The sequence below is a fragment of the Halomonas sp. QHL1 genome (assembly GCF_001882345.1).
Lineage (GTDB): Bacteria > Pseudomonadota > Gammaproteobacteria > Pseudomonadales > Halomonadaceae > Vreelandella.
On sequence record NZ_MINL01000001.1, the window covers coordinates 602301 to 659971 of the forward strand.

A 57671-nucleotide genomic window follows, 5' to 3' on the forward strand; every position below is an offset into this window, starting at 1 on the left:
AATTCATGTGCCCTTAAAATTGGCCGAATACGATAGAGACGTTTGGTGGGCATCGTTTCCGCGCTGCTGCGTGTATCATAGGCAGAGTTTATTGACAGTGTTGGTTGACAGTGATGTCCCTCGATCGAGTCGGCAGCCTAGGAGGATGACTTGTCGCACGCCCAATTGCTCATTAGTTATGGTCAAGCGTTTGTCGCGCCCGATCGGCGCCTGCACCGCAGTTCAATGTCGGTTCGCTTTCCTGAAGCGCCGCTGCTTCGCGCCAAAGGCGGTTGTGCGGTGATCAGCGACTCCATTTCGCGCAATACCATGGCCAAGCAGGCCGGTGATATAAGCGTACGCGGCTTCCTGGCCGACTACTTTTCGACCCCCGACCACTGGGATGTCAAAACCTCTGCCACCCGCGTACTACGCGCGCTCAACAGTTGGTGCTATAGCCAAAGCCAGCATGTTAAGGAGGGCAGTTTTGTTTCATCCATGTCGGCGATGGTGTTTCGCGGCCGTGAAGCCCATCTGTTCCATATGGGCGATACGCTAGTCTTTCGTTTACGGGGGGCCGAGTTTGAGCAGCTAAGCCGTGATCACGTGACCGATTTAGGCGGCTATCGCTACCCTTCACGGGCGCTGGGTATGGACGGCAGTGTCGATATCGATTACACCCACATTGCCCTCAAGCAGGGCGATCTGTTCCTGTTCACTACCCAGGGTGTGCGCGGCACGCTGCTGCCTTCAGACTATGTGCGCTTGATTCGCCAGGATGCCAGTGATCTAGATGCCGCCTGCGAGCGGCTAGCCGATGAAGCGAAGCAGCGCGCCCAGGAACGTGGCTATGGCGGTGATCAGTTCTGCTTCCAGTTGATACGTATCGATGAATTACCTGAAGAGGTAACTGAACACCCGGGGCAGCTATACGGCGACCTTCCGATTCCCCCTGAATTGTCTGTGGGTGAGCGTCTAGACGGCTTGGAAGTTCTCGCGGTGCTATCGCGAACGGCGCAGTCGCGGGTGTATCGCGTCCGCGATGTGCATAGCGAGCGGGAAATGGTCCTGAAAGCGCCCAGCCCAGAACTCTCGTTGCGCAATGCCTATCTTGAGCACTTTCTGCTCCAGCAGTGGGTGGTGGAGCGCGTTAACTCGCCTTTTGTAGTTAAGGTAATGGAGCCATCTCGACCGCGACGCTACCTGTATTATCTAATGCAGCATATTGAAGGCGAAACGCTACGCGAGTGGGGAGAGCGCCACCCTCAAGCTAGCTTGACCCAGCGCCTGGATATTGCCAACCAGTTGGGTAAAGCGGTGCAAGCGTTGCATCATCGGGAAATTATTCATCAGCAGATCAACCCCGATAATATTTTGATCGACCCACACGGCAAGCTCGTGCTCACCGATTTTAGTGCCTGTCATATGCGCGACGGTGAAGGGCACCGTCACTCGGGAGAGCTGTTACGACAGATCGGCTTTAACGAACACACCGCGCCTGAGTATGCACTGGGCGACAGTATCGGTCGGCGTAGTGATCAGTACTCGCTAGCGTCCACTACTTATTGGCTTTTAACCGGCGCTTTACCTTATACGCTGACGCCCAACAGGCTGCGCAGTCACACCGACCTTGAAGAGTTGACCTATCGCAGCGCGCGCACCACCAATCCTGAGATCACCCAGGAATTAGACGACGCGCTACGCCGCGCCTTGGATCCACAAAGAGCGTTGCGGTTTAGGCGTATGTCCGAGTTTTTGCATGCGCTGAGGGTGCCGCTTGGGCGGCTACCCAATCGCGAAGAGAGCCGTCAGGAGCCGCGGCGTTTCTGGCAGGGAGTGGCGGGAATTCTGCTGTTGCTGCTAGTACTTTCCTGGTTGTTGCGCTAACCCAGGCGGGGAAGTACGCATAAAACGGGGCGATGAATCACTTCATCGCCCCGTTTTTTAGTGCCGCTATTTTAAGCTTTACTGCGTTAGCTGTTTACAGCGTAAAAATGGGTAACTTGCGCTCTGCTTTGGCCAGTTTCAGCTTAGCCACTTTAGGTAGGCCGTTCTCGAACGGCGGGAAGTCCTCACCCTGAATCAGCGGTGAAAGATAGTCCCGGCACGTCTGGGTAATGGCAAAGCCGTTTTCGCTGATAAAGTCCCGGGGCATAAACTTCTCTTGGTTGGCTACCTGGGAGAGCGGGGCAGAGATCACATCCCACTGGTAGGGCACCTGAGAGATACGGCGAATGGCGGGCATCATGGCGTTTTTACCCGCCAGTGCCAAGGTTACCGCTTCGCGACCCACCGCATAGGCTTGTTCAACGTCAGTTTTAGACGCCAGGTGACGGGCCGCGCGCTGCAGATAGTCGGCCACTGCCCAGTGATACTTATAGCCCAAATCCTGCTTGATCATGCCGGCCAGTGTCGGTGCTACGCCGCCAAGCTGGCGGTGGCCGAACGCATCGGTGTTACCCGCATCGGCCAGGAAGGTGCCATCTTCGTAACGAGCGCCTTCAGAAACCACAATAACGCAGTAGCCATACTGTTTAACGCTCTCTTCAACCCGCGCCATCGCCGCTTTACGGTTAAATGGGATTTCCGGGAAGATAATCATATGCGGCGGCTCGCCTTCGGCTTCGCCTGCTAAACCACCGGCAGCGGCAATCCAGCCTGCGTGGCGGCCCATTACCTCAAGCACAAATACCTTGGTAGAGGTAGCGCACATGGAGGCGATATCCAGCGAAGCTTCCAGCGTTGAGGTGGCAATATACTTGGCTACGCTGCCAAAGCCCGGGCTATTGTCGGTAATAGGTAGGTCGTTATCGACAGTTTTAGGCACATGGATAGCGGTAAGCGGATAGCCCAGCTTTTCAGAAAGCTGAGAGACTTTTAAGCACGTATCAGCGCTGTCGCCGCCACCGTTATAGAAAAAGTAGCGAATGTCATGGGCTTTAAACACTTCGATCAACCGCTCGTACTGGGCGCGGTGGGTGTCAATGTCTTTTAGCTTATAGCGGCAGGAGCCAAAAGCGCCGCCCGGTGTATGACGCAGGGCAGCAATCGATTCATCGCTCTCTTGGGTAACGTCGATAAGGTCTTCCGTTAAGGCACCGATAATGCCGTTATGACCGGCGTAAACCTTGCCAATTTGATCGGGTGCTTGACGGCAGGCTTCGATAACGCCGCAGGCGCTGGCGTTGATCACGGCGGTGACGCCACCGGATTGGGCGTAAAAGGCATTATGCTGGGCCATGGAAACGTCTCATCTCCTGAAAACGGGTAGGGTGAATCGGTTTTGGTTCCACCACCAAATACATGCTGAGTGCTACTCACTTATTACCAATCACTCAGTACTACTTGGCAGTGGCAGTGCAAAAAACGCTACTGCTGTGTGGCAAAGTTTAGCGTAAAGCCTTGTCTACTGCATCAGCGGCTACGCTGTTGGCTGCGAAGTGTTAATCCGTACCGTCCATCTCTTGTTCGCGCTGGGCAAGTTGCCAGCCACCCAGGTCTTTATAGCGATTAACCATCGAGCAAAACAGCTCGGCGGTGCGCTCAGTATCATAGCGAGCGGAGTGGGCGGCCTTGTTATCAAACTCAATGCCAGCGGCGCGACAGGCACGGGCAAGTACCGTTTGGCCATAAATCAGGCCTGCAAGCGTGGCGGTATCAAAGCTTGAGAACGGGTGAAAAGGGTTGCGCTTAATGCCGCAGCGATTGACCGCCGCGTTCAAGAAGCCCTGATCGAACGCCGCATTATGGCCGACTAAAATAGCGCGCGTGCAGTCATGGGCTTTAATCGATTTGCGAATCGGGCGGAAAATTTCTCCCAGCGCTTCAGACTCGCTCAGCGCTACCTGGCGACGCAGAGGGTCGTCCAGATTGATTCCAGTGAAATCGAGCGCGGACTGCTCTACATTCGCGCCCTCAAAGGGCTGAATGTGGTAGGCATAGGTGGCATCAGGAAGCAGGTTGCCCTCCGGATCCATGGTCAGCGTGACGGCGGCTATCTCAAGTACAGCGTCGCCTTGGGCATTAAATCCCCCGGTTTCTAAATCAACGACCACGGGCAGGTAACTGCGAAAACGTTGGGCCATTAATTCGCGGGCAATTGCCTCGCTCATGCAGCTCTCCTTATCTTCAAGCGAGTAATAGTTGAAGCGAGTCATCATTAACATCAGCGGCAAACCACCGCTTTGAATGGGGTGATTCTAGCAGCTTTAGCCCCCAGGCGTCGTTGACGGTATTCGCTGGGCATTGAGAACGCTATACTCAGTGTCTGTCTAAAAACCAATCGCAAAGGTTTAACTTTTTAAAGGAGCAAAGAATGTCCGATGTCAAAAAGGTTGTGCTGGCATATTCAGGCGGCCTGGACACATCCGTTATCGTTAAGTGGTTGCAAGAAACCTACAACTGCGAGGTAGTGACTTTTACTGCCGACATCGGTCAGGGCGAAGAAGTCGAACCGGCGCGAACTAAAGCGCAAGCGCTTGGCGTAAAAGAGATTTACATCGAAGACCTGCGCGAAGAGTTCGTGCGTGACTACGTCTACCCAATGTTCCGCGCCAACACTATTTATGAAGGTGAGTACCTGCTGGGCACCTCTATCGCTCGCCCGCTGATTGCCAAGCGATTGATCGAAATTGCCAATGAAACGGGTGCCGATGCTATTTCCCATGGTGCGACGGGTAAAGGCAACGACCAGGTGCGCTTTGAGCTTGGCGGCTATGCCCTAAAGCCCGGCGTAAAAGTGATCGCCCCTTGGCGCGAGTGGGATTTAACCTCTCGCGAAAAGCTAATGGCGTATTGCGAAGAGCATAAAATTCCGGTTGATTTCTCTAATAAAAAGAAAAAATCGCCCTACTCGATGGATGCCAATCTGCTGCACATCTCCTACGAGGGCGGCATTTTGGAAGATCCATGGGCCGAAGCCGAAGATGATATGTGGCGCTGGAGTGTCTCTCCCGAAGCTGCGCCCGACCAGCCCACCTACGTTGAGCTGACGTTTGAAAAGGGCGATATCGTGGCCATCGACGGCGAGCCTTTGAAAGCCCATGAAGTGCTCGAAAAGCTCAACAAACTGGGTGGCGACAACGGCATCGGCCGTTTGGATATTGTTGAAAACCGCTACGTGGGCATGAAATCTCGTGGCTGCTATGAAACGCCAGGGGGCACTATTATGTTGCGTGCCCACCGTGCCATTGAATCACTGACGCTAGACCGCGAAGAAGCCCACCTGAAAGATCAGCTGATGCCGAAGTACGCGGAAGTGATTTACAACGGTTACTGGTGGAGCCCCGAGCGTCGCATGCTGCAGGCGGCCATTGACGAGACCCAGAAGAATGTAGCGGGTGTCGTGCGTATGAAGCTCTACAAAGGCAACGCTACCGTAGTGGGTCGCAAGTCCGATGAGTCGCTGTTTGATGAGTCGATCGCTACTTTTGAAGATGACGCTGGCGCTTACAACCAAAAAGATGCCGAAGGCTTTATTAAGCTAAACGCGCTGCGTTTGCGCATTGCCGCAGGTAAGGGACGCAAGCAAAGCTAATCAAGCGTTTATAAAAGCAGCTTATCCCTTGTAGGGCGGCCTTCGTATTGCCGCCCTACAAGCAAAGGAGCCATGGTTTTTAAGCATGGTTTTTAAAAAGGAGCCATCATGCTAAAAAAAATACTTTCCGGCCTCTTTGGTAGTGATCGTCAGGCTGAGCCAGGCGCCACCAGCAAAGCCGCTGAGCCGGTGGAATATAGAGGCTATGAGATTGTCTCTCAGCCCGATAATCAAAGCGGTCAGTACCGCGTCAGCGGTTGGATTAGCAAGGCTGACGCAAGTGGTGAAACGCTTGAACACCGCTTTGAGCGCTCCGATATGCTCCCAGGGCGAGAGGCCTGTGATGCCATGATGGTCACCAAAGCGCAGCGCTATATCGATGAAGTGGGTGAGGCGATGTTCGCGCCAGATCCGCGCCGTGCAGGCGAAAGCGAGCAGAACGAGTAGAGCGCCGTCGACATAACGTTTAGTGAAGGATAGGCGTATGCGTTTAGTACACCAAGCTTCACCCTGGCGCTCTCTATTCCATGAGAATGGAACGCTCAATACCTCGGCGCTCAATGCGCCGTTGCACCATCTCTTCTCGAAACTATCTTCAAACTTCCCCTCGAACTTCCCCTCACCGGATACCTCACTAACTGACGCCTATGCGTGGCAGCTGCCGCTGGTGGAAACATTGGTGCATTACGATCTGCCCGCCTGGCGTATTAGCCAAATTATCAGTGACCACAATGCTTCACTGTATCGTCAGGCGATAGCGCAATCCCTTGACGAAATGCAGGCACAGGGCTGGGGCGCTCCGCCTGTCGACTACTGTGTTCTGATGCTAGGCTCCGCGGCGCGCTTCGAAAGCCTGCTAGGCCCCGACCAAGATAATGCGTTGATCATCGACGACTACCCTGACCACCGCCATGTAGAGATTGATGGCTACTTTCAAGCGCTGGGCGAGCGGTTTACCCAGCGTTTGGATAAGGCCGGTATCCCGCTCTGCCGTGGCCATGTCATGGCGCGCTGGCCGATGTGGCGCAAACGGCTGAGCGAGTGGCACGCGCAGCTAGATATATGGAGCGCTGACCGGCAGGTAAAACGCGTACAGCAGACCAATATCCTGCTCGATTTTCTCCCGGTTGCCGGTAATCCAGCGCTTGCTAAGCGACTTGAGGAAAGTATCGCTTCAACACTTCCCAAAGCGTCACTGTTTATGGATGAAATGGCGGCGCTACTTGATGAGCTGCCGGTGGCGCTGGATCGTCTGGGGCGGCTAGCTTCCAGCCCGGGCCTGGATGCCCCCCACGACCAAGCCCTTAATCTTAAGCATCAAGGTTTGTTGCCCTTAATTAGCGCCGCACGCTTACTCTGCCTGCGTCAAGGGCTGCGCGAAATAGCCACACACCAGCGATTGATCGCGCTAAGTCATGCAACGGCTGCGCTAACGCTGGCTGAATCGGAGTTACTTATAGCTGCTTTTGAGCGTCTACAGCAGCGCCTATTGGATCAGCAGCGGTATAACAAAGCCCGTGGTCAAGCCGCTGACGGCTGGATTGATATGCGGCGCCTGCGCGAAGATGAGCGCCTGCTGCTGAAGTTTGATCTGCAGCAGATCAGAGCCTTTGTTCAGGGAGCGAAAAACGCCTAGTCCGCGGTGGAAAGAGAAGTGTCATCCGGCGCTGCGGGTAGCTCCAGTGTTAGGCAAGCGCCGCCTAAGGTTTTGGCATCCTCTACCCAGAGCCGCCCCCCCAGGTGGGCAATAATGCCCCGACTAATCGGCAGCCCTAAGCCGCTGCCTCTTGGCCGACCTCGCGGAATATCGTCGTCCTGCTGAATTTGATGGAATTTCTCAAACACCCGCTCACGCTCGTCTTCGCTAATACCCGCACCGTTATCCTCCACGCTAAGACGGAAATGCCGACGATGGCGATAAAGTGAGAGATACACTTTGGGCTGATCACGGTCAGCAAATTTACCCGCGTTATCAAGCAGATTAATAATCACCTGCTCTAAGCGGTCATGGTCGCCAACTACCATTGCAGGGTCAGCTTCTAGGCTAACCTCTAGCGCAATGCCGCGCTCTTCATGCAGATGCGCAATAGCATCAATGCTATGCCGAGTAAGGTCGGCAAGGTCGAGTGGCACGGGATTTAGCGTTAAACGACCACTTTCCAAACGGGCAAGATCCAGAATCTCCTCAATTAAACGTGACAGTCGCTGGCTCTCGTGGACGATCACGCCAAGAAAATGCTGGCGCTTCTCGTCGGGGAGCTGACTGCTATCGCGTAAAATTTCGGCAAAGGCGCGAATGGAAGTGAGCGGCGTGCGTAGCTCGTGACTGACCATGGCGACAAACTCATCTTTCAAGCGATCCAGCTCGCGCAGACGCTCATTGGCGCTGCGCAACTCTTCGCCGATTTTTGCCAACTCTTGAGACTTCTGCTCCAAACGGCGGTTGTACTCCAGGGTTTGTGAGGTCGTATCTAAAATGCTCAGAATCGACTCAATATCCAGCGCTTCCCCGCGTACCACCGAATTGATCAGTACTCGCGCTGAGGAACTGCCCAGCGCCCCTGCCAGTGCCTGTTCGGCACGGGTAATCAGCTCGGCAGTGGCGGGCTCATCCGCCGCATAAGCGCTTTTGGTTCCGCTATGGCTAAATACGCGGCGGGTGGTCTGGGCGCCCAGATAGCGAACAAGGAGCTCTTTGAGTGCCCCCTGGGTAGTTTGTCCACGCCATAGCGACGTAGATAGCGAGCTGGCTTGCAGATTAGGGTGCATCGCTTCGGTGAATAGCGCTGCCTGGGTTTGCTCAAGTGGCGTAGGGCGGGTAAACAGCGATACCCCCACCAATAGCCCCACGTTGGCCATCATGCTCCAGAGCAGCGAATGGGTATAAATATCCCAATTTTCGAGCCCGAATAAGCCGTAGGGCATTAGCCAGCCGATACCCCATGGGCCCTCGGTGAGCAGTGCTGCATCCAACCAACCGGATTGGGCAAACCCTGGCAGCAGCAGCGTATAGCACCAGAGCAAGAACCCGGCGATTAGGCCAGCCGTGGCACCTTGGCGGGTAGCGCCGCGCCAATACAGGCCAATCAAGAGCGCTGGGGCGAACTGGGCTGCCCCGGCGAAGGAGACCAGCCCAATAGTGACAAGGCTATAGGAGTCACCAATCAACGCATGGTAGAGATAGCCGAGTAGCAGAATAAGCACGATAGCAATGCGCCGAATACCCAACAGCCAACCGGCGAGCTCCCCTTTGGTACTTAAGTGCAGCCGCCGTGAGCGCAGCAGAAGGGGCATCACCAGTTGGTTGCTGACCATAGTTGAAAGCGCGATTGTCTCGACTATCACCATGCCTGTCGCCGCAGAAAGGCCACCAATAAAGACCAGTAGCGGCAGCCCTTCTAAACCAGCTGACAGCGGCAGCGTGAGCACAAAGCTGTCCGGATCACCTGCGCTTACGCCAAGCAGCAGGCCAGCCAGCGCAATGGGAATAACAAACAGGTTAATCAGCAGCATGTAGAGGGGGAATAGCCAGCTTGCTCTGGCTAAGTGCTGCTCGTCGACATTCTCCACCACCAATACCTGGAATTGGCGAGGTAGGGTTAAGAAGGCCAAAAAGGCCAGTATCAGCATGCCCACCCAGCCGGTGACCCCACCCGGAACGCTATCCAACCGCATGCTATCGACAAGGGCGGGCGTGGCCACTACCTGGGCAAACAGCGCGGCGGGGCCTTCAAACATCACAAACACCACGAACACGCCAACGGCCATAAAGGCGACCAGCTTAACGATGGATTCCACCGCAATCGCCGCCACCATGCCTTCATGACGTTCGCTGGCATCCAGGTGGCGCGTGCCAAACAGAATAATAAATACCGCCAATACCAGGGCGACCCAGAGGGACTTATCCATCCAGAAGTGTTCATCCACCAAGGTGGTGTCGGCCGCCCGGGGGTAATTGATCAGCACCGCATGACTCACGGTAATGGCTTTTAACTGCAGGGCTATGTAGGGGGTGATGCTAATCAGCGCCATCAAGGCGACCAGCGCCCCTAGGCTTGTGCTTTTGCCGTAGCGGGCGCTGATAAAGTCGGCGATTGAGGTGATCCGCTGTCGTGCGGCGATGCGCACCATCTTGCGGATGACCGAAGGGGCCAATAGCATCGCCAGAGTGGGGCCCAGGTAGATGAGCAAAAAGCTGGGGCCATACTCAGCGGCGCGCCCTACGCTGCCGTAGAACGTCCAGGCCGTGCAGTAAACAGCGATGGAGAGGGCATATACCGTAGGCGAGCCAATGATGGAGCGACCCTGCTCCGCCCGTCGGTCGCCCCAGGCGGCGACCACAAACAGCAGCGCCAAGTAGCCAAAGGCGGTGCCGAGGATAATCGCCTCACTACGCATGGTTAGCGGCCCGCACGCTGTTCCATTAGCCAAGCAGTTAAGCCGATCACCACTGCCCAGACGATAAATAGATAGAGCGGTAGCCAGCCCACGCTAAAAGCGGGGAGGCGATCCACCACGATAATCAGCGGCGGGCAGAACAGTAGTAGGGCAATCGCCACCAGAGCCATTAGGCGCTCTGTTTGGCGTGATTTCACACCGAAAGGTTTCATCAGGCGCTGGCATCCTGTCGGTCGAAGGCGTTGGCTTGCAGCGCTAACAACTGCTCAAGCGTATCGACGCCGCGGGCTTCTAAGCGTGGCAGTAGGGCTAGCCATAGCTCGGCGGTGACGCGGGCATCGCCTAATGCAGTGTGGCGTGTCCCTGGTGGAAAAGCCAGATCGTAGCGCTGGGCAAGGCTATCCAGATCATGCCCGTCGAGTGCTTCGTCAAGTGCCCGTGAAATCAGCAGGGTGTCGATCACAGGGATATCAAACGCGACCCCTTTATGGCTGATGGCGAGCAGGTCAAAGGCGGCGTTATGGGCGAGCAAGACGGCTTCGCCGACATAATCACGAAAGCGCGTAAGCACAATATCCAGCGGCGGCGCACCGATCACATCGGCATCGGTAAGGCCGTGTATCGCGGTGCTAGCCGGTGGGATCGGCCGCTGCGGATCAACTTTTTGATCGAAGACCTCGCTTGCCAATAAGCGGGCGTTGACCACACGGCAGGCACCAAGGCTGATGACGGTGTCGCCTCGGCGCAGCTCAAGCCCGGTGGTTTCGGTATCAAACGCCACGACCTCCAAGCTACGCAAGGAGCGACTAGCAAGCGCTTCATCCGGCGGCGGGAGGTCGGCAATGCCAAAGTCATGGAATTCAGGACGCGGCGGGGCGGTTTCTCGTGGGGCGCCGACACGCTCCATGGCGGGCAGGGGAAGTCGCAGGCGTGAATGAACGCCATCATCGTCGGCAAGGCTCCAGATGTCGCTGGCGTGTTGACGCATTACATCCGCAACGCTTGGTGTCAACGGCAGTGAGTTTAGCGGCTGCTGTCGCCACTCTGCCAGCTCATGCTCGGGGATCGCATTGCCGCGCCAAATAAGGTCGAGATAGACGCGTTTATTGCCCAGGCATATCTCACCCTCAAAGCCACTGTCAGGAAGATGGGTGTTGAGGTGCTTCACCAAAGAGTCGAACAGCGCAATCAGCGCCGGGGCGTCGCCTTTAAACCAAGCTGGCATGCCCACCGGGGTGATTAAGCGGTGCTCCGGGTCAAGACGCTCATCCAATGCTTGCCAGAAATCGTTTGACCACATGGGGGTTAAGCGCTCGCCCTGGTGCTGCATGTCGTCGAGTAGCTGGCCGATTTTAGCCACGTTGTCGCCGAGCGTAACGCCTTCCTCGTGGATCACCCGCTCAAAACGCTGGCGTAAAGACGACGTGCTGGCATCATTTTGATCGCGCAGCTGTATCAGCGCATCGGCGGCGCTGGTCAGACTGGCGGTATGCTGACGAAGCGGTGTCAGCATCGCCGCCAGTTCAGCTCTAACGCCCATTTCACTCGACCAGGAGGCGGTGGCATCACTAAAGGTCAGCAACGTTTCGCCATCGCTACCCGGCACGCGGCGTAAAATCACTTTGAGCCAGCGATCGTCACAAGGAGCGAGTAACTCGCGCGGGGAGCCGTCATTAGGCAGTTGGCCGAGCACTTGCTGTAAGCTGGCTACCGGTAGCAGCGCCTCCAGGCGTTTGCCCAGCCCTAATCCGGTATTACCCTCAAAAAAGTCCTCAGCTGCCTGGTTGAACAGCATGAGGCGGCGGTGGTGATCACACAGTAGCAGCGGCGTTTCGAGTACTTGCAGCAGCGTTTCCAGCTCCTGGCGAATGCGTGCAGCGCTGCGGGCGCCGTCAGCGTGAGCGGTGGCGAGGCGGCTGCGGTCTGATCGCCAGCTTTCGCGTACTCGTCGTAGGTCGGGGCCCAATCCTTTTAGCCAACCTTCGGGTGGGTGCTCGTCCCGGGCGTCCGGGTTGGCGACCAGGCGCGCCAGCTGCACCTGTAAATGGCGCAGCGGGGTAAACAGCATGCGCTCAAGCAGCAAACCGACTAAAAAAATCGTCGCGCCACCGGAGAAGCTACCAAGCCAGAGGGCGGTACGCGTTACGCCAGTGGGAGCAAGCTTCGCATCCAGCCAGGCGGCAAAAATAGCCCCACCCAGCAGGCTGATGCCGCTAAGAAGTAGCCAGAGGCCCATCAGGCGCTGACGTTTGGGGAGCCCGCCTCGGGTCATGGTTGCTCCTCAATTAGTAGCGCTTTGACTTTTTCGACCAGTGATTGGGTAGAGAACGGTTTGGTGATGTAGTCATCGGCGCCCAGCGCCATGCCTTTTTCCCGCTCCACGTCACGTCCGTGGGCGGTCAGCATAATAATGGGAAGCTGGGCGGTAGCCGCTTCGCTACGAAGCCGCTCTAAAACGTCAAAGCCGCTAATCCCCGGCAGGCTAATATCGAGGAGCAGTAGATCGGGCTGGCTATCATTCACTCTTGCCAGGGCCTGTTCACCATCTTCGGCAGTGACAACCTCAAACCCTGCTTGCTCCATCAAGAATTCTAGCGATAAAACAATGTTGGGTTCGTCATCGACGACGAGCACTTTGGCCATGGTGTTCTCCTGCTTTTATTTATTTTGACGGTGCATGCTTGCAGTCTAGATAGATCGAGACAGCCAGCCAAGACGACCTTGGCCGAATGCATGCAAGACAAAGGAGCGATCACAAAGAAGCCAGCAAGCGCGTTTTGTTACACTGCTTGCCTATTTGCCATGGCTTTACATGTTATGGCGTTCCACTGATCTGGTTGTTAGGGCTGTAAATGCGCGTACTCCTGTTATCTGCCTATGAAGCGGTGAGTCATCGCTACTGGGCACAAAGTTTAATGGCGCAGCTTGATGAGGTGTCGTGGACGCTGTTGAGCCTGCCGCCACGCCATTTCGCCTGGCGTATTCGCGGCAACCCGCTGAGTTGGATGCTGAAAGAGCATGACATCCTTAGCCAAACGTTTGATGTGGTGCTCGCCACTTCGATGGTTGATCTGGCGACCCTGGTGGGGCTGTTCCCACATCTGGGCCGAGCAAAAAAGATCGTCTACTTTCATGAAAACCAGTTCGCCTATCCAGAGTCGAGCGATCAGATGCCACAAGTAGAGGCCAAAATGGTCAATCTCTATACGGCGCTGGCGGCGGATGACGTAGTGTTTAACAGCGCCTACAACCGCGACTCTTTTATTGATGGTGCGCGGGCCTTTCTGAAAAAAATGCCCGAAAACCTCCCCGCAGCTAAGCCACTGGAATCGCTACGCGAGCGGGCCAGGGTATTACCCGTGCCAATATCTATCCGCAGTAAGTGCGACCACCAAAAGGTTCCGCACCGCATTGTTTGGAATCATCGCTGGGAGTATGACAAAAATCCCGACGACTTCTTTGCCGTGCTGTTTGCGTTAAGCGATGCGGGGGTAGCGTTTGAGCTGGCGGTGCTTGGTCAGCGTTTCCGCCAAGTCCCGGCTATTTTTGCCGAGGCCGAGCAGAGCTTAGCCAGGCATATTGTGGCTTGGGGGCCGCAGCCGGAGGAGGCGTACCGTGAACTGTTGGATAGCGCGGGCATTGTGGTCTCGACCACTTGGCATGAGTTTCAGGGCTTGGCGATTATGGAAGCGGCCCAGCGCGGGGCGCTGCCACTAGTGCCTGATCGGCTCTGCTTCCCTGCGCTTTACCCTGCAGCCTATCGCTATGACGGCTCTCGGGAAGGGCTTTACGACCGGCTTAGTACTTGGCTCACTGATCCGGCGGCTCGACCTGAATGCCTTGATACCACCGTTTGGGAGTGGCCCGCTTGGCGTGAGGCTTATCGGCAGCTTTTATCAGTCGAGCCGGTCTAAGCGCCGCGTCGGCCAGTGAACCACGGCGGTGTGACGACGCATCTTTTGCGCAAGTGCTGGGTGTTCCCGGCGAATCACCTGCTCGGCAAACTCGGATAGAAAGTGTGATTTTAGCTCAGCGCGGGCGCGGTCTACCCCGCTATGTTGATAGGGTGTCGAAGCTAGCAGCATAAAGCCATCGTCTGGAATGCGCCCGGCGCGCATATTGGCATCAATGATAGTGGCCGCGGTGCCAATGGGTACCGCTAAATCAGGCCCGTAGGGGCCTATGATCAAGGCGGTATTGGGGAGGTGCAGAAAATCAAACCCCCGGCCAATGCAGATTACCCACTCCCGATGCTCAATATCCAGCTCTCGCTCAATACCTTGCAGTTCACTAACGTGGGCAAGATTGCCTTCCAGCAGGGGTAGCAAATCTCGTTGCATGTCATGAGGCATATCCGGGCAAATAGCGTTCAGTTGACTGCTCAGCCCCTCGGGAGCACGCCCCACCCAGTCGCTTACATCCAGGGTCGCACCCTCTTTGCCGTGAATAATTAGCGCATCGCTGTCGGTTTCAAAGCCACATACCAGCGGATAAACCTGCTGATGATCGTGACCGAATAGCTTGCCCGCCTGTTCGGCAATGGCATAGGCGTGGGCTTTCGCCGCTTGGGTGTCACAGTTGAAACCGGCGCAGCCGCGGCCCTGGTTGCCACGGGAAAAGTGGTAGGTGATCAGCATCAGGGTAGCGCGCCCGGCCTGAGCTGCATCGACTACTGTATCGGTCAGTAGCTCACCCAAGTAAGGCCAACCTAGATCGAAAATGCCGCCGAGATTACGAAAAGGGGTAATAATCCCTAACGGCGTGCGCGTGGCGTGGGGAATATGAATCCGCCCATCCATGCACTTCATTACCACGATGGAGGTTGGGTGCACGGCCGTATAACGTTGCCGCGCCAACCATGCCCCTGGGCTACAGAAGTGCTCGGCGTGTTGCCGTGACAAATCCAGCAGCGCATCAATACGCCGTGCAATGGGCTGATCGTGGAGTAGCGTGGCAGGGGTAGGCATGGCGAATTCCATCAGCTAAGTTTTTTTCGACTATGCGAGCTCGGTTTTGTCTTTATAGTCGCACAGATCCTCGATAATGCAGCTACCACAGCGGGGTTTGCGCGCAATACAGGTGTAGCGGCCGTGCAGAATCAGCCAGTGGTGAGCATCGTGAAGAAACCCTTTTGGCACATGGCGTAGTAGTTTCTGCTCCACCTCAACGACATCTTTGCCTTTAGCTATGCCGGTGCGATTGGATACCCTGAAAATATGCGTATCCACCGCCATGGTGGGCTGACCAAATGCCGTGTTGAGTATTACATTGGCCGTTTTACGGCCTACGCCGGGCAAGGCCTCCAGCGCTTGGCGGGTATTGGGCACTTCACCGCCGTGCAGATTAACGAGCATGTGGCAGGTTTTCATCAGGTTTTCGGCTTTGGTGTTGTATAAGCCAATGGTTTTGATATGCGCTTTAAGCTCGTCGATACCTAAATCAATGATCGCTTGGGGTGTGTTAGCGACAGGGTAGAGCCGCGCTGTGGCTTTATTCACCCCTACATCGGTGGCTTGGGCAGAAAGCAGTACGGCAGCCAGCAGCTCAAACGGCGTGTTCCAATTAAGCTCGGTAGTCGGGTGGGGGTTCTCCGCCTGAAGGCGAGCAAAAATTTCATGACGCTTTTGGGCATTCATGGCGGGTCTCTTAATAACGGGTTATAAATACGAGCAGTTGTTTACACGTGCACTGGGTTAATATTGCAAGCTATTTAATCGTGCCGGTAACCCGCACGCGGCGCTCAGTTCGAGGTGTTGTCGCCACTGGCTTGGCACGGGCCGCATTGCGATGATCAATAGCGTTTTTCAGCGCAATCAACAGACCCGCCACTAAGAATGCGCCGGGTGGCAGCACGAAAAACAGAAACTGGTAGTCGTCGGCAAACGTCAGCTTCCAACTAGCTGCTTGCGGCCCAAACAGTAGCGCCATATCGCTGAATAGCGTGCCTTGGCCCAGTAGCTCACGTAAGGCGCCAAGCAACACCAGTACGGCGCCAAACCCCAACCCCATCATAAAGCCATCAATGGCCGCTGGAAGCACTGGCTGGCGGGAGGCAAAGGCATCGGCCCGGCCCAGGATGGCGCAGTTGGTGACGATCAGCGGAATAAAAATTCCCAGCACCTGATAGAGCGGGTAGGCGTAGGCGGCCATCAGCAGTTCAGCGCAGGTAACAAAAGCAGCAATCACCATCACGAAAGCGGGCAGACGCACTGCGCTGGGCACCTGGTGACGAATCAGCGAAATCGCCGTGCTGGCACCGACCATGACCAGCAACGTGGCCAGCGCCAGCCCCAGCGCATTGACCACGCTACCGCTTACAGCGAGCAGCGGGCAGAGCCCCAGCAGCTGCACCAGCGCGGGGTTATTCGACCAAAGACCGCTTCGAGCGAGTTCGCGCCACTGGCTCATTGGGTGGGCTCCTTAAATGACATCGGTAGCGGTGTATCGTTGGCGTACTGAAGCGCTTTATGGACAGCGTTAACCACGGCCCTGGGCGTAATCGTCGCGCCGGTAAACGCATCAAAGTGACCACCGTCTTTGGTCACCGCCCAGCCTTCTGGCGGGAAGCTATCTAACCTTAAACCATTAAACTCGGTGATCCAGTCGCTACGGCTGCGCTCAATGTCATCGCCTAGCCCAGGCGTTTCCTGGTGCTGGGTAACGCGTACGCCGCTGATGCGCTGCTGCTCGTCAATGCCAATCAGTAGACGGATTTCGCCGTTATACCCCTGCCGGGTCACCACCGGTAAGATCACCGCACTGCTACCTTGAGCGTTTACCCACCAGCCTTGGCTATCGCTTGCAAGCCCCAGCGCTTCTGGATTGGGAAGGGTAAAAGTGCTCTCCAACACCTGGGTGACGGCCGTATTCGCCAGCGCTTGGGGCAGTACCTCTTGAAGCTGACGGTGTTGGTAAGCCAGCTGATGCGTCTCTATACGTTCGGCGGTTAGCGCGCGGGTAAGCGCGACGCTGCCTGCCGTTACCAAGGCAAAAGTGCCCAGGGCAAGCGCGCCGCGCTGCATGGCCTGGAACAGCGTCATGGCTGTTCTCCTGGCTTACCCGGTGAGGCTTTTTGCTGGCCAGTGGGCCGCGGCACGCTATAAAGATCCAGTAGTGGTACACATAGATTCATCAGCAATACCGCAAACGCCACCGCATCCGGGTAGCCGCCAAAAGTGCGGATAATGATAATCAGCGCGCCAATCCCCGCGCCATAGAGTAGTTTGCCGCGTTGGCTGGTGGCAGCGGAGACCGGGTCGGTAGCAATAAAGAACGCCCCGAATAGCGTTGCCCCGGTGAGCAGGTGAAACAGCGGTGAAGCGAAGTGGCTGGGGTCGCTGAGATAAAACAGCGTGGCCAGTAGTAATAGGCTGCCAAGCATCGCTACCGGGATGTGCCAGCTAATAATACGCTTCGCTAACAACACCACACCACCCGCTAGCCATGCAAGCGCTACCCATCGCCAGGCGCTTAGGGTTCCATCCGGCAGTGGATTGGCAGCCCAGAACTCGCTGGCCAGAAACGCTTCGCCTTTGTGCTTAAAAGCATCAAGAGGCGTTGCGCCGCTCAAACTATCCAATTGGGCGGTCGGCAACGTTCCGGAGATTTGCGCCCATAGACCAGTAGGTAACAGTTCCTGGGGCGGTGCCCATAGCGTCATGTAGGTCGGGAAGGATACCAATAGCAGTGCATAGCCCACCATGGCGGGGTTAAACGGGTTATGCCCCAAGCCGCCGTATAGCTGCTTGGCGACCACAATCGCCGCGATCATACCCACGCCGATAATCCACCAAGGGCTAGCGGGTGGCAGTGATGCGCCCAGCAAAACGCCGGTAAGCAGAGCGCTTGAGTCATTCAGCGCCACACGAATGGGGCGCTTGCGTAGCCGAAGCACGGTGGCTTCAAGTGCAATACCAAAAGCGGCAGCTAGCAGTACATTGCTGATAACCCCAAGGCCGAAGAAGTAGCTCATGGTGGCGATGCCTGGCAGGGTTGCCGCAATGACCCAGCGCATTAAGCTCGCCGTTGGCGGCACAGACGTTGCCGTGTTGGCATCTTTAACCCCTGAAGCGTGCATCATGCTCATGACGACTCCTCGCTAGACGGCTGTTCGCGCGCTTGGGCAAGCTGCAACTCGGCTGCTTTTAAGTTCTCCTGGGCGGTGGCAAGCTGCATTTCTAAGTCATCCAGGGATTGTTTGGGGTCTTCCTGAGCGACGCGCGCCAGGTTTTTTTCAGCCTTTTTGACCGATGCTTTGGCGGCGGCATGGGCGATACGCAGACCGCGTAAGTCGACCTTTTCGCTGCTGGCGGCGGGAGTGTTAGAAGGGCGACGTTGTTGCGCTTGGCGGGCTTGCTTGCGTGCCTGTTTTTCAGCCTCTTCCCGAGCGAGCCGCGCTTGGCGGAACTCAAAACGGTGCTTGGCGTGCTCCGCTTTTACTGCCTCAATCCGCTGCAGGCGTAACCGGCTTTTAGCTTCCCGGTAATCCACGACGAGGGGAATATGGCTGGGGCATACGTAGCTGCAGGCGCCGCATTCAATGCAGTCAAACAGGTGATAGCGCTCTAACTTGGTATCGTCTTGAGCGCGGGCGTACCAGTGCAGCTGTTGTGGCAGCAGCGCGACCGGGCAAACGCTTTCGCACTCTCCGCAGCGAATGCAGGGCGATTCTGCTGGGGGCGGCGGCAACTCTTCAAGCGTGGCCGCGATTAAACAGTTGGTAAGCTTTGTGACCGGCGTATCGAGCGTTAGCAGTGGCGTGCCCATCATGGGGCCACCCTGAATCACTTGGTGTAACTCTGGGGTATTCAGCCCTGCCTGCTCCAGCAGCTCTCTAACAGAAGTGCCTAGACGCACCCAGCGATTGCCGGGCTGGGTAATCGCCTCTCCAGTCAATGTGACGACCCTGGAAACCAGCGGCTGCCCATCGCGCACTGCATTGAGTATCGCCAGCAGGGTGCCTGGGTTATGGCAAAGCACGCCCACATCAGCGGGCAGCCCGCCGGTGGGTACATCAAGGTTTAGCAGCCTTTTAATTAGCTGGCGCTCGCCGCCGCTGGGGTAGCGGGTGGGGATTACTTTCAGCTCAATGTTGATCGGCTGGCAATTTGAAAGGGCGTGTTTCAGGGCTTTTATGGCATCGGGCTTGTTATCCTCGATGCCAATAATGATATGCTGCGCGCCGCATAGCTTGGCGACTATCTGCGCACCTTCGAGCACTTCGTTAGCGTGGTTGCGCAGGGTAAGGTCATCGGCGGTGATATAAGGCTCGCACTCGGCGGCGTTAATCACCAGGGTGTTAATCGCATGCCGTTCGACCACACGCGCTTTAATATGGGTGGGAAACCCAGCGCCACCTAAGCCGACGATACCGCTCTCGTTTAACCGCTCAAGTAGTGAACTGGGTTCAGCGCGTTGCCAGTCGAGACTGGGCAGCCGCTCCCAGTTATCTTGCCCATCTCCATCAATGCTGATTTGGGTAGCGCTAACCTCGCTCACCGTGCCGCTAATGCTGGCGTGCAGGTTGCTAGAGATCATGCCTTCGCGTTTGGCAACCACGCTGCCCACTTTCACCGCATCTCCATGCGCTACACAGGGCGTGGCGGCCTGGCCGCTGTGCTGCTGCAGGGGGAGAGTGACCCTACGGGGCAGCGGCGCTTCAATTAGCCCGGATTGGTTGGAGCGCTGTTTGCGCTCGGGGGGATAAATACCACCAGGGAAGTCAAAGGCGCTCGACATCAAGACACCCCTGACGCGGGTTGGCGGTCGCTGGCAATCACGTTTGATGAGTGCGCTACTACCGGTTGCCACTGGGTGATCGGAGTGGAACGCGGCAGCATATCAATGCAGTCCACGGGGCAGGGGTCTAAGCACAGATCGCAGCCGGTGCACTCGTCTTCAATCACGGTATGCATCAACTTAGCCGCGCCGATAATCGCATCGACCGGACAGGCTTGGATGCACTTGGTGCAGCCAATGCACTCTGCTTCGCGAATAAACGCCACCTTGGCTTCGCTCTGGGCTTCGCCATCCAGGGGCTCCGGTTCGCGACCAAGCAGATCGGCAAGGGCATGAATCGTCGCTTCGCCACCGGGTGGGCATTTATTCAGCGCATCGCCCTGGTTAATCGCTTCGGCGTAAGGGCGGCAGCCTGGGTAGCCGCACTGGCCGCACTGGGTTTGCGGCAGTAGCGCATCAATTTGTTCAACCAGGGGGTTATCTTCGCGCTTAAAGCGCTCGCTAACCACGCCCAGCAGGGCACCAAAACCGATACCCAAGCCGGTTAATACCGCGATAGCGCTAAGGATTCCTATGACATCACTGGGGCTATTCATCGCGCGCTGCCTTCATCCCTGCACCAACCCTGAAAACCCTAAAAATGCTAACGACATAAGGCTGGCGGTAACCATAGCAATCGCGGCACCTTGGAAGGGTTTGGGAATATCCGCCCCCGCTAAACGTTCACGTATGGCGGCAAACAGCACCAAAATAAGCGAGAAGCCTAGCGCTGCGCCCAATCCATACAGGGTGGTGTGAAAAAAGCTTAACTCACGGTTTAACGACAGCAGCGCTACCCCCAATACTGCGCAGTTAGTGGTGATAAGGGGCAGGAAAATACCCAGCACCTGATGTAGCAGCGGACTCAACTGGCGCACCATGATTTCGGTAAACTGCACCACGGCGGCGATCACCACGATAAAGCTGATGGTGCGCAGATACGTGACATCCAGTGGTACAAGCAAACCGTGATAAACCACGAAACTAGCGGCCGACGCCAGGGTCAGCACAAAGGTAGTGGCCAGGGACATGCCCATGGCCGACTCCAGTTTATTAGAGACACCCATAAATGGGCACAGGCCCAGAAACTGAACCAGTACGAAGTTGTTGACCAGAGCAGTGCTGATCAAAATGATAAATAGCTCACTCATGGCTGCATATTTTGCGAAGAAAAGGCGGCGCTGGCTAGTGGGAGGTAAGGGAGTTTGATGTTTGAAACACCTGTGCAGTGAGAAGTTTGAATAACAGAGCCGCTTTTATAAAAATGCAAAGGGCAGAGCGCTTTGAGTCTCTGCCCTTTAACTTGCTTACCGCTTACGCGGTGGGTTAAGTAACCCGCTGGCCAGGTTCTGCCCCCGTGTCAGGGGAGAGCAGGTAGATACCATCTTCGTTGGCAGAGGCCAACACCATGCCTTCCGATACGCCAAAGCGCATTTTGCGCGGTGCCAGGTTGGCGACCATAACCGTTAAGCGACCTTCTAATGCTTCCGGAGCGTAGGCGGAACGAATGCCGGAGAAGACGTTGCGGGTTTCGCCACCTAGATCGAGGGTCAACTGCAGCAGCTTGTCGGCGCCTTCGACGTATTCGGCTTTGGCAATGCGCGCAATGCGTAGATCGACTTTAGCAAAGGCAGCAAAGTCGATTTCCTCGGCGATAGGCTCTTCCGACAGCGGGCCTTTGGGGGCTTCTTTCAATTTTTGCTCTTCCACGAGATCTTCCTTCGACGCTTCAATCATGGCATCGATCTTATCGCGTTCAACGCGGGTCATCAGCGGTTTGAACTTGTTGATCGAGTGATCGGTGAGCACGCTTTGACGCGTGTGCCAGTCCAACGACTCAACGTTAAGAAATGCACGGGCCTCTTCAGCCATGGCGGGTACCACAGGGGCCAAATAAACCATCAACTGGCGGAACAGGTTAATGCCTACCGAGCATATTTCCAGTACTTCGCCATCGCGCCCATCCTGTTTTGCCAGGGCCCAGGGCTCTTTATCAGCAATGTAGGTATTGGCCTCGTCCGCCAGTTCCATAATTTTGCGCATTGCCCGGCTAAATTCCCGGGCTTCAAAGTCTTCGGCAATATCATCACCGGCGGCAATAAAGCGGGCGACCATCTGTGGCTCAGCGCAGTGGCTTGAGAGACTTCCACCGCCGAGTTTTTTAACAAAACCGGCGCAGCGGCTGGCAATGTTAACCACCTTGCCGACTAAATCTGAATTTACCCGTGCGGCAAAGTCTTCCAGGTTTAAATCCAAATCATCAACTTTGGATGTAAGCTTCGCGGCGAAGTAGTAGCGCAAGTATTCAGGATTCAGATGATCGGCGTAGGTAGCGGCTTTAATAAAGGTACCGCGGGATTTCGACATCTTGGCGCCGTCTACCGTCAGGAAGCCGTGGCAGTTGACGGCCGTGGGCGTGCGCAGGTCAGCGCCATGCAGCATGGCGGGCCAGAACAGCGCGTGGAAGTAGACGATGTCTTTGCCGATAAAGTGGTATACCTCGGCGTCGGAATCCTTGTTCCAGTAGCTGTCGAAGTCGATACCTTCGCGGTCACAGAGATTTTTAAAGCTGGCTAAATAGCCGATCGGCGCATCCAGCCAGACATAGAAGTACTTGCCTGGAGCGTCGGGGATTTCGAAGCCAAAGTAGGGCGCGTCGCGGGAAATGTCCCACTCGTTAAAGCCGGACTCAAACCACTCCATCAGCTTATTGCGGATTTGCGGCTGAACGTGGCCGTCGTCAATCCAACGCTGCAAAAAGTCGGCAAAGTCGGGCAGCTTAAAGAAGTAGTGAGTCGAGGTGCGGACTTCTGGCGTGGCACCGGAAATAGCCGAAACAGGATTAATTAAGTCGGCGGGGGTATAGGTAGCGCCGCATTTTTCGCAGTTATCGCCATACTGGTCATCAGCGCCACATTTAGGGCAGGTGCCTTTAATAAAGCGATCGGCTAGAAACAGACCTTTTTGGGGGTCAAACATCTGCTCAATATCGCGAGTGGCAATATGGCCTTTATCCCGCAAGCGCTTGTAAATCATTTCGCTGAAGTGGCGGTTTTCATCGGAGTGGGTCGAGTGGTAGTTGTCGAACCCGACACCAAAACGGGCAAAGTCCGTTTGGTGATCGTTGGAAACCCGTTCAATCAGCGCTTCAGAGGTAATACCTTCCTGTTCCGCACGCAGCATAATGGCGGTGCCATGGGCGTCATCGGCACACACGTAGTAGCACTGTTGGCCACGGCTTTTCTGGAAACGTACCCAGATATCAGTCTGGATGTACTCAAGTAAGTGACCGAGGTGAATGGCTCCGTTGGCGTATGGGAGCGCGCTAGTCACCAAAATGTTGCGCGTGGCGGTAGTAGACATGGTGAAGGTTAATTCCGAGTGAATAAGGGTGCCGATCAGGCGATAACATAAAAGACGGCGAAGTCGCTAAACGCTTCGCCGATACCGTTACTTGCTAGCAACGATTAATAAAGCGCTTGCTCTTCTTGAACGACTTCACGCAGTAGTTCTAAAAAGAGCTTATCAGCCTCAGAGTGCTCAGCAGGGTCTTCGGGTATGTGCACACTGGTGGTGTCTGAAATTTCGTTGGCAATCCGAGCCATAACCGCTGGGCTATTGCCTTCGGTTAACTGCTGCCTGGCAATCACAAGGGATTGCTCAAGAATTTTTGGGTCTTGCAGCAATTTGCGAATAAAGCCACGTAGCTCATTGATGACACGTGTTTTCTGGATTTCTGAACCGGACATAGGAGTCTCCTTAGGATCGCGATTGACGACAGCGCCAAGCGAAACCAATCAATGCGTTGACCATAGCATTTTTTCTGCCAACGGGCATGAGTTGCACGGCATTAAACCGTCAGGCGACCGGCCTTGTGTTTAACAGGGTTCGCGTACTGGGCAAGCCAATAAGGGCGCAAAGGCTCAGGCACTTCGGCAAGCCGGGCATTAAAACGTTCTCGGTCCTGTCGAGTGATGGCTTTGCGTGCCACTAGCTCTGGGGCTTCTCCCAACGCTTCTAAGGCTAAATAGTGACTGGGGAACAGGCGATAGCCGCCAATCACCTGGCGGTCAATCTCAGCCGCCACTTCGTCGGGCGTGGCCATATCAGAACCCACTGGCGTACCAAAATGCAGCCGCACGCGCCCTTTGGAGCCGGTAATGCCCGCGACAATAGAGCGAATATCTTCAAATTCACTCTTGGCGTAGCTGCCCTGGGTATCGATATCGTGCAACTCCTGGGCTTTTTGCACGTCGCAGGGGTCGTATTCATAGCTAATCGATACCGGCACCAGTTTCAGTTCGGCAATCGCCTCACCAAAGACCATGTCCCGTTCTGCGGCTCGCCTGGCCATGATCAACATTTTGATGATGGCGGGCTCAGTGTGGTCGATGCCGTTCTTGGCGCGACCTTCGCGTTGGGCCATCCAAATAGAGTGCTGGTCTTCAGTAATAGTGTGGCGAATATAGGCGGACAGCTGCTGATAAGCCGCCAGCATGGCACGCTTGCCCCGCGCGCTGCGCGGCACTATAAAGCTTTTATTAAGCCGCATTAGATCGGTGACATAGGGCTTCTTAAGCAGGTTGTCACCGATAGCGATACGTACCGTGTCACGGTTCGCTTGATATAGCGCATAGTTAACGAACGCGGGATCCAGAGAGATATCGCGGTGATTGCCAATAAATAGATAGGCGCCGTTAGGGTCGAGTTTGTCGAGGCCAGTGACTTCAAACGCATCCGTGGTGGTGCGAATCATGCGCTCCATGTAATGGGCAATGCGCATTTGGAACTCATAAACGGATGAAACACCTTTGACTTCGCGCCGTACGGCACGGCTGGCAAAAACACGCGCCAGAGAGGGTGCCCAGCGTGCCATGCGCGGCAGCCGGAAACGGGTCAGCGCATCCAGCAGCTCGTTGTCACGTGAGAGTCTGGCAAGTACATCGGCCACTTCATGATCCATAAAGGGCCGAATGTCGGCCCACGGGTCTGTCTCAGTAGAAGCGTTGGTAGCGTTATTTTGATGAGTCATGCGAACCGTTGGATGATAAACCATGGGTGATTAGGAATAAGTATCGATTAATAGCATCAGGGCCGAAGGGCTATAGAGCCCTTATTGCGCCGCGGGTTCCCGCTGCGTTTCGCCGCCAAGCCACTCTATCAAGCGCGGTATGTCAGCGGATAGCGCTTGCGCCATTAAAATAAAGTCTGTTTCCAGACGGGCAAGCGCATCGTCACCGTCGTCAGCGTGATCGGCTTCTTCAATTAAGGCATCGCCAAAACGCAACGATTTCAGCGCCAAATCATCGTGTAGCACAAAGCTTAACCGGCCTTCCAGGCTAACAGCGAGTTTGCTGGCTTGGCGGCCGCTCTCAAGCAGTTGCTGAATTTCATCGCTGTCTAAATCGACCTGACGGGCGCGCAGCACACCGTCATCGCCTTTGGCTTTGAGTTCAACCTGATCACCTAGTTGTAGATCGGCAGGGCGGCTAGCCACATCACCCAGCCAGGTGGTCATGGCACGGATAGGCAGCGTCTGTGAACTCAGCGGGGTAACTTTTAAGCTGCCCAGGGTTTCGCGCAGCAAATCCAGAATGTCTTCGGCGCGGGTGCGCGAGCTGGCATTGATACCGATCATCTGGCTATTGGTATCCCACCAAAGATCAATTTTCTGGCTACGCACAAAAGCGCGGGGCAATAAATTTTCGGTTACCTGCTCTTTTAACGCGGTCTTCTCTTTGCGGGTCACTTTGCGGCCTTCGCTGGCCTCAATATCTGCAACCTGCTCATCGACTTCTTCTTTAACAACAGAAGCGGGCAGAAGGCGTTCTTGGCGCAGCGCCGAAAGCAGCCGATGCGATTGAATTTCGTGAACGAGTTGCCCGCCGCCCATACGTCCAGCGGGTGCGGTCCAGCCCAAGCGGCGTGCATCAGCGTTGCCGAGTGGTTTGGCGGCATGCTCTTTTAAAGCGCTAGCGAGCTCATCGCTGGATAAAACGGGCGCGTCGTGCAGGCGGTATAAATGCAAGTGCTTAAACCACATGGGGCCAATCCTGTTCAAAAGGTGGCACATTATGGCGAAAGCGGGGCATTCCTACCAGCGGCTGCCACCAATCGTCTCTGTTGCACGTGTTTCAAACTTGTGTTTGATTGAGTTGTTGCCAATCACTATAGAGGAGTCGATATGAGTACATCGCTGTCACGGGTTCAGTTACGCGTTCGAGGCTATCACTTAGATGGCTACGGGCATGTGAATAACGCTCGCTACCTGGAATTTATGGAAGAAGGGCGCTGGGATTTTTTTGATCAGCACCCAGAGATGATCAAAGAGCTCCATCAGGCCGGGCGGGCATTCGTCGTCGTCAATTTGAACATTGATTATCTGGCCGCTGCCCGCCAAGGGGATGACTTGGAAGTGCTGACTGGAATCATCGACGTCGGTGAGCGAAGTGGGCTCTGCCACCACCGTATTGTGCGTAAAGATGGCACTGTCATTGCCCGGGCCGATTTAACCTTCGTACTGCTCGATATGCGCGCCAATAAGGCCGCTGCAATCGAGGGAGAGGTGCGTGAGGCGTTAGCCGCGTTAACCTTGGGTAAAGAGGCATTTAGCGCTTAAACGGCTTTGCTGAGCTCCCTGGCTGCCCTTGCTGCTTTTGCGGTGGTATGATGGCGGAGTATTTGCGCGCCGCTCTGTGGTAATTACAGGGCGGTGTTTACCAGCGCTTTCAACTCTCGCAGTGCCAATGCAGTGCAAAGGATCTGACTTTCATGGGTGACATCGCCAGAGAAATCTTGCCCGTCAATATTGAAGACGAGCTTAAACAGTCGTATCTCGACTATGCGATGAGCGTCATTATCGGCCGCGCGCTTCCAGATGTGCGGGATGGCCTTAAACCGGTTCACCGGCGTGTGCTGTTTGCCATGCATGAACTGGGTAATGATTGGAATAAACCGTACAAGAAGTCGGCGCGTGTCGTCGGCGATGTCATCGGTAAATATCATCCGCACGGTGATAGCGCGGTATACGACACCATCGTACGTATGGCGCAGCACTTTTCGATGCGTCATGTGCTGGTCGACGGCCAGGGCAACTTCGGTTCAATTGATGGGGATAACGCGGCTGCCATGCGTTATACCGAGGTGCGTATGTCGCGCCTCGCCCACGAACTACTGGCTGACTTGGAAAAAGATACTGTCGATTGGGTGGATAACTACGACGGTACTGAACGTATTCCAGCGGTATTGCCTACTAAAACTCCCAATTTGCTGATCAACGGTTCATCGGGCATTGCGGTGGGCATGGCAACCAATATTCCACCGCACAATATGCGTGAAGTGATTGACGGCTGCTTAGCGTTAATCGACGACTACACGCTGACGGTGGATGACTTGATGGAGTACATCCCCGGGCCTGATTTCCCCACCGGGGCGATCATCAATGGTCGCGCGGGTATCTTGTCGGCATATCGTACCGGCCGTGGGCGTATTTACGTGCGCGCCTGCCATACCATCGAACATCATGATAAAACCGGTCGCGATCACATTATTATTAGTGAGCTGCCGTATCAGGTGAACAAAGCGCGGTTAATTGAAAAGATTGCCGAGCTGGTGAAAGAGAAGAAGATCGAAGGCATCGCTGAGCTGCGCGATGAATCGGATAAAGATGGCCTGCGCGTGGTCATTGAAGTTAAGCGCGGCGAGTCCGGCGAAGTAGTGGTCAATAACCTGTTTGCCCAAACGCAACTGCAAAACGTGTTCGGGATTAACATGGTGGCGCTGGAAAATGGCCAGCCACGCACCCTCAATCTTAAAGAGATGCTGGAAGCCTTTATTCGCCACCGGCGCGAAGTGGTTACCCGGCGCACGCTGTATGAGCTGAAAAAAGCCCGTGAGCGTGGGCATCTGTTGGAAGGCTTGGCTGTTGCCATTTCGAATATCGACGAAGTGATCGAGCTGATCAAAGCCTCGCCCAATGCGGCAGAGGCTCGTGAGAAGCTGCTCGCCAAGACTTGGCAGCCTGGCCAAGTAACCGCCATGTTGGAGCGAGCCGGGGCTACTTCTTGCAAGCCAGAAGAGCTGGAAGAGGGCTTTGGATTAAACACTGCGGCCACCTCTTATCGGCTTTCGCCCGCCCAGGCGCAGGCGATCCTTGAGTTACGTCTGCATCGCTTGACGGGCCTTGAGACCGAGAAGCTGCTCGACGAATACTTGAATATTCTTGAGAAAATTGCCGAGCTAACCGAGATACTGGCGTCTGCTGATCGCTTGATGGAAGTGATTCGCGAAGAGCTACACGCCGTGCGTGACCAGTTTGGCGATGACCGTCGTACTGAAATTCAGGCAAGCCACCTGGATCTTTCGATTGAAGACTTGATCGCCGAAGAAGACATGGTGGTCACCGTGTCGCGCTCTGGTTACGCCAAAACGCAGCCGCTGTCGGATTACCAAGCCCAGCGCCGTGGCGGCCGCGGCAAGTCTGCCACCGCCATGAAAGACGAAGATGTGATTGAGCACCTGCTGGTGGCGTCTACTCACGACACCGTGCTGCTATTCTCCAATCGCGGCAAAGTGTACTGGCTGAAAGTGTATGAAATGCCCAACGCGAGCCGTGGCTCGCGTGGCAAGCCTCTGGTGAATATGCTGCCGCTGGAAGAGGGCGAAGCGGTTAACGCCATCTTGCCGGTGCGCGACTACAATCCTGATAACTATATCTTCTTTGCCACGGCCAAAGGTACCGTCAAACGTACTAGCCTTGAGCAGTTCTCGCGGCCGCGCAGTGTCGGTCTTATTGCGATTGATCTGGAAGAGGGTGACCGCTTAGTGGGCGCTGCCATTACCACCGGTAATGATCATGCCATGCTGCTGTCGTCTAACGGCAAGGCCATTCGCTTTGAAGAGGGCAATGCCCGCGCCATGGGTCGTACTGCCCGCGGCGTGCGGGGTATGCGCTTAGCGGGTGATGCTGAAGTGATTAGTCTGATCATTCCTAAGAGTCAGCAGATCGACGCCGAAGCGGATGCCGAAAATGAAGCGCAGGATTCCAGCCAAGAGAGCGCTGCCGCCGAAACGACTGATGGTCAAATCTACATTATGACTGCCAGTGAGAACGGTTACGGTAAGCGCACGCGCCTGGAAGAGTTCCCGCTCCGTGGTCGTGGTGGTCAAGGTGTTATCGCCATGCAAACCAGCGAACGTAACGGTTCGCTAGTGGCAGCCATGCAGGTTTATGACAGCGATGAAATGATGCTGATCACTGACCGTGGCACGCTAGTGCGTACCCGTGTGGAAGAGGTCTCGACCACATCACGGAATACCCAGGGCGTAATGCTGATTCGTCTCGGCAAAGAAGAGAAGCTGGTCAAGACGGTACGCGTTGATGAGCCGGAAGAGAGCGATGAGCTAAGCAGTGTTGAAGAAGCTGGTCTTGAAGAGAGCAGCCTTGAAGACGCGCAGGCGAATGAAACATCCGATGACGCACAGGAACCGGGGACTGATGACACGTCACTATAATTTCTGCGCAGGGCCCGCGGCCCTGCCATTCGCTGTGTTGGAGCGCGCCCGGGAAGAGCTGCTGGACTACCAGGGGCGCGGTCTTTCCGTGATGGAAATGAGTCACCGCAGCGATGAGTTTATCGGCATTGCCGAGCGCGCAGAGGCTGATTTTCGTCAGCTTCTAGGCGTGCCGGATAATTATAAAGTGCTGTTCTTGCAGGGCGGTGCCAGCCTGCAGTTTGCCATGCTGCCGATGAACCTTTTGGGGCAGGGCGGTAGCGGCAACTTTATTCAGACCGGCATCTGGGGCAAGAAAGCGCTCGCTGAGGCGAAGCACCTTGGTTTTGATTGCCATGTGGCCGCCAGCAGTGAGCCCAATGGTCATACGGCGGTGCCTGCACGTGATGCGCTTCAGGTAAGCGCAGATGCTGCCTATTTGCATTACACCTCTAACGAGACGATTGGAGGCTTGGAATTTGACTATATGCCGCATATTCAGCGTGCCGATGGTGCTAGCGTGCCGTTGGTCTGCGATATGTCGTCAAATATCCTCTCTGGGCCGATCGATGTTAGCGAATTTGGCGTGATCTACGCTGGGGCACAGAAAAATATTGGCCCCGCCGGATTAACGCTGGTGGTCGTGCGTGACGACCTGTTAGGCAAAGCCCAGGCCAATATTCCTTCGCTATTTGATTATCAAATGCTGGCGGAAGCCGGTTCGATGGTCAATACGCCGCCCACTTACGCTTGGTATTTAGCCGGGCTGGTATTCCAATGGCTGAAAGACGATATCGGTGGGCTGGCAGCGATGGACGCTATCAATCAGCGTAAAGCCGATAAACTTTACGCGGCGATTGATGGCAGTGAGCTTTATAGTAACCCAATTGCTAAAGCCAACCGCTCGCGGATGAACGTGCCTTTTGTATTAGCCGATTCAGCGCTGGATAAAGCGTTTTTAAAGCAGGCCGATGCGGCGGGGCTGCTTAATTTAAAAGGTCACCGCAGCGTGGGCGGTATGCGTGCCAGCCTTTACAACGCGGTGCCTGAGTCTGCGGTAGATGCACTGATTGCATTTATGGCCGATTTTGAAAAAACAAGGGGCTAACCACCATGTCCGACACGTCGATCAATCTGGATGAGCTGCGCCAGCGAATCGATCAACTCGATAGCGATATTCTGAATCTGATCAGCGAGCGTGCCAGCTGCGCCCAGCAGGTGGCTCACGTTAAGTTGTCCGAAAATAAAGATGCAGTGTTCTATCGCCCCGAGCGAGAGGCGCAGGTACTGCGGCGCATTATGGCGTTGAATAAGGGGCCGCTGGATTCAGAAGAGATGGCGCGGCTGTTTCGCGAAATCATGTCGGCGTGTTTGGCGCTTGAACAACCGGTTAAAGTGGCCTACTTGGGCCCTGAAGGCACCTTTACGCAGCAGGCGGCGCTCAAGCACTTTGGTGAAAGCGCCGTGAGTTTGCCTATGGCAGCCATCGACGAGGTGTTTCGTGAAGTAGAGGCGGGCGCCGTGCATTACGGCGTTGTCCCGGTGGAAAACTCCACCGAAGGGGTGGTCAATCACACCCTGGACACCTTTATGGACTCCTCGATTAAAATTTGTGGCGAAGTCGTACTGCGTATCCACCACCATTTATTGGTCAGTGAAACGACCCGCCGCGATAAAGTCTCGCGTATCTACTCGCACCCGCAGTCTTTTGCCCAGTGTCGCAAATGGCTGGATGCTCACTATCCCCATGCGGAGCGCGTGCCGGTTTCCTCTAACGCTGAAGCGGCCAAATTAGTCAAAACCGAGTGGCACAGTGCGGCGATTGCGGGTGATATGGCGGCCAAGCTTTATGGCCTTGACCATATCGCTGAAAAAATTGAAGACAGCCCCGATAACTCAACGCGGTTTTTGATCATTGGCAACCAGGATGTGCCCATGGCGGGAGAGGATAAAACCTCTATTGTGGTTGCCATGCGCAACCAGCCGGGGACGCTGCATGCCTTGTTGGAGCCGTTTCATCGCCACCAAATTGATTTAACGCGCCTTGAAACGCGTCCTTCGCGTACCGGTGTGTGGAACTACGTCTTTTTTATCGATTTTAAAGGCCATCGTGATGAGCCCAAAGTTGCCGCAGTGCTTGAAGAGGTGCAGCTGCGGGCGGCGGATCTACGCGTGCTGGGTTCCTACCCCATAGGCGTGCTGTGACGTTAATGGTCGAAGACAGCGTTAAAACCTCTGGCTGTCATGAATCGCGCTTATTGATTGTTGGCTTGGGATTGATTGGTGGTTCGCTAGCGGCATCGCTGCGTGCGGCAGGGTTTCAAGGACGGATTGTTGCCTGCGACCCTGATGAGGGTGAGATTGCTCGCGGTATTGAAATGGGGCTGATCGACTCAGGTGGTACCCATTTAGCTGAGCAGGTTAATGGCGCCACCATGGTTGTACTGGCGGTGCCGGTGCTCGCCATGGAGAGCGTTATGGCGAGCTTGGCCGATGCATTACCAAGAGCGTCTGCAGGCGTCGTGATTACCGATGTCGGTAGCACTAAAGCGACCATTCGGGCTTGTGCCCAGCGTGTCTTTGGCCAAGTGCCTACCAATATGGTGCTGGGCCATCCCATTGCCGGTTCAGAAAAAAGTGGTGTGGCAGCAGCCAATCCGCGTTTGTATGTAGATCACAAGGTTATTCTGACGCCGGAGCCGAACGTAGATCGGGCCGCCTTGCAGCGCGTCCGTTGCTTATGGGAAGCCTGCGGTGCCGATGTGCTGGAAATGGACGTAGAACGCCATGATCAAGTGTTGGCGCGTACCAGCCATTTGCCACACCTGCTGGCTTTTTCACTGGTGGATACGCTGGCCCGTCAGGATGAGCGGTTAGATATTTTCCGTTACGCAGCGGGTGGCTTTCGCGATTTTACCCGTATCGCGGGAAGCGACCCGGTGATGTGGCGAGATATTTTTATTGCCAATAAGCAGGCGGTTTTAGCATCGCTGGATGATTTTGAAGCGGGGCTCTCTCGATTGCGTCATGCGGTAGAAACCGGTGACAGTGATGCGCTGATTGCCACCTTTGATCGGGCGAGCCACGCCCGGCACTATTTTGACTCTTTATTGAACAAAACCAGCTATCAGGCGGAATATCATATGCAACCACAAGGTAAGGTTACCTACCGTGTGCAGCCGGGCGGTCAAGCCCAGGGGCGTTTGCGCGTGCCTGGCGACAAATCCATGTCCCACCGCTCCATTATGCTGGGCGCGCTGGCTGAGGGTGTCACTGAAGTAAAAGGCTTTCTTGAAGGCGAAGACAGTCTGGCAACCCTACAGGCATTTCGTGAAATGGGCGTGGCAATTGAAGGGCCGCACCAGGGCCGGGTGACTATTCACGGTGTTGGCATGCATGGCTTAACAGCCCCCGCTGGCCCACTTTATGTTGGGAATTCGGGCACCGCCATGCGGTTGTTTTCAGGGCTGCTTGCTGGTCAGGCGTTTGATAGTGAGCTAACCGGCGATGAGTCGTTGACCAAGCGCCCCATGGGCCGCGTGGCTGATCCTCTGCGCCTTATGGGCGCCACCATTGATACTGCTGAGGGCGGACGCCCGCCGCTGAAAATTCGTGGCGGCGCTGCTCTCAAAGGTATTGATTACGATATGCCTATGGCCAGTGCCCAGGTGAAATCCTGCCTGCTGTTGGCGGGGCTATACGCCGAGGGCGAAACGCGGGTGCGCGAACCTGCGCCGACCCGCGACCATACCGAGCGCATGCTCAATGGTTTTGGCTATGCGGTTTCCCGTGAAGGCGATACCTGCTGGTTACAGGGTGGCGGTAAGCTAACAGCGGGCCCGATTGATGTGCCTTCTGATATCTCTTCTGCAACGTTCTTTTTAGTTGCCGCAGCGATTACCCCTGGCGCTGATATTACTCTTGAGCATGTGGGTATTAATCCCACCCGCATTGGTGTCATCAATATTCTTACCCTGATGGGCGCGGATTTAACGCTTGAGAATGAGCGCGAAGTAGGTGGCGAGCCGGTGGCTGATATTCGTATTCGCTACGCACCGCTGAAAGGAATTGATATCCCTGAAGAGCAAGTGCCGCTGGCAATTGATGAATTCCCTGCACTGTTTATTGCCGCCGCCAACGCCGATGGCGTGACTCGCCTAAGGGGCGCCGAAGAGCTGCGTGTCAAAGAGTCTGATCGCATCCAGGCGATGGCAGATGGCTTGGCTGTGTTAGGTGTGCAGCACACCGTCGTAGAAGACGGCATCGATATTGTTGGCAATGGCGATGGGCAAAAAGCGAGCTACGGCGGTGGGCGTGTCGATAGCCTGGGCGATCACCGCATTGCCATGGCGTTTGCGATTTCATCACTGCGTGCGAGTGCCGAAATTGAGATTGAAGACTGCGCCAATGTGGCGACCTCTTTCCCTGATTTCGTTGAGTTGGCCACGCGTATCGGCATGAGCGTTAGCGTGGAGGGTGCGCATGAATGATCGCGCTTCAGCTGTGCCAGTGCTCACTATTGATGGCCCAGGTGGGGCTGGTAAAGGCACCATTAGTGGTTTAGTAGCGGAACGCCTGGGCTGGCATTTGCTGGATAGTGGCGCACTTTATCGGCTGACGGCTCAAGCAGCGGTTAAGCATAACGTAGCCGTTGACGATGAGGCTGGGCTTGCCCGCTTAGCAGAGCAGTTGGATGTCGCCTTTCCAGTTGAAGATGGCCAGCCGCGTACGCTGCTAGAAGGAGAAGACGTTGGCCAGGTGATTCGTACTGAGCAGGCTGGCGAGCGTGCCTCACAAGTAGCGGCGCTCCCTGCCGTACGTCAAGCACTGCTGCAGCGCCAGCGCGATTTTTGCCAAACGCCAGGATTGGTAGCCGATGGACGAGACATGGGTACCGTAGTGTTTCCCGACGCCCCGCTAAAGATTTTTTTGACGGCAAGTGCCGATGAGCGGGCACGTCGACGTCATCTGCAGTTGCAGGAAGCCGGGGTGAATGCTAGTCTTTCGAGTCTTTTAAAGGAGATTCAGGCACGCGATGCACGCGACACGCAGCGCAGTGTGGCTCCTCTCAAGCCGGCAGATGATGCCATTACGCTTGATACCACGCGCCTGAGCATACCGGAAGTGGTTGATCGACTGACCGAACTGCTTGCCCAAAGAGGGCTGGTAAGCGGCGTGTGATTCTCCCTTGCGGCGTTTTTGGATAGGTGTCACGACGTGGCAGGGCACTAAACTCACATCGGTGAGCCCGGTCAGGTCTAACCAGCGTTAACACCTCCAAAGGCTGAGTGACATTAGGCCCGCACTTGCTGGTGGTGCGGAGAAGGCATTTATGCCTCAACAACGTAATTACGTAGGAACACCATGAGCGAAAGCTTTGCTGAGCTGTTTGAACAGTCTCTTAACGACATCAACATGGAGCCAGGCGCTATTGTCGCGGCTCAAGTTGTCGACATTGACGGTGACTGGGTTACTGTCAACGCTGGTCTGAAATCTGAAGGTCAGATCCCGGCGTCACAATTCCGCGATGAACACGGCAACCTGAACATCGCTATCGGTGACGACGTGCACGTTGCACTTGAAGCCGTTGAAGATGGTTTCGGTGAAACTCGTCTGTCCCGTGAAAAAGCCAAGCGCGCAGAAGCTTGGAAGATTCTGGAAGCAGCCTTCGAGAAAGACGAAATCATTAAGGGCGTTATTAACGGTAAGGTTAAAGGCGGCTTCACAGTTGAAGTTGACTCTATCCGTGCCTTCTTGCCGGGCTCGTTAGTTGATGTTCGTCCTGTTCGCGATACTGCACACCTGGAAAACAAAGAGCTGGACTTTAAAGTCATCAAGCTCGATCCGAAGCGCAACAACGTTGTGGTATCACGTCGTGCGGTTCTGGAAGCAGAGAACAGTGCAGAGCGCGAAGCGCTGCTGGCTACTCTGCAAGAAGGCCAGCAGATCAAGGGTATCGTTAAGAACCTGACAGACTACGGCGCTTTCGTAGACCTGGGTGGTGTCGACGGCCTGCTGCACATTACAGACATGGCGTGGAAGCGTATTAAGCATCCGTCCGAAATCGTTGCTGTTGGCGACGAGATCAACGTTAAAGTTCTGAAGTTTGACCGTGAGCGTAACCGCGTTTCACTGGGTCTTAAGCAGTTGGGCGAAGATCCGTGGGTCAACATTAAAGATCGTTATCCGGAAGGCATGAAAGTGCACGCAGTCGTCACTAACCTGACTGACTACGGCTGCTTTGCCGAGCTGGAAGAGGGTGTTGAAGGTCTGGTTCACGTCTCTGAAATGGACTGGACTAACAAAAACATCCATCCGTCTAAAGTCGTTCAAGTGGGCGATGATGTTGACGTCATGGTGTTGGATATCGACGAAGAGCGTCGTCGTATTTCTCTGGGTATCAAGCAGTGTACTGCTAACCCGTGGGAAACCTTCAACACTGACTACAACAAGGGCGACCGTGTTTCCGGTACCATCAAGTCAATTACTGACTTCGGTATCTTTATCGGCCTAGAAGGCGGTATTGACGGTTTGGTTCACTTGTCTGATATTTCTTGGACTGATACTGGCGAAGAAGCCGTACGCAGCTTTAAGAAAGGCGACGAAGCTGAAGCCGTTATCCTGTCTATTGATCCTGAGCGTGAGCGCATCTCGCTGGGCATCAAGCAGATGGATTCTGACCCCGTTGCTGAGTACCTGTCAGTCAACGATAAGGGCAGCATCGTAACGGGTCGCGTCATTGAAGTTGATGCTAAAGAAGCTCAAGTTGAATTGGCGACTGACGTTATTGCTGTGCTGAAAGCCTCTGAAATCAGTGCTGACCGCGTAGAAGACGCGCGCAATGTGCTGAATGAAGGCGACAGCGTTGAAGCTCGTATTGTGAGTGTCGATCGCAAGAGCCGCCAGATTAATCTGTCGGTTAAAGCGAAAGACCAGGATGATACGCGTCAGAATCTGAAGAAGATACGCGAGCAAGAGCCGGAAACTGCAGGTGGTCCGACCACTATTGGTGATTTGATCAAGCAGCAGATGGGCCAAGACTAATTATCGATTAGTTATTGGTTTGTAAAAACGCCGCCCATAAGGGCGGCGTTTTTTTTGTTTTTAAATAGCTGAACGCCAGTAATAGTGGAGTGTAGAGCTGTTATGAAGTATTAGGGTTAGAAGACTTTAAACAGCATTTGTGTTTTAAAAAACGATTAGTAATTGAGTGAAAATCAACTAGACTGTTGTCAGTTAGCCTTTTTACAGGAATAATGTCCTAGCATTCTGTAGCCACCTTTCTGAACTAGTGGGTGCAAAGGCTGTCAATTTGCACATAAGCCAGATGGAGCCTGTTCAGTTAGATACGATATTCAAGGAACCCCAATGTCATTACTTAACGAATATATCCAAAAAGAACAGCAGTTAAAGCAGCTTCAAGAAGACCTGCAGCGCTTAGAAGGCGATCAGCGTCTCAAAAGCGAGTTGGAATTTAAGGCCAAACTAGAAGCGCTAATGACTGAGTTCGGCAAGCGCCCTGTCGACGTCATCGCTTTATTAGATCCTGCAGCCGACCAGCGTAGTACTAAAACCACGGCGAGTGGGAATGCCCGCCGTAAGCGTCGCCTTAAAATTTACAAAAACCCCAAGACAGGGGAAGTAATCGAAACTCGCGGCGGCAACCATAAAGGTCTGCGTAGCTGGAAAGACCAGTATGGTGATGAGACCGTTGAATCTTGGTTGGAGCGCATGGAAGACTAATTGATTTAAAAAACCGGCATTTCTATTCAGAGATGCCGGTTTTTTTATTGTCATATGCGTCAGCGCTGTTCAGGTGCCGTTATCAACACTGCTAGCCCATTAATGGGATACGAAGTTCTAAATGGTTCGTTTTCCATAATACCTGAGGAGGCTGTCCGCTAATGTGGCAAGTCTCCTGCCTGCTTAGTAGATACTTGATGGTATGCGTCAAAGCGCCATACAGATCAGCTAAAGTATCAAAGCATGTGCTCGCGTAGTAATGAGTAGGAATGTCTACCCGACGGTAGAGAACGGGCAACGCAATGTCTTTTGCATTGTCCTTATCTGCTAGGTAAAGACCAGTGTCGGTACGGTAAGAATGAAAAGAATCGTTATTAAGCACATTAATTCTATCTGCGAGTATGTCGGGCAGCACAACGATAGTCTTGGATAGTCGCAGCTGCGCCTGTAAGCAGGCTAGCTGCATATTGTGATAGCTAGTACCTCCTAGCCCCTTAATATGTTCGGGAGCTTTGTAGAGGCGCATCAGGACCATTTGGCGGTCATTGGTTTTTTCGATACGGGTGTTAAAACCATGCTGGGATGTCGGCTGATGAAGATCGGTTCTCAGCTTTAGCCGGAAATTGCGCGGACTTGACTGATAACGACGTTGAAATGCCCGTGAAAAAGATGAATGGTTATGGTACCCACAACGTATCGCAATTTGCGCTATATTGAGAGGAGTCAGCGCTAGCAACACTGCCGCGCGTTCCAGACGCCTTTTTTCACGATAGGCGCTAGGTGAGATGTGGAAGCTTTGGCGAAATTGGCGCCGAACTTGAGAAGACGAATACCCTATGTGATTGGCAAGGTCTTCGATGCCGAGTGTCTTATCAAGTGTGTCCTGCAGCCAGATCTCAGCTCGTGTCATCGCGTTGAACATTATCTGGCCTCTCATACATGAATCATACAGGTCGTGCTTATCTCGCCTGTAGTGCACTCTCCCAGTGCGTTAGTGTTAGTAACCTAGCTGAAAGAAAAAAAGTTCAGCCTTCAGATGAGAGTTGAGTCTCTAATCAGGCTACTTGTAGGTAATGTTGATGCGAAGCATCGATTTGATGAGCTGTCGCTGACAGCGTTGTATCTGATAGATGTGTTAGCTACCCCCGTATACTTAATGATGATGCCTTTATGATGGCAATTGGGTGGCAAAGGCAAGTTTGCTCGTTGTTTTTACCCATTTGTGCACAGTTTTTGCCAAAAAAAGCTGCATTGGCAGTTATATCGACCATTTCAAGCAAGGTGTAAATGAAACATCGATGAAATATCAAAAGGTTCAAAAGCCGGTAGATGAGCGTGAGAAGCTGCGTAAGTTTCGTGAATTAGACGATGCCTTTGCGCAGGCCTTACGTCAATTAGATGACCCGGAGAGCGATTTCGATATACCGACAGGTCCGCCGGTACGATCGCTCGCGGCATTGGAACAAGACGATATTGAAACCCAGCAGAAAGAACAGCAAGAAGAGCGGGAGCGCATATTCAAACAGCGCTTCGAGGCTTTGTTAATAGAGTATGGTGTGGATCATTACGATCTAGCCGAGTTGATCGACACGCTAATTGGCTATGGACTATGGCAGCAGGATATAGCCCCTAACAGCTAGCACTCTCAAAGCATCGAAGGTGTCTTTACTAACGATAGCGGTAAACACGCAAACTTGGCAGAAATACATCTTGCTCTAGCTTCTCGTCGCGCCGCCTTGCCCGTGTGCGGGTAGTGGGGGGGTGTAGCGCAGGCAGGTTAATGTGGGGTAGTCGCTGATTATTGTCAGGTACAAAAATAGGCATGGCGGCATTTAGTGCCCGTCGTGTATGCCCATCTTCGAGTGGCTCGGTAAAAAAGAGATTTGCCCGCATAAGTGGGGCCTGAGTTTGTACCTGGGCAAGCACTTCGCTGCTTGGAATGCCGGCTAGCTTGCGTAACTGAATACGAATATGCGGCGCATCGGTGTCGAGCTGCAAAAGCTTATGTTCAGCTTCTTGCACCGAAAGGCGTTTAATAGAGCGACCGCTACTGTACCAAGCAAAACGAACACGAGAGACGGGCGCTTGTGCGATAGGTAACTGCCGCCAGCTCTGTTTAAGATGCAAGCGTGCTAGCCCAGTGCGACGTAACACTTCATCAACATGAGGATGGCGTCTTGGCAAGCGGCTTTTTGCGTCGCTAAGCGCCTGTGGGAATGCTTGTTTGATATGTTGCAGTAGTGCGCTAAAGTTGGCTTTGGTTAGATTAACAGCGCCTATCGCCGCTAGTAGTTCGTCATTAGCGGCTACTATAGCAATATAGTTACGTGTTTCACGGCCATCTTGATCTTGTTCATGCCACATATCGAACAGGGCTTTACGCAACCAATCGTTCGCAGGTGGCGATTGATGAAAGACCCATGAAGCCGGTAATTGCTGTTCATATAGTGAGACCGCGGCTTCGATGGTTTCAAGTAGATGGTCAAACTGCTGCTCTAATTTGAGCAGCACCTGATAGGCCGAAGGCGATAGTGGGGTAGCGTTTGTCTCGGCCATAGTCAGTGTCAGGGCTCGTTAAGTCAGTTATAAGACTTGTTAGGTAAGTGGCGCATCCTTGTCGGCTTGCGCTAAGAGCGTTTCTATATCGGCCTCATCCATGGCGGACTCGCCCGATATGCGGTGCGATTCATCGGCCCAGGCACCTAAATCTAGCAGTTGGCAGCGCTTACTGCAGAAAGGGCGGTAAGTGCTTTCTGGCAGCCAGGGCACACGCTTAGCGCACTGCGGGCAATTAACTTCTAGCGGGGAATCGTTGGCAGGGCGAGCCATAAAAAACTCCAATTGCGTTAACAAATACGATATCTCAGTAGTTGAGCTGCTGACGGTAGCGTTCATCAAGTTGTGCCACTTGTTCCATCATGCTGGCGTGGTCACCGCTGTTATCTATCACGTCATCTGCCTTCGCTAACCGTTGTTCGCGGGTAAGTTGGGCGGCGAGAATAGCATGCACCTGGCTTTCACTCACCCCATCACGCTGTAGGGTTCTCGATAATTGTAGCGCTTGGGGTACATCGACCACCACTGCGCGGTTAACTAGCGCACTTTGTCCCGACTCAAACAGTAACGGTGATACCAGCAGCACATAGGGCGCACCCTGAGCTTTGAGCCGCTCTAAATGCTGCAGTAGTCGCTCCCTTATTCTGGGATGTGTGACGGATTCTAGCCACTGACGGTGCTCTGGATTTTTAAAAATAATCTCGCGTAGGGCGGCGCGATTAAGCGTTCCCTCCTGAAGCATGACCTGATCACCGAAGCGGTTTTTGATGGCTAATAGCGCTGGTTCACCCGGTAAAACAACTTCCCTGGCGACATCGTCCGCATCGACCCAGGCGGCGCCGAGTGTTTCAAAGGCGCGCGCAACGGTCGATTTACCCGACCCAATGCCACCGGTTAATCCGATAATCATTTGCTGCCTCAAATAGCTGTACTTTATATAGCTGAACGTTACATCACTTAGTTTACATAAGCAGGCTGAGATACAGCGTCATTATTTCATCACCGACTAACAGCGCTACCCAGCCAGCAAGGGCGAGAAAAGGGCCAAAGGGCAGTGGTGCACCGCGCAGGCGGGGAGAGCATGCCTGGGCCATCAGCCCGACAATGGCCCCGAGCCCTGCGGAGAGTATCAAAATCAGCGGTAAGAAACTCCAACCCAGCCAAGCGCCCAGCGCCGCTAACAGCTTAAAATCGCCATAGCCCATTCCCTCTTTGCCGGTGACCAGTTTGAATAGCCAATAAAAACTCCACAGGGAAAGATAGCCTACCATGGCGCCAATAACCGCACTCGGCAGCATAAGTGGCTGGAAGAGGAGCTGAAACAGCAACCCTAACCAAAGCAAAGGTAGGGTGATGACGTCGGGCAGTAGCTGGGTGCGAAAGTCGATCACGGCAAGTACTAGCAGTATTAGACAGGCGACGTAAATGAAGGCTGCTTCAACAGTAAGCCCTTGCAGAGCTAGCACGGTAAGGGCCAGCAAACCACCGGCTATTTCTACCAGTGGGTATTGAACGCTAATCGGCGTTTGGCACGTAGCGCAGCGCCCGCGACGCTTTATCCAGCCAATCAGTGGCAGGTTGTCGTGCCATGCAATGGGAGCTTCACAGCGGGGGCACATAGAGCCAGGCGTGGCCAAATTAAAGCGCGGTGAGTGTTCAGCGTTTAGCTCAAGCGCTTCGCGGGCTTCGTTACGCCAGCCACGCATCAGCATCACCGGTATCCGCGTAATCACCACATTCAGAAAGCTACCTAGACATAGCCCAATCACTAAAACGATTAACCACAGGATGATCGGAGGGTGATGCATGTCGCTCCTTGGGTTTGTTTAAATTAGTGTTCTTGAAAAGTTTGATTCTTAGAGAGCAGAGCCTAAATCAAAAATTGGCAGATACATTGAGACCACCACCCCGCCAACCAGCACGCCCAGTACCACAATAATAACCGGCTCCATCAGTGACGTGAGGGCATCGACTTTATTATCGACTTCTTCTTCGTAGTAATCAGCAACGCGATTAAGCATGGCATCAAGCGACCCCGCCTCCTCACCGATACTGACCATTTGGATCGCCAGGGGAGGGAAGCGGTTAGTCATCCGCATGGCGAAGTGTAGCTGCTGCCCGGTGGATACATCTTGGCGTGTTTGCACCACCGCGCGTTCGTACACTTTATTGCCTGTGGCACCAGCGGCAGTGTCTAAGCCTTCAACGAGCGGTACGCCGGAGGCGAAAGTGGTCGCTAAGGTGCGTGAAAAACGAGCGATAGCAGATTTGTGCATAATATCGCCAATGACCGGCAATCGAAGTAGCAAAGCGTGCATACGGTAGGCGATTTTAGGCGAGCGCTGGATGCTTAGTTTGAGTAGGAACACTGAGGCAATTACTACACCAAGCGCCGCTAGCCAATAACGCTGGGCAAGCTCAGATAAATTAACCGTCATCTGGGTTAGTGCAGGAAGTTCAGCGCCAAAGCTTTGAAACATGCTTTCGAATTCAGGCACCACTTTAATCAACAGCAGCATGGTCACTGCAATGCCAATCGTCATAACGGCGGTGGGGTACCAAAGCGCTTTCTTAACTCGTGCCTTCAGCGATTCCACTTTCTCTTTATAAGTCGCGATACGATCAAGCATTTGATCCAGCGCACCTGACTGCTCCCCAGCGCTGACCAGGTTAACAAACAGGCGATCAAAGTGCTTGGGGTGACGGTTTAATGCATCAGAGAAACTAGAGCCCGACGACACATCGCTCATCATATGCTGGACCAGAGCGACCATGGCAGGTTTTTTGAGGCTCTCTGCCACCACTTGGAGCGCCTGCAGCAAGGGAATGCCCGCTCGAATCATGGTGGCCATTTGGCGCGCAAAGACCATCACATCGTTGGGGTTAATGCGGCCGCTGCCGCCCAGGTTGCCCTTTTTACTAATCCGGCGGATAACAATGTTTTGCTTAGTCAGCTCAGCGGCAACTTCGGCTTTACTGCGGCCAATCATCTCACCGCTTAGTGGTCTGTCCTGGGGGCCTTTACCGATCCATTTCCAGCGCGCTAGTTTGATGGCGGGCGTTTGGCGTCGACGTGCCGTTTTAGCCATGCCTTACTCCTTACTCACTCGGTTAACCTCTTCCAGGCTGGTAATACCCTGCATGACTTTTAATAGCCCACTGCGGTGAAGGCTTGGATAGCCCTCTTTACGCACCTGCTGATCAATAACTAAGGCATTGGCATCGCGCATAATCAATTGGCGCATCGCTTCGGTAATCGGCACTACCTCATAAATGCCGATTCGGCCTTTATAACCGTGGGTGCAGCGCTTGCAACCCACGGGTTTATAGATAGTTGCCTGGTGGAGCTCTTCGCTGCTAAAGCCTACTTTGCGCAGTGCTTCGTGGGGGATTTCTATGGGCTCTTTACAGTGCGTACATAGTTTGCGAGCTAGCCGCTGGGCAATAATCAAACTAACGGCGCTGGCGATGTTAAACGAGGAGACCCCCATATTGGCCAGCCGAGTCAATGTTTCAGCAGCCGAGTTGGTATGCACCGTTGAAAGTACCAAGTGACCTGTCTGAGCTGCTTTAACCGCAATTTCGGCGGTTTCAAGGTCACGAATCTCGCCCACCATAACCACGTCAGGGTCTTGGCGTAAAAACGCCCTGAGCGCGCTGGCAAAATCGAGGCCGATCTTGGGCAGTACGTTTACCTGGTTAATACCGGCGACTTTGATTTCAACCGGGTCTTCGGCGGTGCAAATATTGCGTTCAACTTTATTAAGAATATTAATTCCGGTATACAGCGAAACGGTCTTACCGCTGCCGGTGGGGCCGGTGACCAGAATCATGCCTTGGGGTTGTTTTAAGGCGTGTTCATAATGGCCCCTTGCTCGTCGGTAAAGCCTAACTGTTCAATACCCAACTGCGCTGCGGTAGGGTCTAGAATCCGCAGCACCAGCTTTTCGCCATAAACGGTAGGCAGCGAGTTAACCCGGAAATCTAGGGAGCGGGTGCGGGAAAGCTTGAGTTTTATCGCCCCGTCCTGGGGTAAGCGACGCTCTGAGATATCCAGGCGGGCCATGATCTTTAGGCGGGCCGCGATACGGTTACGCATAGCAAAGGGCGGTCGTGCCACTTCAATAAGCATTCCATCAACCCGAAAGCGCACCCTATAAAGCGTTTCGTAAGGCTCAAAATGGATATCGGACGCGCCCCGACGGATCGCGTCTAGCAGAATCTTGTTCACAAATTTAACGATGGGAGCGTCTTCGTTATTTTGGGAAGACTCTTCCAGCGGTACTTCGTTACCGTCACTACTCTGGACAATGCTCAGCGAGCTGACTGCATCGTCAATATCGTCCAGCTCATCCAGCATGCCGCGCTCGTTTTGCGCAAGGTAGCTATTGAGGGCGACAGTGATTTGATCAACGGGCGCGAGGATGCCTTCAATGCTAAGACCGGTCGCAAACTGCAATTCATCCAATTGCGTCAAAGTGGCGGGGTAAGGCACAGCGACCGTGAGGCGATGACCATGGCGCGCTAATGGCAAAACGTTAAGGCTCTGCAACACTTTGACAGGATAGTCAGCAGCAGGAGGCAGCGTAGTAAGCCGCACCGCCTCCAAATCTATGACCGGTAGTCCATACTCCCAGCCAGCCGCCAGTGTGGCTTCATTAGGGTCGACCAGGCCGCTCTCGATAACATGCTGAAGCAGCGATATTTCCAAGTCCGATGCGGTCGTTTCCGCTGTTGCTGCCTGGGCATCGGTCAACAAGCCGTGCTTAACCAAGCGCTGGGCAATGCCGCGCAGGCCGCCGCGGGCGGCGGCGTGGCTTAAAGTCGACTCAAAAGGGGGCTGGCTCATCAAAACAACCTGTTGTACATCGAAGAAGGCGTGTTACTTGTACCATAAACTAGCGTTTACAGGCATTAAAAGGCTGGTTAAGCAGGCCGCTAAAGAAGCATTCAAATGAGCCGATAACGTTAATAGCGTGTGTTGTAAAAAAAGATCACGTAAGCTAGTGTAATCGCAGTTATCGCTAATTCTTTTTAAGGGTACATAATCCTTACAAAGGCTTGCCCTTTCCCCACAGGAGATGCCTTCATGCAGAATGCTGCACAACCTATTTCTCGTACCACCAAGCAAGGCGGTTTTACGCTGATTGAGCTGATGATCGTCGTCGCGATTATTGGAGTATTGGCTTCCCTTGCCGTACCTCAGTACCAAAATTACACCGCCCGTGCCCAGGCGAGTGAAGCATTGACTATTACCGGTGGCTTACGTGCTGATATTGCTGAGCAATATTCGTTAAGGGGGGCGATGCCTACTGCTGCTGCACAACTGAGTTCGGATGCGAGTGATGATAATCTGGATATAACTGGTCGTTATGTTCAATCAGTTGCTTATACATCTCAAGAACTGCAGGTGACTTTCAAAGATAGTGGTGATAGTGCTCTAAATGGTGCGGTAATGGTGATTGAACCCGTTACTGTTGGTGAGGATAAAAATCCTGGTAATGGCTGGACGTGTTCTTGGGATGAAGATAGCGAAAATGCTCAAGAAAACTGGCTGCCTGCTGGTTGCCGCGCTGAAGTCGATCCTGAAAGCGCTGGTTAAGTTATAATCTATGTTTCTAATATAGGGGCCTATCTGGCCCCTTTTTATTAAGTTCTGTATGGAGTAGAAAGATGTCAAAGCCCCAATACGGCTTTACCTTAATAGAGCTAATGATTGTTGTAGCAATCATCGGCGTGCTGGCTTCCATTGCTGTACCCCAATACCAAAACTACACCGCGCGGGCTCAGGTGTCAGAGGCTTTAAATGTGCTCAGTGGCGTTAAAACAGAGTTGGCTGAACGTTATGCATTCTCGGGTGATTTTGGAACAGGTAACGAACGTGGAATGGAAGAGCTGGTTCGCCAAACCCGTTATATACAGTCGGTCGACTACTTCTATCGCGATGATAACGTGGCGATTGGCATGGAGATGCGCAATGAAGCGCCGGTCTCTTCGGCTATTCGTGGAAAACGTTTACGTGTTGAGCTGATTTCTGACAGTGGTGCCATAAAGTGGTCGTGTATGTCGGCAGAACAAAACGGTATCAATGAAAAATACTTGCCTGGCAGCTGCCGTGGGGAGCCATCTAACTTCTAACTTCCTCAATCCCTACGCATTTGTTCTTTACACTGTGAGCTCTGACCTAAAGCAAGGAGCTTACAGTGAATCCCATCAAACTGATTGCCATGAGTGCCCTAGGCGCGCTGCTTTTCAATAGTGCTGTCTTTGCCCAGCCTGACCATGCCCCGGCCCACGGCGCCCGTGATAAGGGCCAGCAGCATGAATCTAACCGGCTTAGCCACTCCCGTGATGGGCGGGTTGATCTGCCGCGTATTAATGAGCGTGAACTACGTCAGCTATTGCGCCAACATGACGCGCCGCGAGCTGAGCCGTTACCACCAGGTATTCAACGTAACCTTGAAAGAGGCAAGCCGTTGCCGCCGGGTATCGCCAAGCGTTTTGACGGCCAACTGGCCTCTCGATTACCGAATTACCCAGGCTATGAGTGGGAGCGTGTTGGCGCCGATGTGGTGTTAATTGAAGCCGCCACGCGCATCGTGGTGGATGTACTGGTGGACGTATTGCGCTAACCCTGCCACCGGAAATCGGTTTGACTCGAAAATTACACCTCGGCGGCTTATGGTAGAGACTCAAAGCCTCATCGCGTTCTAAAGGGAGATTCAATGAGCGACCACACACTAGCCTCACGTCTTGAAATTACGATTGCTATCGCCGAAGAAGCTGGCCAAATGATCATCAAGGCGCGGGAGCAGCAAGACTTTGCCCAGCGCTTAAAAAAAAACAATGAGCTGGTCACCGATGTGGATGTGGCCGTGGACAAGCTTATTAGTCAGCGTCTGGAGGAGCACTTTCCGGGTGAAGCGCGACTGAGTGAAGAGCTTGCCCCAGAGAGCGCTTTGCATGAAACAGCGCCGAAGCTTTGGGTGGTGGACCCTATTGATGGCACGGTTAATTTTGCCCAAGGGCTTCGCCACGTAGCGGTCTCCATTGGCTGGATGGAAGAGGGTGTTGCCAAGGTGGGCGTTGTGCATGCGCCGTTTTTAGGCGAAACCTTTAGCGCAGCCGAAGGCACAGGAGCTTTCTGCAACGGTAAAGCCATACAGCCCAGTATTGCAGATTCACTGGCGCACACCTTGGTGGGTACGGGGTTTCCCTATCGTAAAGAGGAGCGTAAGCATCTTTTGAAGCGGTTAGAGGTCGTGCTGCTGGAGTGCCAAGACGTACGTCGTAATGGTGCAGCAGCGCTAGATTTATGCGATGTAGCCTGCGGTCGCTTAGATGCGTATTACGAAAGTGTCTCGCCCTGGGATTTCGTTGCAGGCTGGGTCATTGCGCGCGAAGCTGGCGCACGAGTAGGGCACCTATACCCAGTGCCTTCAGCGGTGCCGGAAGATATCTACCCGGATCATTTATTAGTCACTGCCCCCGGTGTCTATGACGCTATGGCCTATCTGCTGCTTGAGGCTGATCAACGCAAGCCCTGAAGGGTGCTGAAATCTATAGCGGTGTGTGACAAATACTTGAAAAGAAAGCGCTATAAAGGCTTTTCATTTAGGCAAGAAAACGCTAGTATACGCACCGTCTTGAGGCAAAGATGTAGCGGCCAATAAAGACAGCGGAGCGTGGCGCAGCTTGGTAGCGCGTTGCAATGGGGTTGCAAAGGTCGCAGGTTCGAATCCTGTCGCTCCGACCAAGAATTCAAAGAGTTGCGGTATGCTAGCAAGCCTTAGTGCAGCGCAATATGACTCGGTAATCCATTTTTGATCCAGTTTGGATGCCGAAAGAAGCCAGCCAAGCAGCTGGCTTTTTCTATGGAAAAATTCAGCGTGGGTAACTGACCCTGATTGGAGGAACCTGCCTAATTTTTGCGGTATATTTGCAGACTTGGCAATTAAAACTGTATGTCCCTTCTTCAAGTATTGATAACCTGCCGTCCTCGCGGCAAGAAGGACATATGGAATGCTTGGGATGGTTCTCTGAAGAGTTACTGTCGCAAAGAGTTAAAACGTAGCCACCCAAAGCCGTCTTCTCAAGCTGATACTGATCAAAGCGTTTATCTTTCTCTATCTTCTCTTTGAGCTGCTTAACCTCTTCGAACAATGTATGGTTTTCCTGCTGTTTTGCGAACAGCTCGGACTGCATAGCTACTAACTTTTCCATAATATCGCTTACGGCAGCGTTTAGCTTGGCTTGATCATTGACATCTTTTGCGCTTTTAGCTAATTCAACGGTTGCCTTGATGCTGCTGACTAGCGCTCCGACTTCCACCATGTTTTTCTCGCTCTTACGTTCGATTGATCAGGTAAGCTACAACATTTGTTTCTCAAGCGCATTGAGGATAAGGCTATAGAGAAGTTTATTCGTGTGGTAACTAAATTTTTACCATGCAACGACTCGGTTCTGCATCAACTTCGTGACTTGCATTGAGTGGCCTGACATTATTTTCGGCCACTGTCGGAAGCATTGTCCGGCTTCTGGAGCCAATCCATAAACGCAGCCGGCTGGTTGAGTAAGATTTCTTCGAGTGCTGCTAGCACTCAGAGAGTGGTTCTACCACACTGTGTATGAGCTACTGCAAACTAGGTGGTTAAGGAATATGAAAGTGTCTATTCACGCCGCACAAAAACAACTTTACTCACTCATTGGCAAGGCACTTTCAGGCGAGGAGGTCATCATTACTTTGAATGAGAATTCCTATGTTCAGCTTGTGCCTTATAATGATGAAAGTGATGTGAAACAGCTATTTGGTTGTATGAAAGGTGAGATTGATTATGTTGAAGGATGGGACGCACCGCTGGAGGGCGATATGCTGCAAATCTTCTACAAAAAATAAATAATTGAGCCTCTGCTCTCGGTAGCACTAGAGCAGAGGTGGCTGTGGTTTCAGGACTACTTGAATACTGGTCTTTCTTTTCCAGGTCGATTCAAAGCGTCTAGGGCGTTGCGGATGTGATCTGCCGTTAAGTGACCATAATGCTCTATCGTTGTTGCGATGTCTCGGTGCCCCATTAGCTTCATGACAGTCATTAAATCGGCCCCCGACATAATGAGCTGAGAAGCAAAATTGTGTCGTAGCGTGTATAGATCAAGATTTTCATCTAACCCTCCCCATTTTTTAATGGTTGGCCAAGGATGTCGGCCTAGCGCACCAGCGGACAAGCGTCGGCCAGTTTTAGGCGATGGAAAAACGTAACCAGTTTGCGGTCGTCCGTTTTCCTCCCACCAGACCTGTAAGACCTCCAATAGCGGTTCCGAGATAGGAAAACTGGTTGGACGTATGCTGTGATGCGCTGTTTTCTCTATGACCTTTGTGATCATTTTCGTTTCGAAATTAACATTTTCCCAGCGTAAGCCGTAGATATCGCCCGGACGAAATCCTGCATGGTAGATGACGAGAATAGCCGGAACCACATAGTCGACATACGTTACTTGATCCCAGTCGGGAAGGTGACGGTTGGATTTTTTCGTCCGCGATCTTCGCCGCATATCTTTTCTGTCTTTGGTATAGGCGGCAAGGCCATGAAATAAACCGTCTACCTCGCTATCTGTTAAGGCACGTCGGGAGCGAATGGTGTCAATTCCATGATCATCCCCAGCAACTGGCCTCTTCAGTCTCACGGCCTTGATCGGGTTCTCAACAATATATTTTTCCTCAGCAGCTATATTGAGCATGTTTTGAAGAACGTCATAGGATCGCTTTATGGTGAGGTATGCCAGACCCGTTTTTTCAAGTTCATGGTGCCACCTTGTTACATCTGCTTTACAAAGTTCAGGCATTCGTTTCCGATACCAGGGCTTGAAGTGACGATCTAGTCTTTCAAGGTCTTCCTTTCCTCGTTTCATTCGCTCTTTATGGGGTCGATAGACCTTACCAAGGAAGACTTCAATAATCGTGGCATCTTCTAGGCGTTGTTGTTCTTCGACAAGTTTTTGAGCTTTTATGGCAGCATCTTTTTCGAGCCGAGGCTCTATTCCCTGGGCCAGGCCTAGCGCCATATTTTTTGCGATCTCCCTAGCCTCATCAGCAGACACTGCCGGATAACGACCAATTTTAACTACTGGACGTTTTGATGTCAGTTTAGAGCGGTAACGGAAAGAGAATGTAATAGATTCATGCTTATAAACGGTGCAGATAAAACCGCTGATTTCAGTGTCATAGATGGTTCTTATTCCCTTGCTCCGAGCATGCTTGATAGCTGATTCAGTTATTTTGCGTTTAAGGGTAAAGTCTGTCATTTGGCGGCGCCTCGGAAGATATTAATTCAACTGGACTTCTGAGACAGGCAAGAGAGGTGACTGAATTACTCATCCAGTGCAAATCCCAAATACGGCTGCATTTCATTTCTGGATTAGAAAATGCTGTCTTCGGAGTCCGTGTTAAACATATCTCTAAAATGATGAGGCTTTCAAAAACTTTATAAGATCAATATCTTATGATTGAAGCGAGGTGGTGGAGCTATTGCGCCTAAGGGAGCGCGAGCAGGATGGGGTTGCAAAGGTCGCAGGTTCGAATCCTGTCGCTCCGACCAAAAAGACATACAAAACGGTCACTTAGCTTATTGCTACAGTGGCCGTTTTTTGTTCGGCAAAGTTCCAGGTGACCAATAGGTAGCACGCGTCAGAAACAAGAAGGCGCAGCTGGAAACAATAGTTCGCCTTTCTCACCGCACCGCAGCCCTCACCAGAAACCGAAAAACCACTCCATATAAGAATAAGGGAACTGCGGTTCAGATGGTTCTATTATGCGATACCTCACCGCGCGCAGGCTGATGCTGAGCGTTACGCTAAAGCGACCGTCACGAGTTACCCGAATTATGGCGCTTGCTAATACAAGAGCCACAGTTTGTGTTCAACCACGAACTTATTGATACAGTTATTTAGATACCAAAATATGTCACTTACCGCTTGTTTCTAGGGCATGCTAATTTGGGGTCTTCTCTCACAAGATATTATTAAAAATAATTAGCTAGTGAAAAGCGTTACCGTATAAGAGATTGTTAAGTCCCGGATATTCAATTGTTGATCAGTAGATCTCAAGCCGGGCAATGTCTCGGCTCTGTAGGCGCGCTTCTGCATCCTGATTTGCCGCTAACTGCTGAAAGAGCTCGGCTTCCTCTGGCATATCAGCCAGCTCGGCGCGTAGTAGGTACATGTCCTTAAGAAGCTGGTGGGCCGTCATGGCGTTGGCCAGGATATCATGCAAATCATGACAACCTGCGCATAGGGGGACACGCTCCAACACGCTTGGATGACCGAAATTCTGATGGTCGATTAACCATGTGGTGAGTAACCCCTGATCTGCATCCTCAAGATAGCTTGCCATGGCGTCGCGCATTCGCCGCTCGCGATCAGCTAAGAATACGAGTGCCATTTGCATACGCTCGTCCGAATGCTGGTTTGCCAAAGTTGTATACTGCTCTGACAGCTGATTGTGAAAATCGTAAATCCAAGTGAGTAGATCTTTTACCTGTCGAAAGGCCATGTCGCTTCTCATAAATGCAGGTTGTTAAATAATACTCAGCTCCCACGCGATAACAGCATTGCCTTGATATGGCCAATCGCGCGCATAGGGTTGAGTCCTTTCGGGCATACCCAGGTGCAGTTACCTATCTGGCGGCAGCGAAAAACGCTGAAAGGATCGTCGAGTTCGGCCAGTCGCTCCTCGGTGGCGGTATCGCGGCTGTCTATCAGGAAACGGTATGCTTGTATGAGACCGGCCGGGCCGATGAATTTATCCGGGTTCCACCACCAAGAGGGGCAGGCAGAGCTACAGCAGGCACAGAGAATGCACTCGTAGAGACCATCAAGCTTTTCGCGGTCTTCAGGGCTTTGCCGATGTTCGGTTGCTGAGGGAGGCTCGTTGTTGATTAGCCAGGGGCGAATCTTCTCGAACTGCCGAAAGAAAAGACGTTGATCTACCACCAGGTCGCGGATCACTGGCATGCCTGGTAGCGGCCGCAGGGTCAGAGTATCCGAGTTGCCCATCACCTCCTCAACGGATGTGATACAGGCTAATCTGTTTTTGCCATTGATGTTCATACCATCGGAGCCGCATACCCCTTCTCGACAGGAACGCCGATAAGTCAGGTTAGAATCCTGCTGCTTTAGATGCTCTAGCACGTCGAGGACCATGCCCTTAAGGAGGCGCTCATCCACTTCGCGTGCTTCCATCCTCGGTTTTTCATCGAGTTCAGGGTGGTAACGGAAAAGCTGCACCTTGATCATTTAAACTTTCCTTGATGCAAGTAGCCTTATGCGAGGGCTTTACAGCCAGGGCGAAACCTTTCTGGAGTGTTTCGATGAAAAGGTTTGGCAACTAGGTATTGATGATCTTCAGCACTTCATCAGTTCGGTCACTTGGCGGGGGTGAGGTTGTTAAATTCACTATTTATTTATTGTTATTGAAAACTGACTATTTCACCGTCTTGATCGAAGGCGAGATACGAATCAATATTTCCCACATTGATCGCTTCTACCATGCGATCCAACGGTCGTTCGGCGAGTTCGAACCCTTGATCGGTCATGGCTGCAACGAACACAATATTCCACTCAACGCCGGTAGCTTTTGATTCCTCTCGTAAATCTTTCATGTTGCTGAGCCCTTCCAGTGCCTTGTCGACACACAGCATCGGGATGAGCACTCCGCCTTTTCCCTCCTTGAAGTGTAGTCGCTGTTCCACACTGGGGTGGTCTGGTAATTCGGCACGAGTAAAGACAAACAGCAGTCGCTGTGAATCGGGCTGTTGACGCGCCTCGTTGAGAAGGTCATTAAAGCTGGCAATGGCCATGGGGACTCCTGAAGTCATGTTACAAGAAGCAAAGATTCCGCTTAAGAGTGACGGTTCAAATTTGGCCCAACCGCCATACTTTGCGTCATTGGCAAGCGTTAGCACTGTCGACATACTCTAATAAGTAAAGGCTGATTTCATAGATGATCTGCATTGGCAGTTCTTTTAGATGATGTTGATTTGTCAGTATAAATTTGGTTATTAAGAGTTGCGTAGCTACTACGCTCCGTCCACCACATCCAAATAATCGATACCAGGGTGACCCCAAAGCAGAGCATCCATACCGTAGTAGCAACGCCTGTCAGGTCGACCAATACACCAAACATGATAGGTAGTAGAAAGCCCCCTACACCACCTGCCAACCCTACGATACCGGATACCAGCCCAAGGTTTTCATGGTAGTCGTTAGCGAGGTACTTGAAGACCGAGGCCTTGCCAATCCCCCAGGCAATGCCCACCACAAACAGTGCGCTGGTAAATAGCCATACGGGGACCCCAAAGCCAAATTCAACCCGTTCACCGCCGCCAGTTGCTTGCACGCTATAGTAGGTTTCGGGGTAGGACATAATGAAGAGTGCAATCAAACTTGCCCAAAGGCAGGTCCATGTCACCGTATGAGCACCAAACCGGTCAGAGAGCCAGCCGCCGAATGCACGAATGACACCGGAGGGCAGCACAAAAATCGTCGCAATCAAGGCGGCAACTTGAATGCCAAATCCGTACTCATTCATGTAATAGCGGGTTAGCCACAGCGAGACGCCGACGTAACCACCAAATACCACCGAGTAGTATTGGCAGTATTTCCAAACCTTAGGGTCATTGAGTACCTTGAGTTGATCGCGCAGCGAGACTTTTTTGGCATTGCGATGAGTAGGGTCGCTAAAGGTAAAGAACCAGAAGAGAACGGCGGTGGCGAGCATGATAGCGGCGTAAATATTGGGGACTGCCTGCCAGCCAAGCATGACGATCACTGTTGGGGCGATGAATTTAGTCACTGCCGCACCAGCATTACCCGCACCGAAGATACCCATAGCCAAGCCCTGGCGATCCTTCTCAAACCACTTCGCTGTGTAGGTAATACCAACAGAAAAGGCCCCACCGGAGAGACCCACAAACGCCCCCAGTACCAGAAGTTGCCAATAAGCGGTCGCGAACTGCACCATCCATATAGCAGGAACAATTACTAGCAAAACGATAAAGAAAACGGGGCGCCCGCCAAAGCGGTCGGTCATGGCACCAAGTGGCAGCCGCGCTATGGCGCCGGTAAGAATAGGCGTCGCGGTGAGAATCCCAAATTGCGTACCGTTAAGGCCTAGTTCTTCGGCAATAGGAACGCCAATTTCACCGAACATGGTCCACACCATAAAACACATGGTGAAGGCAAAGGTATTGGCAATTAATACCGCATTCTGTTTAAAGCGCTGAGTAGCCATGGTGACCCTCTTTGGCAGAGCGTATTAAGGATTTTTGATAGAGGCGTTTTTGCGCAGGTAGAACCACCAGTTGATCACCAGGCAAATCACATAGAAAGCGGCAAAGCCGTACATAGCTATTTCCGGAGTGCCTGCATTAATTTGGTCACCGATCATCACGGGGGCGACAAAGGAGCCATACCCAGCGATGGCGGCCGTCCAACCTAATACGGGGCCTTTTTTCTGCGCATCGAAGATAAAACCAATGCTGCGGAAGGTGGAGCCGTTACCAATACCGCTGGCGGTAAACAGCACTATAAACAACAGCATAAATAGCCAGAAATACTGGTTGGGTTCGGTGGCGTTGTAGGCAAGCATCATCACGTAGCCAGCCGAGACCGACGCGAAGACCATCACCACCGTAATAACTTGAGTCACTTTTGATCCGCCGAATTTGTCCGCGATCCAACCACCGATAGGCCGAACTAGAGCACCGACAAAAGGGCCAATCCATGACCAGGTAAGCGCACTAGGGGCATCAGCGTTGGTGACCCGCGTAATGCTACCGTCAGCCGCGATATCCATCATGTTGCCAAAAATAACGGTAATCGAGAGGGGAAGCGCTGCCGAAAACCCAATGAACGAGCCAAAGGTAAGAATATAGAGCAGCGTCATTGACCAAGTATGCTTATCGCGAAAAATCGTAAATTGCTTCTGTATATTCGGTTTAATCTCTTCACCAGGGAGTAGCCGGAGTAAGGTGAGCGTGAGCAGAACAGTGAGTGATAGCGCCAACCACATAGAGAGCCAAGTAAGTGCCACTAATCCAATGATGGTGGCCAAGATGCCCACCCCATAGAGGCCAAGAATTTTGCCGAATGCCTGGAGGGGGGTGCCGGGATTGGGGCTAATCGGACGTAGGTTGTTCATTCCAAACCAGCCAATAAATGCCAAAGGAATTAACAGCAATAGCCACACAAAACCGGCGTTCTGTATCCACGTTTCAGTACCCGCTTCTATGCGGCCAATGAGTGTGCCGCTTGCGCTCTGTAGCTCCATCGGCCCACCTGCAAGAGCACCAAATAGGCCAACGGACATCACCAGCGGCACTACAATTTGCATTGTAGTGACACCAAAATTGCCTAAGCCAGCATTCATGCCCAATGCATAACCCTGCTGGTGCTTTGGAAAGAAGCTGGAAATGTTGCTCATTGAACAAGCGAAATTGCCTCCACCGATGCCGGATAGCAGTGCTAGAGCTTGGAAGACCCAAAATGGCGTATTGGGATTCGTGAGTGCCCATCCGGTACCGCCAGAGGGCAACATTAATAAGGCGGTGGTAAGAAAAATAGTGTTACGCCCGCCAGCTAAGCGCAACATAAAAGCGGCGGGAATGCGAAGGGTTGCACCGGCCAAGCCAGCCGTGGCCGTTAGCGTGAAAAGTTGGTCAGTAGAGAAGGGAAAGCCCAGGTTCTGCATCTGGGTAGCGATCATCCCCCACATCATCCAAACGGCAAAACCGACCAGCAGACTAGGTATGGAAATCCATAAATTGCGGTTAGCTATTCGCTTACCACTCTTTTCCCAAAATTCGCTATTCTCAACATCCCAATTTTCGATGTCGACATTTTTTCTGGCCATCTTTACCCCCTAGGCAAAAGCGCGCGTTTAGCCGCTTTTGAGGCAAAGATACGCGTAAGCGCACATAGGGGAAACGGGCGAAAAAACCTAGAAAAGCTCGGTTATACCTAATGAGAGGTATAGGTAAATGATTGCTATGTTACTGTTTATAAAATGGTTTTAAAGAAAATAGGTAGGTAGTATAGCAAATTGTTTACCCCCAGAATTTTTAGGGGTATCCACTTAGAGTCGACTTCTTGCTACCTGTTAAGCCCTTCTTGAACTGACCAGACGGCTGCCTCTACTCGGGAGCGCAGACGTAATTTTTTTAGTAAGTGCTTAACGTGTACCTTTACGGTTCCTTCGGTAATGTCGAGTTTGCGTGCGATCAGTTTGTTCGACATACCAGCTGCGAGCTCTGCTAAAATCTCTTTTTCGCGCTGAGTCAGCGCGTCCACTGATTGCGTCGCCGGGGAGTTACGTTGACTACGAAGCGCTTCAGCAAGCAGAGCAGTTAGGTTCTCGCTGACAACCATCCGCCCTTTGGCCGCCTGGCGGAGCTGGCGCACCATATCTTCCGGCTCCATATCTTTGAGCAGGTAGCCATCGGCACCACCGCGCAGTGCATCGACAACATCGTCCTCCTGGTCAGAGACTGTATACATAATGATTCGGCCAGAATATCCCCCATCGCGCAGTTGTTTGAGGGTTTCGAGTCCGTTCATTACTGGCATGTTAAGGTCAAGTAGCAGCATGTCGGGCTCTAGCTCAACGGCCTTTTCAATACCCTCTTGCGGGGAGCCGGTATCGAATATTAAATCCAGATCGTCTTCAATCTCTAGAAGTTGTCGAACCCCACGGCGCAACAGAGGGTGATCGTCAATGACCATGATAGTGGCTATTTGATCGTGGTTAGCTTTAGACATGCTTATCTATTCCCTTCCTCGATAAGACGTTCAGTTTTAGGAGTAAAACTGAGATAGATCCCAGTGCCACCTTTTGGGCGGTTTTTAAAAATGAGTTCGGCATCAATATTCTTGGCGCGATCTCGCATAATGATTAAACCGTAATGCATGGGAGGAGAGCGATCATCTTCAAGCCCAATACCATCATCTTCTATCGCAAGATGTATCGCTGCATTGCTAAACGTCAAGCTTACCTTTGCCCATCCGGCGTGTGCATGTTTAAGCGTATTGGCTAATGCTTCCCTGGTGATTTGTAACAGGTGCACCTCTTCGTTGGCACTGAGCAAGTGGGGTGGTAACTGGTAAGTCCATTCGACAGAGAATCCCAGTCTTTGGCTAAATTCATCAACGGTTTGCTGTAAAGCTGGCTGAAGTCCGGGCTTATCTAACGCTAACCGGAAAGTGCTCAATAGCTCACGTAGCTGTCGGTAAGCGCTATTCAATCCTTCACGTAAGTCACTCATTACTCCGCTCTGCTGTTCAGCGGGGAATTGCTTAGCCTGCATCCGTTCTAGTCTGGCGACCTGCATTTTGAGATAAGACAGTGACTGGGCCAGGGAGTCGTGAAGTTCCCGGGCGATGATTGTGCGCTCTTTAATCAACGAAAGTTGCTGCTGCTCTTCAATCCGCTGCTGTAGATAGATAGCGGTCGCCAGATGGTCGGTTAGTGTATTTAGTAATTGTCGCGTTGTAGCACTAGGCGCTATCTGATACCCGACCGTCAGGTAACCAAGGATTAGATTACCGACAGCGACAGGAAGGGCTAGTGCCTCAGTATCAAACTCCAGATTCGATGCTTTTATAGGATCTTCCAAGCAGGCAAAACAGGCTAAATCACGACAGTAAAGCGGGCGTTCAGAGGAGTGAGTGGCGAGAATTTCCATGTCGTTGGCATCGTGCTCACTGCGCAGCGCCAGCACGATGGGGCCTATCTCTAGTAGATCTTCCAGCTCACGAAGCATAGGGGCAGCGCTGGCACACAAATCGTTGCCTCCACCATAAAGCGTGCGGCTTCCATTATGAATGATCTGAAGTGCCTGATTGTGGCGCTCCAGTTCCGATTGTTTAAAGATGACTCGCGCCTCCAGCTCACGGTAGCTAGTGTTGAGTTCGCTAGCCATCCGGTCAAACGTTCGCCCTAGTTGGCCTAACTCATCGTGGCTGCGAAAGTTTGAACGGTGGTGAAAATTGCGCTTTCCTGCTTCACTGCTGAGTACCATTAACTGACGTAGCGGCGTGACCAAATTATGGCGTACATCGTAAAGGGCCATTAGCAGCAAGAGGCCGATCAGGACTAAAAAAAGTACTTGAATGATACTGATCAGGCGTACTTTTGCTTCGG

General features: G+C 53.2%; 52 protein-coding genes, 1 tRNA gene and 1 pseudogene (1 of these 54 only partly in view). 20 read left to right on the forward strand and 34 right to left on the reverse strand.

Annotated features, from left to right (window positions below; all coding sequences use genetic code 11):
- Positions 1-150 precede the first annotated feature (150 nt).
- Positions 151-1866, forward strand: coding sequence for a bifunctional protein-serine/threonine kinase/phosphatase (locus tag QHL1GM_RS02715; RefSeq protein ID WP_071693105.1), 1716 nt, complete (start codon positions 151-153; stop codon positions 1864-1866).
- A gap of 94 nt (positions 1867-1960) precedes the next feature.
- Here QHL1GM_RS02715 and QHL1GM_RS02720 read toward each other — a convergent pair whose 3' ends face one another.
- The gene (locus QHL1GM_RS02720; protein WP_007114095.1) at positions 1961-3220 is read right to left on the reverse strand and encodes a 6-phosphofructokinase; all 1260 of its coding nucleotides are present in this window, start codon (positions 3218-3220) and stop codon (positions 1961-1963) included.
- 202 nt (positions 3221-3422) lie between these two features.
- A complete protein-coding gene (rnt, locus tag QHL1GM_RS02725) occupies positions 3423-4091 on the reverse strand; it encodes a ribonuclease T (protein WP_071693106.1) in 669 nt (222 codons plus the stop codon).
- Between the two features lie 203 nt (positions 4092-4294).
- Here rnt and QHL1GM_RS02730 point away from each other — a divergent pair, with 203 nt between their 5' ends.
- The 3 genes from QHL1GM_RS02730 (at position 4295) to QHL1GM_RS02740 (ending at position 7151) form a co-directional block, all read left to right on the forward strand.
- Positions 4295-5515: an argininosuccinate synthase gene (locus QHL1GM_RS02730; RefSeq protein ID WP_071693107.1), complete on the forward strand. Its 1221-nt coding sequence runs from the start codon at positions 4295-4297 to the stop codon at positions 5513-5515.
- 108 nt (positions 5516-5623) lie between these two features.
- The gene (locus QHL1GM_RS02735) at positions 5624-5962 is read left to right on the forward strand and encodes an HlyU family transcriptional regulator (protein ID WP_071693108.1); all 339 of its coding nucleotides are present in this window, start codon (positions 5624-5626) and stop codon (positions 5960-5962) included.
- Between the two features lie 37 nt (positions 5963-5999).
- The gene (locus tag QHL1GM_RS02740; RefSeq protein WP_071693109.1) at positions 6000-7151 is read left to right on the forward strand and encodes a DUF294 nucleotidyltransferase-like domain-containing protein; all 1152 of its coding nucleotides are present in this window, start codon (positions 6000-6002) and stop codon (positions 7149-7151) included.
- On the opposite strand, the gene QHL1GM_RS02745 is transcribed toward QHL1GM_RS02740, so the two are convergent.
- From QHL1GM_RS02745 to QHL1GM_RS02760, 4 genes are read right to left on the reverse strand one after another with little or no spacing between them, the layout of a single operon-like run.
- Positions 7148-9913: a sensor histidine kinase gene (locus tag QHL1GM_RS02745; RefSeq protein ID WP_071693110.1), complete on the reverse strand. Its 2766-nt coding sequence runs from the start codon at positions 9911-9913 to the stop codon at positions 7148-7150. The two genes, QHL1GM_RS02740 and QHL1GM_RS02745, sit on opposite strands and share 4 nt — an antisense overlap.
- A 2-nt stretch (positions 9914-9915) precedes the next feature.
- Positions 9916-10125 carry a hypothetical protein gene (locus QHL1GM_RS02750; protein ID WP_071693111.1) on the reverse strand — a complete coding sequence of 70 codons (210 nt, stop codon included), beginning with the start codon at positions 10123-10125 and terminating at the stop codon, positions 9916-9918.
- Positions 10125-12185 (reverse strand): 3'-5' exonuclease, encoded by a 2061-nt coding sequence (locus QHL1GM_RS02755; RefSeq protein ID WP_071693112.1) that lies wholly within the window; start codon positions 12183-12185, stop codon positions 10125-10127. Before QHL1GM_RS02755 ends, QHL1GM_RS02750 begins: the two co-directional genes overlap by 1 nt.
- A complete protein-coding gene (locus QHL1GM_RS02760) occupies positions 12182-12556 on the reverse strand; it encodes a response regulator transcription factor (protein WP_022523646.1) in 375 nt (124 codons plus the stop codon). The genes QHL1GM_RS02755 and QHL1GM_RS02760 overlap by 4 nt, the downstream gene beginning before the upstream one ends.
- 209 nt (positions 12557-12765) lie before the next feature.
- On the opposite strand from QHL1GM_RS02760, the gene QHL1GM_RS02765 reads away from it, so the two are divergent.
- Positions 12766-13827: a DUF3524 domain-containing protein gene (locus QHL1GM_RS02765; RefSeq protein WP_071693113.1), complete on the forward strand. Its 1062-nt coding sequence runs from the start codon at positions 12766-12768 to the stop codon at positions 13825-13827.
- On the opposite strand, the gene QHL1GM_RS02770 is transcribed toward QHL1GM_RS02765, so the two are convergent.
- From QHL1GM_RS02770 to QHL1GM_RS02825, 12 genes are all read right to left on the reverse strand, one after another.
- Positions 13810-14880, reverse strand: a complete 1071-nt coding sequence (locus QHL1GM_RS02770; protein ID WP_071693114.1) for a carboxysome shell carbonic anhydrase domain-containg protein — start codon at positions 14878-14880, stop codon at positions 13810-13812. The genes QHL1GM_RS02765 and QHL1GM_RS02770 overlap by 18 nt on opposite strands.
- Positions 14881-14910: 30 nt before the next feature.
- Complete coding sequence (gene nth, locus QHL1GM_RS02775; protein WP_071693115.1) at positions 14911-15549, reverse strand: endonuclease III; 639 nt, start codon at positions 15547-15549, stop codon at positions 14911-14913.
- A gap of 70 nt (positions 15550-15619) precedes the next feature.
- On the reverse strand, positions 15620-16321 hold the full coding sequence (locus QHL1GM_RS02780) for an electron transport complex subunit E (protein WP_071693116.1): 702 nt from the start codon (positions 16319-16321) through the stop codon (positions 15620-15622).
- On the reverse strand, positions 16318-16953 hold the full coding sequence (gene rsxG / locus QHL1GM_RS02785; RefSeq protein WP_071693117.1) for an electron transport complex subunit RsxG: 636 nt from the start codon (positions 16951-16953) through the stop codon (positions 16318-16320). The genes QHL1GM_RS02780 and rsxG overlap by 4 nt, the downstream gene beginning before the upstream one ends.
- A complete protein-coding gene (locus tag QHL1GM_RS02790) occupies positions 16950-17999 on the reverse strand; it encodes an RnfABCDGE type electron transport complex subunit D (protein WP_071693118.1) in 1050 nt (349 codons plus the stop codon). Before QHL1GM_RS02790 ends, rsxG begins: the two co-directional genes overlap by 4 nt.
- Positions 17996-19651, reverse strand: coding sequence for an electron transport complex subunit RsxC (gene rsxC / locus QHL1GM_RS02795; RefSeq protein WP_071693119.1), 1656 nt, complete (start codon positions 19649-19651; stop codon positions 17996-17998). The genes QHL1GM_RS02790 and rsxC overlap by 4 nt, the downstream gene beginning before the upstream one ends.
- Positions 19651-20247 (reverse strand): electron transport complex subunit RsxB, encoded by a 597-nt coding sequence (gene rsxB / locus QHL1GM_RS02800; RefSeq protein ID WP_071693120.1) that lies wholly within the window; start codon positions 20245-20247, stop codon positions 19651-19653. The genes rsxC and rsxB overlap by 1 nt, the downstream gene beginning before the upstream one ends.
- A 12-nt stretch (positions 20248-20259) precedes the next feature.
- Positions 20260-20841 (reverse strand): electron transport complex subunit RsxA, encoded by a 582-nt coding sequence (rsxA, locus tag QHL1GM_RS02805; protein ID WP_071693121.1) that lies wholly within the window; start codon positions 20839-20841, stop codon positions 20260-20262.
- Positions 20842-21016: 175 nt separating this feature from the next.
- On the reverse strand, positions 21017-23053 hold the full coding sequence (metG, locus tag QHL1GM_RS02810; RefSeq protein WP_071693122.1) for a methionine--tRNA ligase: 2037 nt from the start codon (positions 23051-23053) through the stop codon (positions 21017-21019).
- A 104-nt stretch (positions 23054-23157) separates the two neighbouring features.
- Positions 23158-23439: a hypothetical protein gene (locus QHL1GM_RS02815; protein ID WP_071693123.1), complete on the reverse strand. Its 282-nt coding sequence runs from the start codon at positions 23437-23439 to the stop codon at positions 23158-23160.
- 101 nt (positions 23440-23540) lie between these two features.
- Positions 23541-24722, reverse strand: a complete 1182-nt coding sequence (locus tag QHL1GM_RS02820) for a 1-acyl-sn-glycerol-3-phosphate acyltransferase (RefSeq protein WP_071693124.1) — start codon at positions 24720-24722, stop codon at positions 23541-23543.
- Between the two features lie 81 nt (positions 24723-24803).
- The gene (locus QHL1GM_RS02825; RefSeq protein WP_071693125.1) at positions 24804-25733 is read right to left on the reverse strand and encodes a recombination-associated protein RdgC; all 930 of its coding nucleotides are present in this window, start codon (positions 25731-25733) and stop codon (positions 24804-24806) included.
- A gap of 141 nt (positions 25734-25874) precedes the next feature.
- On the opposite strand from QHL1GM_RS02825, the gene QHL1GM_RS02830 reads away from it, so the two are divergent.
- The 8 genes from QHL1GM_RS02830 to QHL1GM_RS02865 all read left to right on the forward strand — a co-directional run bounded on the left by QHL1GM_RS02830 (position 25875) and on the right by QHL1GM_RS02865 (position 36925).
- Positions 25875-26309 (forward strand): thioesterase family protein, encoded by a 435-nt coding sequence (locus tag QHL1GM_RS02830; RefSeq protein ID WP_071693126.1) that lies wholly within the window; start codon positions 25875-25877, stop codon positions 26307-26309.
- A gap of 152 nt (positions 26310-26461) precedes the next feature.
- Complete coding sequence (gene gyrA, locus QHL1GM_RS02835) at positions 26462-29203, forward strand: DNA gyrase subunit A (RefSeq protein WP_071693127.1); 2742 nt, start codon at positions 26462-26464, stop codon at positions 29201-29203.
- Positions 29187-30290, forward strand: coding sequence for a 3-phosphoserine/phosphohydroxythreonine transaminase (gene serC, locus QHL1GM_RS02840; protein ID WP_071693128.1), 1104 nt, complete (start codon positions 29187-29189; stop codon positions 30288-30290). The genes gyrA and serC overlap by 17 nt, the downstream gene beginning before the upstream one ends.
- A gap of 5 nt (positions 30291-30295) precedes the next feature.
- On the forward strand, positions 30296-31387 hold the full coding sequence (gene pheA / locus QHL1GM_RS02845; RefSeq protein ID WP_071693129.1) for a prephenate dehydratase: 1092 nt from the start codon (positions 30296-30298) through the stop codon (positions 31385-31387).
- Between the two features lie 5 nt (positions 31388-31392).
- On the forward strand, positions 31393-33672 hold the full coding sequence (locus QHL1GM_RS02850; RefSeq protein ID WP_071695889.1) for a bifunctional prephenate dehydrogenase/3-phosphoshikimate 1-carboxyvinyltransferase: 2280 nt from the start codon (positions 31393-31395) through the stop codon (positions 33670-33672).
- Positions 33665-34363, forward strand: a complete 699-nt coding sequence (gene cmk / locus QHL1GM_RS02855; protein ID WP_035558555.1) for a (d)CMP kinase — start codon at positions 33665-33667, stop codon at positions 34361-34363. Before QHL1GM_RS02850 ends, cmk begins: the two co-directional genes overlap by 8 nt.
- Before the next feature lie 183 nt (positions 34364-34546).
- Complete coding sequence (rpsA, locus tag QHL1GM_RS02860) at positions 34547-36226, forward strand: 30S ribosomal protein S1 (protein WP_071693130.1); 1680 nt, start codon at positions 34547-34549, stop codon at positions 36224-36226.
- Positions 36227-36550: 324 nt separating this feature from the next.
- The gene (locus QHL1GM_RS02865) at positions 36551-36925 is read left to right on the forward strand and encodes a histone-like nucleoid-structuring protein, MvaT/MvaU family (protein WP_071693131.1); all 375 of its coding nucleotides are present in this window, start codon (positions 36551-36553) and stop codon (positions 36923-36925) included.
- A gap of 91 nt (positions 36926-37016) precedes the next feature.
- Here the strand turns inward: QHL1GM_RS02865 and QHL1GM_RS02870 are convergent, their stop codons facing one another.
- Entirely contained in the window at positions 37017-37847 is an 831-nt protein-coding gene (locus tag QHL1GM_RS02870) for a helix-turn-helix transcriptional regulator (RefSeq protein WP_071695890.1), read from the reverse strand.
- A 376-nt stretch (positions 37848-38223) separates the two neighbouring features.
- Between QHL1GM_RS02870 and QHL1GM_RS02875 the strand changes: the two genes are divergently transcribed.
- Positions 38224-38565, forward strand: a complete 342-nt coding sequence (locus QHL1GM_RS02875; RefSeq protein ID WP_071693132.1) for a hypothetical protein — start codon at positions 38224-38226, stop codon at positions 38563-38565.
- A 28-nt stretch (positions 38566-38593) separates the two neighbouring features.
- Here QHL1GM_RS02875 and QHL1GM_RS02880 read toward each other — a convergent pair whose 3' ends face one another.
- The 6 genes and pseudogenes from QHL1GM_RS02880 to pilB all read right to left on the reverse strand — a co-directional run bounded on the left by QHL1GM_RS02880 (position 38594) and on the right by pilB (position 44330).
- Positions 38594-39481, reverse strand: coding sequence for a DNA replication terminus site-binding protein (locus QHL1GM_RS02880; RefSeq protein WP_071693133.1), 888 nt, complete (start codon positions 39479-39481; stop codon positions 38594-38596).
- 39 nt (positions 39482-39520) lie between these two features.
- Entirely contained in the window at positions 39521-39754 is a 234-nt protein-coding gene (yacG, locus tag QHL1GM_RS02885) for a DNA gyrase inhibitor YacG (RefSeq protein WP_022523595.1), read from the reverse strand.
- A gap of 34 nt (positions 39755-39788) precedes the next feature.
- Complete coding sequence (gene coaE / locus QHL1GM_RS02890; protein ID WP_071693134.1) at positions 39789-40391, reverse strand: dephospho-CoA kinase; 603 nt, start codon at positions 40389-40391, stop codon at positions 39789-39791.
- A gap of 52 nt (positions 40392-40443) precedes the next feature.
- On the reverse strand, positions 40444-41289 hold the full coding sequence (locus QHL1GM_RS02895) for an A24 family peptidase (protein ID WP_071693135.1): 846 nt from the start codon (positions 41287-41289) through the stop codon (positions 40444-40446).
- A 48-nt stretch (positions 41290-41337) separates the two neighbouring features.
- A complete protein-coding gene (locus tag QHL1GM_RS02900) occupies positions 41338-42570 on the reverse strand; it encodes a type II secretion system F family protein (RefSeq protein WP_071693136.1) in 1233 nt (410 codons plus the stop codon).
- A 3-nt stretch (positions 42571-42573) separates the two neighbouring features.
- Positions 42574-44330 (reverse strand): annotated as a pseudogene (pilB, locus tag QHL1GM_RS02905) (type IV-A pilus assembly ATPase PilB).
- Positions 44331-44570: 240 nt separating this feature from the next.
- Between pilB and QHL1GM_RS02910 the strand changes: the two are divergent.
- The 5 genes from QHL1GM_RS02910 to QHL1GM_RS02930 all read left to right on the forward strand — a co-directional run bounded on the left by QHL1GM_RS02910 (position 44571) and on the right by QHL1GM_RS02930 (position 47237).
- Positions 44571-45083, forward strand: a complete 513-nt coding sequence (locus QHL1GM_RS02910; RefSeq protein WP_083570963.1) for a pilin — start codon at positions 44571-44573, stop codon at positions 45081-45083.
- 71 nt (positions 45084-45154) lie between these two features.
- Entirely contained in the window at positions 45155-45619 is a 465-nt protein-coding gene (locus tag QHL1GM_RS02915; protein ID WP_071693137.1) for a pilin, read from the forward strand.
- A gap of 65 nt (positions 45620-45684) precedes the next feature.
- The gene (locus QHL1GM_RS02920) at positions 45685-46113 is read left to right on the forward strand and encodes an anti-virulence regulator CigR family protein (RefSeq protein WP_071693138.1); all 429 of its coding nucleotides are present in this window, start codon (positions 45685-45687) and stop codon (positions 46111-46113) included.
- A gap of 93 nt (positions 46114-46206) precedes the next feature.
- Positions 46207-47028 carry an inositol monophosphatase family protein gene (locus QHL1GM_RS02925; RefSeq protein ID WP_071693139.1) on the forward strand — a complete coding sequence of 274 codons (822 nt, stop codon included), beginning with the start codon at positions 46207-46209 and terminating at the stop codon, positions 47026-47028.
- Positions 47029-47160: 132 nt separating this feature from the next.
- Positions 47161-47237, forward strand: a tRNA-Pro gene (locus tag QHL1GM_RS02930).
- A 128-nt stretch (positions 47238-47365) separates the two neighbouring features.
- Here the strand turns inward: QHL1GM_RS02930 and QHL1GM_RS02935 are convergent.
- Positions 47366-47815, reverse strand: coding sequence for a hypothetical protein (locus tag QHL1GM_RS02935; RefSeq protein WP_071693140.1), 450 nt, complete (start codon positions 47813-47815; stop codon positions 47366-47368).
- Between the two features lie 331 nt (positions 47816-48146).
- Here QHL1GM_RS02935 and QHL1GM_RS02940 point away from each other — a divergent pair, with 331 nt between their 5' ends.
- Complete coding sequence (locus tag QHL1GM_RS02940) at positions 48147-48377, forward strand: type II toxin-antitoxin system Phd/YefM family antitoxin (protein ID WP_139245594.1); 231 nt, start codon at positions 48147-48149, stop codon at positions 48375-48377.
- Positions 48378-48433: 56 nt separating this feature from the next.
- On the opposite strand, the gene QHL1GM_RS02945 is transcribed toward QHL1GM_RS02940, so the two are convergent.
- The 8 genes from QHL1GM_RS02945 to QHL1GM_RS02980 all read right to left on the reverse strand — a co-directional run.
- A complete protein-coding gene (locus QHL1GM_RS02945) occupies positions 48434-49780 on the reverse strand; it encodes an integrase family protein (RefSeq protein WP_071693142.1) in 1347 nt (448 codons plus the stop codon).
- A gap of 787 nt (positions 49781-50567) precedes the next feature.
- Complete coding sequence (locus tag QHL1GM_RS02950) at positions 50568-50915, reverse strand: 2-hydroxyacyl-CoA dehydratase (protein ID WP_139245595.1); 348 nt, start codon at positions 50913-50915, stop codon at positions 50568-50570.
- A gap of 146 nt (positions 50916-51061) precedes the next feature.
- Positions 51062-51766, reverse strand: coding sequence for a succinate dehydrogenase iron-sulfur subunit (locus tag QHL1GM_RS02955; protein ID WP_302847892.1), 705 nt, complete (start codon positions 51764-51766; stop codon positions 51062-51064).
- A 176-nt stretch (positions 51767-51942) separates the two neighbouring features.
- Positions 51943-52332 carry a ribonucleotide reductase subunit alpha gene (locus tag QHL1GM_RS02960; RefSeq protein WP_071693145.1) on the reverse strand — a complete coding sequence of 130 codons (390 nt, stop codon included), beginning with the start codon at positions 52330-52332 and terminating at the stop codon, positions 51943-51945.
- A 137-nt stretch (positions 52333-52469) separates the two neighbouring features.
- Entirely contained in the window at positions 52470-53765 is a 1296-nt protein-coding gene (locus tag QHL1GM_RS02965; RefSeq protein WP_071693146.1) for a nitrate/nitrite transporter, read from the reverse strand.
- Between the two features lie 24 nt (positions 53766-53789).
- On the reverse strand, positions 53790-55385 hold the full coding sequence (locus QHL1GM_RS02970; RefSeq protein ID WP_071693147.1) for an antiporter: 1596 nt from the start codon (positions 55383-55385) through the stop codon (positions 53790-53792).
- A gap of 239 nt (positions 55386-55624) precedes the next feature.
- Positions 55625-56296 carry a two-component system response regulator NarL gene (narL, locus tag QHL1GM_RS02975; protein ID WP_071693148.1) on the reverse strand — a complete coding sequence of 224 codons (672 nt, stop codon included), beginning with the start codon at positions 56294-56296 and terminating at the stop codon, positions 55625-55627.
- Positions 56293-57671, reverse strand: partial view of a histidine kinase gene (locus tag QHL1GM_RS02980; RefSeq protein WP_071693149.1) — the 3' portion only. Its footprint extends 466 nt past the window's final position; 1379 of the gene's 1845 nt are visible here — the last part of the coding sequence; its start codon lies off the right edge, out of view — the gene reads right to left on this strand; the stop codon is at positions 56293-56295. The genes narL and QHL1GM_RS02980 overlap by 4 nt, the downstream gene beginning before the upstream one ends.

Coding starts and splice junctions, on each gene's coding strand:
- QHL1GM_RS02720 (WP_007114095.1), bottom strand. CDS start 3,220: ATGGCCCAGCATAATGCCTTTTACGCCCAATCCGGTGGCGTCACCGCC.
- rnt (WP_071693106.1), bottom strand. CDS start 4,091: ATGAGCGAGGCAATTGCCCGCGAATTAATGGCCCAACGTTTTCGCAGT.
- QHL1GM_RS02730 (WP_071693107.1), top strand. CDS start 4,295: ATGTCCGATGTCAAAAAGGTTGTGCTGGCATATTCAGGCGGCCTGGAC.
- QHL1GM_RS02735 (WP_071693108.1), top strand. CDS start 5,624: ATGCTAAAAAAAATACTTTCCGGCCTCTTTGGTAGTGATCGTCAGGCT.
- QHL1GM_RS02740 (WP_071693109.1), top strand. CDS start 6,000: ATGCGTTTAGTACACCAAGCTTCACCCTGGCGCTCTCTATTCCATGAG.
- QHL1GM_RS02745 (WP_071693110.1), bottom strand. CDS start 9,913: ATGCGTAGTGAGGCGATTATCCTCGGCACCGCCTTTGGCTACTTGGCG.
- QHL1GM_RS02750 (WP_071693111.1), bottom strand. CDS start 10,125: ATGAAACCTTTCGGTGTGAAATCACGCCAAACAGAGCGCCTAATGGCT.
- QHL1GM_RS02755 (WP_071693112.1), bottom strand. CDS start 12,185: ATGACCCGAGGCGGGCTCCCCAAACGTCAGCGCCTGATGGGCCTCTGG.
- QHL1GM_RS02760 (WP_022523646.1), bottom strand. CDS start 12,556: ATGGCCAAAGTGCTCGTCGTCGATGACGAACCCAACATTGTTTTATCG.
- QHL1GM_RS02765 (WP_071693113.1), top strand. CDS start 12,766: ATGCGCGTACTCCTGTTATCTGCCTATGAAGCGGTGAGTCATCGCTAC.
- QHL1GM_RS02770 (WP_071693114.1), bottom strand. CDS start 14,880: ATGCCTACCCCTGCCACGCTACTCCACGATCAGCCCATTGCACGGCGT.
- nth (WP_071693115.1), bottom strand. CDS start 15,549: ATGAATGCCCAAAAGCGTCATGAAATTTTTGCTCGCCTTCAGGCGGAG.
- QHL1GM_RS02780 (WP_071693116.1), bottom strand. CDS start 16,321: ATGAGCCAGTGGCGCGAACTCGCTCGAAGCGGTCTTTGGTCGAATAAC.
- rsxG (WP_071693117.1), bottom strand. CDS start 16,953: ATGACGCTGTTCCAGGCCATGCAGCGCGGCGCGCTTGCCCTGGGCACT.
- QHL1GM_RS02790 (WP_071693118.1), bottom strand. CDS start 17,999: ATGAGCATGATGCACGCTTCAGGGGTTAAAGATGCCAACACGGCAACG.
- rsxC (WP_071693119.1), bottom strand. CDS start 19,651: ATGTCGAGCGCCTTTGACTTCCCTGGTGGTATTTATCCCCCCGAGCGC.
- rsxB (WP_071693120.1), bottom strand. CDS start 20,247: ATGAATAGCCCCAGTGATGTCATAGGAATCCTTAGCGCTATCGCGGTA.
- rsxA (WP_071693121.1), bottom strand. CDS start 20,841: ATGAGTGAGCTATTTATCATTTTGATCAGCACTGCTCTGGTCAACAAC.
- metG (WP_071693122.1), bottom strand. CDS start 23,053: ATGTCTACTACCGCCACGCGCAACATTTTGGTGACTAGCGCGCTCCCA.
- QHL1GM_RS02815 (WP_071693123.1), bottom strand. CDS start 23,439: ATGTCCGGTTCAGAAATCCAGAAAACACGTGTCATCAATGAGCTACGT.
- QHL1GM_RS02820 (WP_071693124.1), bottom strand. CDS start 24,722: ATGACTCATCAAAATAACGCTACCAACGCTTCTACTGAGACAGACCCG.
- QHL1GM_RS02825 (WP_071693125.1), bottom strand. CDS start 25,733: ATGTGGTTTAAGCACTTGCATTTATACCGCCTGCACGACGCGCCCGTT.
- QHL1GM_RS02830 (WP_071693126.1), top strand. CDS start 25,875: ATGAGTACATCGCTGTCACGGGTTCAGTTACGCGTTCGAGGCTATCAC.
- gyrA (WP_071693127.1), top strand. CDS start 26,462: ATGGGTGACATCGCCAGAGAAATCTTGCCCGTCAATATTGAAGACGAG.
- serC (WP_071693128.1), top strand. CDS start 29,187: ATGACACGTCACTATAATTTCTGCGCAGGGCCCGCGGCCCTGCCATTC.
- pheA (WP_071693129.1), top strand. CDS start 30,296: ATGTCCGACACGTCGATCAATCTGGATGAGCTGCGCCAGCGAATCGAT.
- QHL1GM_RS02850 (WP_071695889.1), top strand. CDS start 31,393: ATGGTCGAAGACAGCGTTAAAACCTCTGGCTGTCATGAATCGCGCTTA.
- cmk (WP_035558555.1), top strand. CDS start 33,665: ATGAATGATCGCGCTTCAGCTGTGCCAGTGCTCACTATTGATGGCCCA.
- rpsA (WP_071693130.1), top strand. CDS start 34,547: ATGAGCGAAAGCTTTGCTGAGCTGTTTGAACAGTCTCTTAACGACATC.
- QHL1GM_RS02865 (WP_071693131.1), top strand. CDS start 36,551: ATGTCATTACTTAACGAATATATCCAAAAAGAACAGCAGTTAAAGCAG.
- QHL1GM_RS02870 (WP_071695890.1), bottom strand. CDS start 37,847: ATGTTCAACGCGATGACACGAGCTGAGATCTGGCTGCAGGACACACTT.
- QHL1GM_RS02875 (WP_071693132.1), top strand. CDS start 38,224: ATGAAATATCAAAAGGTTCAAAAGCCGGTAGATGAGCGTGAGAAGCTG.
- QHL1GM_RS02880 (WP_071693133.1), bottom strand. CDS start 39,481: ATGGCCGAGACAAACGCTACCCCACTATCGCCTTCGGCCTATCAGGTG.
- yacG (WP_022523595.1), bottom strand. CDS start 39,754: ATGGCTCGCCCTGCCAACGATTCCCCGCTAGAAGTTAATTGCCCGCAG.
- coaE (WP_071693134.1), bottom strand. CDS start 40,391: ATGATTATCGGATTAACCGGTGGCATTGGGTCGGGTAAATCGACCGTT.
- QHL1GM_RS02895 (WP_071693135.1), bottom strand. CDS start 41,289: ATGCATCACCCTCCGATCATCCTGTGGTTAATCGTTTTAGTGATTGGG.
- QHL1GM_RS02900 (WP_071693136.1), bottom strand. CDS start 42,570: ATGGCTAAAACGGCACGTCGACGCCAAACGCCCGCCATCAAACTAGCG.
- QHL1GM_RS02910 (WP_083570963.1), top strand. CDS start 44,571: ATGCAGAATGCTGCACAACCTATTTCTCGTACCACCAAGCAAGGCGGT.
- QHL1GM_RS02915 (WP_071693137.1), top strand. CDS start 45,155: ATGTCAAAGCCCCAATACGGCTTTACCTTAATAGAGCTAATGATTGTT.
- QHL1GM_RS02925 (WP_071693139.1), top strand. CDS start 46,207: ATGAGCGACCACACACTAGCCTCACGTCTTGAAATTACGATTGCTATC.
- QHL1GM_RS02935 (WP_071693140.1), bottom strand. CDS start 47,815: ATGGTGGAAGTCGGAGCGCTAGTCAGCAGCATCAAGGCAACCGTTGAA.
- QHL1GM_RS02945 (WP_071693142.1), bottom strand. CDS start 49,780: ATGACAGACTTTACCCTTAAACGCAAAATAACTGAATCAGCTATCAAG.
- QHL1GM_RS02950 (WP_139245595.1), bottom strand. CDS start 50,915: ATGGCACTCGTATTCTTAGCTGATCGCGAGCGGCGAATGCGCGACGCC.
- QHL1GM_RS02960 (WP_071693145.1), bottom strand. CDS start 52,332: ATGGCCATTGCCAGCTTTAATGACCTTCTCAACGAGGCGCGTCAACAG.
- QHL1GM_RS02965 (WP_071693146.1), bottom strand. CDS start 53,765: ATGGCTACTCAGCGCTTTAAACAGAATGCGGTATTAATTGCCAATACC.
- QHL1GM_RS02970 (WP_071693147.1), bottom strand. CDS start 55,385: ATGGCCAGAAAAAATGTCGACATCGAAAATTGGGATGTTGAGAATAGC.